The sequence below is a fragment of the Enterobacter sp. E20 genome, from assembly GCF_000801755.2.
Lineage (GTDB): Bacteria > Pseudomonadota > Gammaproteobacteria > Enterobacterales > Enterobacteriaceae > Enterobacter > Enterobacter asburiae_B.
Map to the genome: position 1 here is coordinate 2165330 of NZ_CP012999.1, position 57671 is coordinate 2223000.

Annotated in this window: 53 protein-coding genes (2 of these 53 running past the window's edge); 35 read left to right on the forward strand and 18 right to left on the reverse strand. The window is 56.3% G+C overall.

The genetic code is table 11. The features are described 5' to 3' along the window. The 4 genes from NI40_RS10260 to NI40_RS10270 form a co-directional block, all read left to right on the forward strand. Positions 1 to 427, forward strand: partial view of a MipA/OmpV family protein gene (locus tag NI40_RS10260; RefSeq protein ID WP_039262675.1) — the 3' portion only. 410 nt of this gene lie to the left of the window's left edge; the window shows 427 of its 837 coding nt (coding positions 411-837); its start codon lies beyond the left edge, outside the window; its stop codon occupies positions 425 to 427. Between the two features lie 154 nt (positions 428 to 581). Further along, the gene (locus NI40_RS22800) at positions 582 to 767 is read left to right on the forward strand and encodes a nucleotidyltransferase family protein (protein WP_224979276.1); all 186 of its coding nucleotides are present in this window, start codon (positions 582 to 584) and stop codon (positions 765 to 767) included. A 303-nt stretch (positions 768 to 1070) separates the two neighbouring features. Continuing rightward, the gene (locus tag NI40_RS10265) at positions 1071 to 2030 is read left to right on the forward strand and encodes a hypothetical protein (protein WP_039262674.1); all 960 of its coding nucleotides are present in this window, start codon (positions 1071 to 1073) and stop codon (positions 2028 to 2030) included. Between the two features lie 478 nt (positions 2031 to 2508). After that, on the forward strand, positions 2509 to 4224 hold the full coding sequence (locus NI40_RS10270) for a SulP family inorganic anion transporter (RefSeq protein WP_039262673.1): 1716 nt from the start codon (positions 2509 to 2511) through the stop codon (positions 4222 to 4224). Positions 4225 to 4263: 39 nt separating this feature from the next. Here NI40_RS10270 and dmsD read toward each other — a convergent pair whose 3' ends face one another. The 3 genes from dmsD to NI40_RS10285 all read right to left on the reverse strand — a co-directional run bounded on the left by dmsD (position 4264) and on the right by NI40_RS10285 (position 7808). Next, positions 4264 to 4878 (reverse strand): Tat proofreading chaperone DmsD, encoded by a 615-nt coding sequence (gene dmsD, locus NI40_RS10275; protein ID WP_039262672.1) that lies wholly within the window; start codon positions 4876 to 4878, stop codon positions 4264 to 4266. Positions 4879 to 4971: 93 nt separating this feature from the next. Beyond that, complete coding sequence (gene ynfE, locus NI40_RS10280; protein WP_039262671.1) at positions 4972 to 7410, reverse strand: selenate/tellurate reductase subunit YnfE; 2439 nt, start codon at positions 7408 to 7410, stop codon at positions 4972 to 4974. A gap of 131 nt (positions 7411 to 7541) precedes the next feature. Then, positions 7542 to 7808 carry a DUF1161 domain-containing protein gene (locus NI40_RS10285; protein ID WP_029739394.1) on the reverse strand — a complete coding sequence of 89 codons (267 nt, stop codon included), beginning with the start codon at positions 7806 to 7808 and terminating at the stop codon, positions 7542 to 7544. Positions 7809 to 7912: 104 nt separating this feature from the next. On the opposite strand from NI40_RS10285, the gene NI40_RS10290 reads away from it, so the two are divergent. Further along, a complete protein-coding gene (locus NI40_RS10290; protein WP_033145401.1) occupies positions 7913 to 8623 on the forward strand; it encodes a YnfC family lipoprotein in 711 nt (236 codons plus the stop codon). A gap of 17 nt (positions 8624 to 8640) precedes the next feature. Here the strand turns inward: NI40_RS10290 and speG are convergent, their stop codons facing one another. Together speG and NI40_RS10300 are read right to left on the reverse strand one after the other, a co-directional pair. After that, positions 8641 to 9201, reverse strand: a complete 561-nt coding sequence (gene speG / locus NI40_RS10295) for a spermidine N1-acetyltransferase (RefSeq protein ID WP_023311549.1) — start codon at positions 9199 to 9201, stop codon at positions 8641 to 8643. Next, a complete protein-coding gene (locus NI40_RS10300) occupies positions 9201 to 9539 on the reverse strand; it encodes a DUF1283 family protein (RefSeq protein ID WP_023311550.1) in 339 nt (112 codons plus the stop codon). The genes speG and NI40_RS10300 overlap by 1 nt, the downstream gene beginning before the upstream one ends. Positions 9540 to 9691: 152 nt before the next feature. Between NI40_RS10300 and NI40_RS10305 the strand changes: the two genes are divergently transcribed. The 5 genes from NI40_RS10305 to NI40_RS10325 all read left to right on the forward strand — a co-directional run bounded on the left by NI40_RS10305 (position 9692) and on the right by NI40_RS10325 (position 15501). Then, positions 9692 to 10018 carry a YnfA family protein gene (locus NI40_RS10305; protein ID WP_039262670.1) on the forward strand — a complete coding sequence of 109 codons (327 nt, stop codon included), beginning with the start codon at positions 9692 to 9694 and terminating at the stop codon, positions 10016 to 10018. A 110-nt stretch (positions 10019 to 10128) separates the two neighbouring features. Further along, on the forward strand, positions 10129 to 11343 hold the full coding sequence (manD, locus tag NI40_RS10310) for a D-mannonate dehydratase ManD (RefSeq protein WP_032657497.1): 1215 nt from the start codon (positions 10129 to 10131) through the stop codon (positions 11341 to 11343). Between the two features lie 14 nt (positions 11344 to 11357). Beyond that, positions 11358 to 12377, forward strand: coding sequence for a Zn-dependent oxidoreductase (locus tag NI40_RS10315; protein WP_039262669.1), 1020 nt, complete (start codon positions 11358 to 11360; stop codon positions 12375 to 12377). A gap of 73 nt (positions 12378 to 12450) precedes the next feature. Continuing rightward, entirely contained in the window at positions 12451 to 13818 is a 1368-nt protein-coding gene (locus NI40_RS10320) for an MFS transporter (protein ID WP_039262668.1), read from the forward strand. 219 nt (positions 13819 to 14037) lie between these two features. Next, the gene (locus NI40_RS10325) at positions 14038 to 15501 is read left to right on the forward strand and encodes a mannitol dehydrogenase family protein (protein ID WP_039262667.1); all 1464 of its coding nucleotides are present in this window, start codon (positions 14038 to 14040) and stop codon (positions 15499 to 15501) included. Between the two features lie 43 nt (positions 15502 to 15544). Here the strand turns inward: NI40_RS10325 and ydfZ are convergent, their stop codons facing one another. Beyond that, positions 15545 to 15748, reverse strand: coding sequence for a putative selenium delivery protein YdfZ (gene ydfZ / locus NI40_RS10330; RefSeq protein ID WP_014883679.1), 204 nt, complete (start codon positions 15746 to 15748; stop codon positions 15545 to 15547). Between the two features lie 286 nt (positions 15749 to 16034). Here ydfZ and NI40_RS10335 point away from each other — a divergent pair, with 286 nt between their 5' ends. Further along, the gene (locus tag NI40_RS10335) at positions 16035 to 16466 is read left to right on the forward strand and encodes a universal stress protein (protein ID WP_039262666.1); all 432 of its coding nucleotides are present in this window, start codon (positions 16035 to 16037) and stop codon (positions 16464 to 16466) included. Between the two features lie 33 nt (positions 16467 to 16499). On the opposite strand, the gene NI40_RS10340 is transcribed toward NI40_RS10335, so the two are convergent. Then, entirely contained in the window at positions 16500 to 17186 is a 687-nt protein-coding gene (locus tag NI40_RS10340; protein ID WP_023311557.1) for a GntR family transcriptional regulator, read from the reverse strand. A 91-nt stretch (positions 17187 to 17277) separates the two neighbouring features. Further along, positions 17278 to 18024: a bifunctional NADP-dependent 3-hydroxy acid dehydrogenase/3-hydroxypropionate dehydrogenase YdfG gene (gene ydfG, locus NI40_RS10345; RefSeq protein ID WP_023311558.1), complete on the reverse strand. Its 747-nt coding sequence runs from the start codon at positions 18022 to 18024 to the stop codon at positions 17278 to 17280. A 142-nt stretch (positions 18025 to 18166) separates the two neighbouring features. Between ydfG and dcp the strand changes: the two genes are divergently transcribed. From dcp to NI40_RS10360, 3 genes are all read left to right on the forward strand, one after another. Then, positions 18167 to 20200 carry a peptidyl-dipeptidase Dcp gene (dcp, locus tag NI40_RS10350; RefSeq protein WP_039262664.1) on the forward strand — a complete coding sequence of 678 codons (2034 nt, stop codon included), beginning with the start codon at positions 18167 to 18169 and terminating at the stop codon, positions 20198 to 20200. Between the two features lie 76 nt (positions 20201 to 20276). Next, positions 20277 to 21899 carry a mechanosensitive ion channel family protein gene (locus tag NI40_RS10355; protein ID WP_039262663.1) on the forward strand — a complete coding sequence of 541 codons (1623 nt, stop codon included), beginning with the start codon at positions 20277 to 20279 and terminating at the stop codon, positions 21897 to 21899. 302 nt (positions 21900 to 22201) lie between these two features. Next, positions 22202 to 24784 carry a bifunctional diguanylate cyclase/phosphodiesterase gene (locus tag NI40_RS10360; protein WP_039262661.1) on the forward strand — a complete coding sequence of 861 codons (2583 nt, stop codon included), beginning with the start codon at positions 22202 to 22204 and terminating at the stop codon, positions 24782 to 24784. Positions 24785 to 24885: 101 nt separating this feature from the next. On the opposite strand, the gene uspF is transcribed toward NI40_RS10360, so the two are convergent. Together uspF and NI40_RS10370 are read right to left on the reverse strand one after the other, a co-directional pair. Then, positions 24886 to 25320 (reverse strand): universal stress protein UspF, encoded by a 435-nt coding sequence (uspF, locus tag NI40_RS10365; protein WP_023292544.1) that lies wholly within the window; start codon positions 25318 to 25320, stop codon positions 24886 to 24888. 244 nt (positions 25321 to 25564) lie between these two features. Then, positions 25565 to 26236, reverse strand: a complete 672-nt coding sequence (locus tag NI40_RS10370; protein WP_039262658.1) for an MgtC family protein — start codon at positions 26234 to 26236, stop codon at positions 25565 to 25567. 456 nt (positions 26237 to 26692) lie between these two features. Between NI40_RS10370 and NI40_RS10375 the strand changes: the two genes are divergently transcribed. Further along, positions 26693 to 27901 carry an MFS transporter gene (locus tag NI40_RS10375; protein ID WP_039262657.1) on the forward strand — a complete coding sequence of 403 codons (1209 nt, stop codon included), beginning with the start codon at positions 26693 to 26695 and terminating at the stop codon, positions 27899 to 27901. A gap of 19 nt (positions 27902 to 27920) precedes the next feature. Here the strand turns inward: NI40_RS10375 and NI40_RS10380 are convergent, their stop codons facing one another. Next, entirely contained in the window at positions 27921 to 28910 is a 990-nt protein-coding gene (locus tag NI40_RS10380) for a 2-hydroxyacid dehydrogenase (RefSeq protein WP_033145411.1), read from the reverse strand. 326 nt (positions 28911 to 29236) lie between these two features. Here NI40_RS10380 and NI40_RS10385 point away from each other — a divergent pair, with 326 nt between their 5' ends. The 4 genes from NI40_RS10385 to NI40_RS10400 all read left to right on the forward strand — a co-directional run bounded on the left by NI40_RS10385 (position 29237) and on the right by NI40_RS10400 (position 32840). After that, positions 29237 to 29560 (forward strand): hypothetical protein, encoded by a 324-nt coding sequence (locus NI40_RS10385; protein WP_039262655.1) that lies wholly within the window; start codon positions 29237 to 29239, stop codon positions 29558 to 29560. A 127-nt stretch (positions 29561 to 29687) separates the two neighbouring features. Next, positions 29688 to 32327 (forward strand): YdbH family protein, encoded by a 2640-nt coding sequence (locus NI40_RS10390; protein ID WP_039262654.1) that lies wholly within the window; start codon positions 29688 to 29690, stop codon positions 32325 to 32327. Beyond that, the gene (locus NI40_RS10395) at positions 32324 to 32515 is read left to right on the forward strand and encodes a YnbE family lipoprotein (protein WP_014169918.1); all 192 of its coding nucleotides are present in this window, start codon (positions 32324 to 32326) and stop codon (positions 32513 to 32515) included. Before NI40_RS10390 ends, NI40_RS10395 begins: the two co-directional genes overlap by 4 nt. Before the next feature lie 7 nt (positions 32516 to 32522). Further along, on the forward strand, positions 32523 to 32840 hold the full coding sequence (locus NI40_RS10400) for a YdbL family protein (RefSeq protein WP_039262652.1): 318 nt from the start codon (positions 32523 to 32525) through the stop codon (positions 32838 to 32840). Here NI40_RS10400 and feaR read toward each other — a convergent pair whose 3' ends face one another. After that, positions 32841 to 33749 carry a transcriptional regulator FeaR gene (gene feaR / locus NI40_RS10405; protein WP_039262651.1) on the reverse strand — a complete coding sequence of 303 codons (909 nt, stop codon included), beginning with the start codon at positions 33747 to 33749 and terminating at the stop codon, positions 32841 to 32843. Between the two features lie 241 nt (positions 33750 to 33990). On the opposite strand from feaR, the gene NI40_RS10410 reads away from it, so the two are divergent. Then, entirely contained in the window at positions 33991 to 35490 is a 1500-nt protein-coding gene (locus NI40_RS10410) for an aldehyde dehydrogenase family protein (RefSeq protein WP_039262650.1), read from the forward strand. 137 nt (positions 35491 to 35627) lie between these two features. Here NI40_RS10410 and NI40_RS10415 read toward each other — a convergent pair whose 3' ends face one another. The 3 genes from NI40_RS10415 to tynA form a co-directional block, all read right to left on the reverse strand. After that, a complete protein-coding gene (locus NI40_RS10415) occupies positions 35628 to 36734 on the reverse strand; it encodes a GGDEF domain-containing protein (protein WP_039262649.1) in 1107 nt (368 codons plus the stop codon). A 72-nt stretch (positions 36735 to 36806) separates the two neighbouring features. Further along, the gene (locus tag NI40_RS10420) at positions 36807 to 38780 is read right to left on the reverse strand and encodes an alkyl/aryl-sulfatase (RefSeq protein ID WP_039262648.1); all 1974 of its coding nucleotides are present in this window, start codon (positions 38778 to 38780) and stop codon (positions 36807 to 36809) included. A gap of 168 nt (positions 38781 to 38948) precedes the next feature. Next, the gene (gene tynA, locus NI40_RS10425; protein WP_039262647.1) at positions 38949 to 41225 is read right to left on the reverse strand and encodes a primary-amine oxidase; all 2277 of its coding nucleotides are present in this window, start codon (positions 41223 to 41225) and stop codon (positions 38949 to 38951) included. Positions 41226 to 41747: 522 nt separating this feature from the next. Between tynA and NI40_RS24100 the strand changes: the two genes are divergently transcribed. After that, on the forward strand, positions 41748 to 41969 hold the full coding sequence (locus NI40_RS24100) for a hypothetical protein (RefSeq protein ID WP_176686743.1): 222 nt from the start codon (positions 41748 to 41750) through the stop codon (positions 41967 to 41969). A gap of 86 nt (positions 41970 to 42055) precedes the next feature. On the opposite strand, the gene paaZ is transcribed toward NI40_RS24100, so the two are convergent. Next, on the reverse strand, positions 42056 to 44098 hold the full coding sequence (paaZ, locus tag NI40_RS10430) for a phenylacetic acid degradation bifunctional protein PaaZ (RefSeq protein WP_039262621.1): 2043 nt from the start codon (positions 44096 to 44098) through the stop codon (positions 42056 to 42058). 281 nt (positions 44099 to 44379) lie between these two features. On the opposite strand from paaZ, the gene paaA reads away from it, so the two are divergent. From paaA to paaY, 13 genes are all read left to right on the forward strand, one after another. Continuing rightward, entirely contained in the window at positions 44380 to 45309 is a 930-nt protein-coding gene (gene paaA / locus NI40_RS10435; protein WP_033145421.1) for a 1,2-phenylacetyl-CoA epoxidase subunit PaaA, read from the forward strand. Positions 45310 to 45320: 11 nt separating this feature from the next. Beyond that, positions 45321 to 45608 (forward strand): 1,2-phenylacetyl-CoA epoxidase subunit PaaB, encoded by a 288-nt coding sequence (gene paaB / locus NI40_RS10440; RefSeq protein ID WP_003857353.1) that lies wholly within the window; start codon positions 45321 to 45323, stop codon positions 45606 to 45608. Between the two features lie 8 nt (positions 45609 to 45616). Continuing rightward, positions 45617 to 46363, forward strand: a complete 747-nt coding sequence (gene paaC, locus NI40_RS10445; RefSeq protein WP_039262619.1) for a 1,2-phenylacetyl-CoA epoxidase subunit PaaC — start codon at positions 45617 to 45619, stop codon at positions 46361 to 46363. An 11-nt stretch (positions 46364 to 46374) separates the two neighbouring features. Further along, on the forward strand, positions 46375 to 46872 hold the full coding sequence (gene paaD / locus NI40_RS10450) for a 1,2-phenylacetyl-CoA epoxidase subunit PaaD (protein ID WP_039262618.1): 498 nt from the start codon (positions 46375 to 46377) through the stop codon (positions 46870 to 46872). A 7-nt stretch (positions 46873 to 46879) separates the two neighbouring features. Beyond that, entirely contained in the window at positions 46880 to 47950 is a 1071-nt protein-coding gene (gene paaE, locus NI40_RS10455) for a 1,2-phenylacetyl-CoA epoxidase subunit PaaE (RefSeq protein WP_039262617.1), read from the forward strand. Then, the gene (gene paaF / locus NI40_RS10460; protein ID WP_039262616.1) at positions 47947 to 48714 is read left to right on the forward strand and encodes a 2,3-dehydroadipyl-CoA hydratase PaaF; all 768 of its coding nucleotides are present in this window, start codon (positions 47947 to 47949) and stop codon (positions 48712 to 48714) included. Before paaE ends, paaF begins: the two co-directional genes overlap by 4 nt. Then, complete coding sequence (paaG, locus tag NI40_RS10465; protein WP_094935220.1) at positions 48714 to 49502, forward strand: 2-(1,2-epoxy-1,2-dihydrophenyl)acetyl-CoA isomerase PaaG; 789 nt, start codon at positions 48714 to 48716, stop codon at positions 49500 to 49502. Before paaF ends, paaG begins: the two co-directional genes overlap by 1 nt. Position 49503: 1 nt before the next feature. Then, complete coding sequence (gene paaH / locus NI40_RS10470) at positions 49504 to 50928, forward strand: 3-hydroxyacyl-CoA dehydrogenase PaaH (RefSeq protein WP_039262614.1); 1425 nt, start codon at positions 49504 to 49506, stop codon at positions 50926 to 50928. Continuing rightward, positions 50918 to 51340: a hydroxyphenylacetyl-CoA thioesterase PaaI gene (gene paaI / locus NI40_RS10475; protein WP_039262613.1), complete on the forward strand. Its 423-nt coding sequence runs from the start codon at positions 50918 to 50920 to the stop codon at positions 51338 to 51340. Before paaH ends, paaI begins: the two co-directional genes overlap by 11 nt. After that, positions 51340 to 52545 (forward strand): 3-oxoadipyl-CoA thiolase, encoded by a 1206-nt coding sequence (gene pcaF, locus NI40_RS10480; RefSeq protein WP_039262612.1) that lies wholly within the window; start codon positions 51340 to 51342, stop codon positions 52543 to 52545. The genes paaI and pcaF overlap by 1 nt, the downstream gene beginning before the upstream one ends. Positions 52546 to 52572: 27 nt before the next feature. Continuing rightward, positions 52573 to 53889, forward strand: a complete 1317-nt coding sequence (gene paaK, locus NI40_RS10485; RefSeq protein WP_039262611.1) for a phenylacetate--CoA ligase PaaK — start codon at positions 52573 to 52575, stop codon at positions 53887 to 53889. A 135-nt stretch (positions 53890 to 54024) separates the two neighbouring features. Continuing rightward, positions 54025 to 54960, forward strand: a complete 936-nt coding sequence (gene paaX, locus NI40_RS10490) for a phenylacetic acid degradation operon negative regulatory protein PaaX (RefSeq protein ID WP_033145431.1) — start codon at positions 54025 to 54027, stop codon at positions 54958 to 54960. Between the two features lie 9 nt (positions 54961 to 54969). After that, positions 54970 to 55566 (forward strand): phenylacetic acid degradation protein PaaY, encoded by a 597-nt coding sequence (paaY, locus tag NI40_RS10495; RefSeq protein WP_039262610.1) that lies wholly within the window; start codon positions 54970 to 54972, stop codon positions 55564 to 55566. On the opposite strand, the gene NI40_RS10500 is transcribed toward paaY, so the two are convergent. Further along, positions 55475 to 56746, reverse strand: a complete 1272-nt coding sequence (locus NI40_RS10500; protein ID WP_039262608.1) for a serine hydrolase domain-containing protein — start codon at positions 56744 to 56746, stop codon at positions 55475 to 55477. The two genes, paaY and NI40_RS10500, sit on opposite strands and share 92 nt — an antisense overlap. Positions 56747 to 56884: 138 nt before the next feature. Here NI40_RS10500 and NI40_RS10505 point away from each other — a divergent pair, with 138 nt between their 5' ends. After that, positions 56885 to 57367 carry a glutathione peroxidase gene (locus NI40_RS10505; RefSeq protein ID WP_039262607.1) on the forward strand — a complete coding sequence of 161 codons (483 nt, stop codon included), beginning with the start codon at positions 56885 to 56887 and terminating at the stop codon, positions 57365 to 57367. Between the two features lie 165 nt (positions 57368 to 57532). On the opposite strand, the gene NI40_RS10510 is transcribed toward NI40_RS10505, so the two are convergent. Then, a protein-coding gene (locus NI40_RS10510; protein WP_045142961.1) for an AAA family ATPase crosses the window boundary here: on the reverse strand, positions 57533 to 57671 show its 3' end. Its footprint extends 368 nt past the window's final position; the window shows 139 of its 507 coding nt (coding positions 369-507); its start codon lies off the right edge, out of view — the gene reads right to left on this strand; its stop codon occupies positions 57533 to 57535.

Genomic DNA, 57671 nt, shown 5'->3' on the forward strand with positions numbered 1-57671 from the left:
CGTTGTGCCCGGGCTGGAGTACAGGGTGACCGACTGGCTTCACCTGCAGCTGCAGGCAGAGGTTCCGGTTTCTGAGAGGGACAACGGTGAAGCGGTGCATTTCGGCATTTCCAGCCCGTTCTATACCTCACCCAAAAATGAGGTGACGCTGGCGCTGACCGGCAGCTGGGGATCCGACAAGTACATGCAGACCTACTATGGGGTCAGCGCCGCTCAGTCGAGCGCATCGGGTTTTGCCCGACATGACGCCGGGGCCGGGATTTATAGCTACTCGATGAATCTGGACTGGACCCACAGGCTCACCTCGCGCTGGAGCGTCCTTGCCTCAGCGGGCGTTACGCAGCTGACGGGGGATGCGGGTGATAGCCCCATTGTACAACGCAAAACATCGCCCACGGGGAGTTTGAAGGTGACGTACAGTTTTTGATTGTTGGTAGCGGCAGCTTGCGGTTTTGAGCGCGCACTAACGATGAAAATACGCCGCTCCGGTTAAGATGGCGGGGCGGTGCTGTTTGATAACGGGGATAATGATGGACTATCTAAATTCATTGCAGAGAATATTGTCGGTTGATCCTTCACGAATGCAGGTGCTTTACGCAGTCCGCGATTTGCAACTTCATGATTGCTGGACAGGCGCAGGTTTTGTCAGGGATGCCGTATGGGATCACCTGCATGTTGATTGGCATCATTCCCTATCTGGCAATGTTGACGTGGTCTGGTTCGATCCCGAAGGTTGTACTGCGGACGGTGGTATAGGTCTGCTATGAGCGAGGAGAGGACGTAAAACTGATTGAAAATTTTTGCAGAGAATGTTCTGATTAACCAGGAAGGACTTTACATCCGCCTGACGTTTCTATCCCAATAATGTTTTTGTTTACAGCAACACTAGCGAGCGTATATTTTTCCCGACTATCATTTGGCACACGTCTCGCTATAAATGCTCGAAAATAGAAGTCGGAAAATTGAATAAAATGGAGGTGTGATGCTTGCCCCGGAGTTGATAAACGAAGAGCGATCGTGGTTTTCTCCAAAAGCCAACCTACGCTTAACTAGAAAAAGAGCTGTTCAATATGACTAATGAGAAAATTAATTCAGAATCCCTCGACAAACTTGTGGCTGAGTTTGATTCAAGTGATAATGCTAACTATAGATATTCGAGTGAGAAATCCACCAAGCAGATTATCAAAGATATACGAGATGCTGTTTTTTTTATTAAAAGAGAAAGTGAAGATAAAAAATACAATGAACAATGGAACTCTTCCGTTGCGCTTAACATATTAGCTATTATAGCAATATTAATATTTATCTTTTCTACATCCAATAGCTCTGATTCCGAATTTATTGAAACACTAAAATTACCCGCATACATTATATCAATTATGTTATCAACAATATGGATCGGAATTAATATTGAAAGAACCTTAATATTCAAGGAGCTTTGGAGATTCAAAACGGCAAAAATCATACTATCCCTGTCTTTCACCGGGTTGATTGTATATTGCACCGCCGAGGCATCCGCAATAATAAATGATGTTTTTAATATTGACCCATCATTCTTCCCGTTTACAAGAAGTTTTCTAGTTGCTTATCTTTTCTTCAAAAAAATTTCTATTCTGGTTTATCTACTGGCTATTGTAGGTGTTTTTTGCATAATAAATATTATTTCTTACTTTAAGTCGAAATGGGACGGAAATAGTAATATTGAATTTCCCTTTGGGGCACTCATTTATATATTCTTTACATGTGTTTTTAGTTACTTTGCTTTGGGGTGGGTTGATAGTAATTTCAATGATGCTGTACTTAATAAAAAAGTATATTCATTAGCCCATCAACTGGATTTTAACAAAAGAAATCCGTGCTCAAATTTACAAGACGTTGAAGTAAGTGTGATTTTTCTTGGACCAAATCAGGATAAAATACTTGCTGACTTCAATAAAGAAGAAATGTTAACTGCCTACAGTTTTCTTGAGGGGAGATACTGGTACACATACGACAAAAACGAATTAAAGATCTTACAGTGTTTACATTGATAAATGGTAAACAGTTCACGTTGCTGTAAATAGATCCTTTTTAGTTCTGTCTATTTTTTGAGATCCCGGCCAGATAATGTTGTAGTTTGAAGCGAATGTCATGGTGTTGCTTAATAGTTGAGGGCCAAACTATTAACAGCGACGTTCGCTCTTGGCACTATGCGGACTTATTGGTCCAGAAGGTCTACTATGAGCGAGAAGCTGACCTCCTGACCTCCTGACCTCCTGACCTTTTGGCACTATGACTGTCGGCTCCATCCATCCCTCACCAGCGTTCAGCGCTGCAGCATCCGGCTGGAGCGACTCCGGCTAAGCGGTAATTTTTACACTATGTTTAACACCAGTCAGAATAATAAAATGATTAACGTTTTATTAGGTTACGAGCAGTGGCGGCCTCAGTCCGGAGCATTTGAAAACCAGAACCTTACTGAGAAGTGTGCCAGTATGACGTGGCTAATATCCCTATCCGGAGAACAATGTGTTCGGAAAACAATTGTTAAACTTCATGCCAGGTTTACAAACTTTTTTAGCCTACGATAAAAGCTGGCTAAAACATGATGTTAAAGCCGGGTTATCCGTTGCGGCTGTCGCGCTACCGGTGGCCATTGCTTATGCTGAGCTGGCAGGTGTTGGGGCAATAGTGGGGCTCTATTCCTGCGTTTTACCGATGATAGCGTATGCACTCTTTGGTTCTTCACGTCAGCTTATTGTGGGGCCTGATGCCACGACCTGCGCGGTGATTGCGGCCGTCGTGTTTCCTCTTTCTGCTGGTAATTCCGAACTGCACTGGCAGCTGACCATCATCATGACGTTGATGATGGGCGGATGGTGTCTGCTTGCCAGTAAATTTCGCCTGGGCGCACTTGCCGATTTACTTTCTCATCCCATCCTTACGGGTTTGCTTAATGGCGTTGCCGTGACGATTATTGTCGGGCAATTAGGCAAGGTGTTGGGGATAAAACTCGACGAAGCGCAGGTTATTGAGAAAATAATGGCCTTGCCAGGCCGTCTTTCAGAAAGCCATTTATTAACCGTTGGCATATCGCTTTTAACGTTAATTATTTTAATGGCGATCAAAACGTATCGCAGCCACTGGCCAGCACCGTTGATTGCCATTGTAATGACAACGCTACTGGTATGGGCGACATCTGCGCAACAGTATGGTATTGCCACTATTGGGGGTGAAGGCTTCCAGCCTGGTTTACCCGTCGTTAACTGGGGCGCCTTCCAGCCCGGTCCGATGCGTGATTTAGTGATCCCGGCGCTGAACCTGGCGTTGGTCAGTTTTGTCAGCCTGATGCTGACCGCCCGCAGTTTCGCCGCGAAAAATGGCTATGAAATTAATGCTGATGCAGAGTTCCGGGCGCTGGGTATTGCGAACATTATGTCTGGGTTATCTCAGGGGTTTGCTATCAGTGGAGCCGATTCCCGGACGGCGGTTAATGATTCAGTGGGTGGGAAAAGCCAGCTGGTATCCATCGTCGCAGCCTTACTCATCGGTATCGTAGTGGTGTTTTTCACTCAGCCATTACAATTTATTCCGGTATCTGCATTAGGAATTGTTCTGATGTACGCATCCTGGTCATTAATTGATCTGCGCGGGTTATGGAATCTGAGGCGAAGAAATAAACAGGCATTTCGCCTGGCCTTTTTCACGTTTGGCTGTGTGTTAATTATCGGCGTTATCCAGGGGATCGGCCTTGCGGTGTTGCTTGGCCTGTTACAGTTCCTGCGTACGGTGTTTCGTCCCTCTGAGCACTTACTGGGAACCGACGAAGATGGAATGATTCACTCATTAGGGAATACAACCGATATTAAAATGGTCCCGGGCGTGCTGATGTATCGATTTAACTCACCGTTGACCTATTTTAACGTGGCTTATTTTAAACGTCGGGTATTGAACCTGGTTGATGGTGCAGCAGTACAGCCTAAGTGGGTGGTCATTGATGCCGTTGCTTGCTTCACCTATTCAGATATCAGCGTTCTGGCAACCATAAATGAGTTAAAGCGCGATCTGAAAGGTCGAGAAATTACGTTAATCCTTGCGGGCAGAAAAACGGAATTAACGCGCTGGTTTAAAGATAGCCGGCCAACGATGAATGATGATGACATGATTCTGGCGCCAGACCTCTATCTGGCACTTCGGTTCATTCAAAGCAAAGAGAGTGCGAGTGAATCAGGTGGCGAGGTATAAGCTAAAGGCTTGCCCGCCAACCGCGAGCAAGCCACACCCTTAGCGATACAGCGTTTTTTCCGCAACAGGAATAAGCAGACCGGATCGCCAGTCCGCGAGCGTCAGCTGCGCAAGCCTGCCCAGCGCGGCATAAAACGGATGCCCGGCGTTGTCGACAAACACCGACAGGAAGCGGGTGCTCCACGGCAGCAGGTGCCACGCCAGAAGCTGAGCGCACTCCGACTCGCGGCCGTTCTCGGCCAGCCACGCCGCCAGCAGCAGCAACGTACCGAAATGATCTTCCGGCTCATTCTGCTGCATCTCAAACGCAATATTGTTCTCCCGCATCCACTGGCGCAGCGCGAGGTTCGAGTCGCCAAACAATACGGATTCACGGTCCAGCCAGACGGAACCCCACGGCGGAGCGGGTAGGGCATACGGACCAATAAACAGCCGTTGCCAGGCGTCCGCCAGCGGTTCATCGGAAGATGAGGCAAACGTATCGGCAACCGGCTGCAGCGTTTCCGAAGGCAGGGGCCAGTCCTGAACCCATTCGCCAGCGGTGAGCGCTTTCACCAGCGGCGCGGCCTGCTCGCTGTCGGGAGCGAAATAAAACAGCGCGCCCAGCACCCGGGCGCTGAACGCGAACGATTCACGATGTGAGACGTCTTTCATTAAACTTTCCTTGCTCGCGCGGATGACGCCCGCGCGACTGTGTTAACCGATAATACTGACCACAGAATAAACCAGGGTCTCGCGTTTCACCCTCTACACTTTCTCAATCTGCACCAGATTGGTGTGCTGCGGGTTGCCTTTTGCCAGCGGAGAAGGTCGATGGGTCGTCAGCGTGTTGATGCATGAACCGTGATCGATACGATCGCCATTCATATTGGCATCATGCCACGCTCCCTGGCCCATGGCGCTCACGCCGGGCATGATGCGTGGCGTGACTTTCGCTTCAATTCGCACCTCGCCGCGATCGTTAAATACGCGCACCGTATCGCCGTTCTTGATGCCGCGTTTTGCAGCATCGACAGGATTAAGCCACACCTCCTGGCGACAGGCCGCTTTCAGCACGTCGACGTTACCGTAGCTCGAGTGGGTACGGGCCTTGAAGTGGAAGCCGAACAGCTGCAGCGGGAACTGCGCGCGCTCGGGCGCATCCCAGCCGTCAAAGGTCGACGCGTAGACGGGCAGAGGGCTGATGGTCTCATCTTTTGCCAGCTCCCAGGTAGCCGCAATCTCCGCCAGCTTGCTGGAGTAAATCTCTATCTTGCCCGATGGCGTTTTCAGCGGATGGGCTTCCGGGTTCTCGCGGAATTTTTTATAGGCCACAAAGTGTCCGTTCGGATCTTTACGCTTATAAATGCCCATTTTTTTCAGCTCGTCATAGGACGGAAGCTTAGGGTCTTTCTCGAGCATATTGGCATACAGGAACTGCAACCACTGTTCCTGCGTGCGTCCTTCGGTGAATTTCTGATGGATATCCGGCCCGAGGCGTTTCGCCACTTCGCTCATGATCCAGTAGATCGGCTTACGCTCGAACTTCGGCGCGGTCACGGGCTGGAGGAAAATCAGGTAGCCCATATTTCCCGCATAATCGTTAGGAATGATATCTTCCTGCTCGACGGTCATCAGGTCCGGCAAAATAATATCGGCGTACTTCGCAGACGACGTCATGAAATTGTCGATGACGACAATCATTTCGCATTTACTTTCATCCTGCAGGATATCGTGGGTTTTATTGATATCGGAGTGCTGGTTGATGATGGTGTTGCCCGCGTAGTTCCAGATGAACTTAATCGGCACGTCCAGCTTATCTTTCCCGCGCACGCCGTCGCGCATGGCGGTCATCTCCGGTCCGCGGGCGATGGCGTCCGTCCAGCTGAAGCAGGAGATTTGCGTTTTGACCGGGTTATCCGGTATCGGCATACGTTCGATGGTAATGGTGTAGGTCGACTCGCGCGCGCCGCTGTTACCGCCGTTGATGCCGACGTTTCCGGTGAGGATTGGCAGCATGGCGATGGCGCGGGACGTCAGCTCGCCGTTCGCCTGGCGCTGTGGTCCCCAGCCCTGGCAGATATAGGCCGGTTTCGCGGAGCCGATTTCACGAGCAAGTTTGATGATGCGATCCGCAGGAATGCCGGTGATGCGTGAGGCCCACTCCGGCGTTTTCGCCGTGTTGTCATCGCCCTGGCCGAGAATGTATGCTTTGTAGTGGCCGTTAGCGGGCGCGCCTTCCGGCAGCGTTTTTTCGTCATAGCCCACGCAGTATTTATCCAGAAACGGCTGGTCGACCAGGTTTTCGTCGATCAATACCCACGCGATTCCCGCCACCAGCGCGGCATCGGTACCCGGACGGATCGGGATCCATTCATCTTCGCGTCCGGCTGCCGTATCGGTATAGCGCGGGTCGATAACGATCATTCGCGCGTTGGACCGCTCGCGGGCCTGCTCCAGATAATAGGTAATCCCTCCGCCGCTCATGCGGGTTTCCGCCGGGTTATTGCCGAACATCACCACCAGTTTGCTGTTTTCAATATCCGAGGTGCTGTTGCCATCGTTGCTGCCGTAGGTGTAGGGCATCGCGCAGGCGATTTGCGCCGTGCTGTAGGTGCCGTAGTGGCTCAGGAAACCGCCGTAGCAGTTCATCAGGCGCGCCACCAGCGAAGCGTAAGGGGAGGAGCGGGTGATATTGCCGCCGACGATGCCGGAAGAGTAGTTGATATACACCGCCTCGTTGCCGTATTTGCTGACCACGTTTTTAAGGCTGGCGGTGATGGCGTCCAGCGCTTCATCCCATGTGATGCGCTCGAACTTGCCTTCACCGCGTTTGCCCACGCGTTTCATCGGGTAGTTGAGACGGTCAGGATGATTGATCCGACGGCGAATAGAACGTCCGCGCAGGCAGGCGCGCACCTGATGGTTACCGTAAATATCCTCGCCGGTGTTATCCGTTTCGACCCAATACACTTCGTTGTCACGGACGTGCAGACGCAGCGCGCAGCGGCTGCCGCAGTTGACCGAGCAGGCGCCCCACACCACTTTATCTTCAGCAGGCTGGACGGCGTTCTTCACCGCCGCGGCGGCGCTTTTTAAGCCGAAAGGAAGCGAGATCCCGCCGGCGGCCAGCGCCAGAGAACCTATTGCCGTGGATTTCACGAGAGTTCGACGGCTAATTCCGCCGTGATGTTCAGTATCGGACATGGCTCACCCCATCATTATAATTACGTATTATTTTTCCCGAAATGATAACCGGGCTAATGATGGGGTGAGTGTTACTGATTTGGGGGTATTAAATCTTAATCCTCATCAAATCAAAGGGGATTGAGGGTAAATTACTGCGCTTCAGCAGCCCCGTTGCCTGTGCGGGTATACAAAATTTTAAAGGTGTCGTTGGCACAGTGGCCTACCACCTGCGTGCCCGCCTGGTCAGCCTGATCGTTCGGCACAATGCTCAGCGTAAAACCTGATTCAGGCACGCCGTTGTTGATAATTTTCTGCTGAATGTCGCTTTTCACTCGCTCGCAGGAATCCGGTGCCGCCAGCGCGGCCGTTGAGGCACTCATTAACAGCAGGGCGGTAATCCAGGGTAACCGTTTCATCTCTAGCTCCTTTTCTCTGTGTAGAGATTAATTTTAGCAGGCTTCGTGTAAACAACTGTATTTGCTAATATGATTGGGAATAATCTCCCTGTACGGTAATAAATGTGAAGAAATACGCAGCGATAACGCTACTGGCAGCAACACTGGTGGGGTGCGATAACAGCTCCGCGCCGCTGTCGTTTACGCCCGAGATGGCGAGTTTCTCGAACGAATTTGATTTTGATCCGCTGCGCGGCCCGGTGAAAGACTTCACCCAGACGCTGCTCAACGAGAAGGGCGAAGTGTCCAAACGGGTGACCGGCACCGTGTCGGCGGAAGGGTGTTTCGATACCCTGGAACTGCACGACCTGGAGGCCAATACCGGCGTGGCGCTGGTGCTGGATGCCAATTACTACCTTGATGCGGAAACCCAGCAGCGAAAAGTGAAGCTGCAGGGGAAATGCCAGCTGGCCGAACTGCCGTCAGCCGGGATAACGTGGGATACCGACGACAATGGTTTTGTGGTGGCGGCGCACGGCAAAGAGATGGAAGTGAAGTATCGTTACGATGCGGATGGCTACCCGCTGGGCAAAACCACCGTCTCGGGGGATCAGCACCTGTCCGTGCAGTCGACGCCGTCTAAAGACGTTCGCAAAAGAATGGATTACTCGGCAGTGAGCATGTTGAATGATAAGCCGCTGGGCAACGTGAAGCAGAGCTGCGATTACGATCGACACAACAATCCGGTGAGCTGCGACCTGACGATCACGGACGATAGCGTCAAACCTGCCGTTGAGCACAAATACACCATCAAAAACACGATTGAATACTACTGAGAGTAAAACCGCGCAGGTTACTGCGCGGTCGGTTTCAGCAGGCTGGCGCCTGACGGCTTGTGTCCGGCAAGATGCTGATGCTGGAAGATGCACATGCGAATGGTATTGCGGTATTCGCCGTTGATAAAGAACTCGTGAATCAGCTCGCCTTCCACCATAAAGCCCAGCTTGCGGTAGATATGGATCGCTTTCTCGTTCTCTTTATCCACAATCAGGTAAAGCTTGTAGAGATTCAGAACGTTGAATCCGTAATCCATTGCCAGCTTCGCTGCCCGCGAGGCAAGGCCTTTTCCCTGATGCTCAGGGGAAATAATGATCTGAAACTCCGCCCGACGGTGAACATGGTTGATTTCAACCAGCTCCACAAGACCGGCTTTTTCGCCTTCACACTCCACCACAAAACGACGTTCACTCTGATCGTGAATGTGCTTATCGTAGAGATCGGACAGCTCAACAAAAGCCTCGTACGGCTCTTCGAACCAGTAGCGCATCACGCTGGCGTTATTGTCGAGCTGGTGGACGAAGCGCAGGTCTTCACGCTCCAGCGGACGGAGCTTAACGTCGCAGGGCGCCGACATTACGGGGCTACCGTGCGGCCAGTGCGGCGATCCAGGCAGCGCAGGGTGTTTGGCTCCCAGTAGGCGTTGACGTTTGCACTTTGCTGACACTTATCGCGCGCGTCAAAAGCGACATCTTCTTTATCCCACTCTTTTTCAGCACGTTTGTTGACCTTGTGGCGAAGGCTGCGGGTGTCATTCCATTGTTCTTTGTCCATGGCGGCGTTCTGGCGGCTTTGCGCGCTGTCACCCGACTCGATAATGAGCTTGCTGGTTTCCGCTGTCGCAGAGGCGGCAAAGGCGAACGATGACAGCGCCAGCAGGGCTGTCAGACAAAGGCGTTTGCTTAATGTGGTCATAGCGTTTCCTTTTAAACGGGTGCAGATAATCAAGTTACCCTGAACAGATTCTACACCAAAGCGAAAAGACGGCATACCCGCGGTGCAAGTATGGGAAAGTAAAGGATATCATCAGGTATGATGTTTAAATAAATCCTCACCTGACGTGAAATATGCTCAAAACGACGCTGCTTTTTTTTGCCACCGCGCTATGCGAAATCATCGGCTGCTTCCTGCCCTGGCTCTGGCTGAAGAAGGGGGGATCCGTATTGCTTCTCATCCCGGCAAGCGTCGCGCTGGCCCTGTTTGTCTGGCTGTTAACGCTGCATCCGGCCGCGAGCGGCCGCGTCTACGCCGCTTACGGTGGTGTCTATGTCTGTACCGCGCTGATGTGGTTACGCGTGGTGGACGGCGTCAAGCTCAGCGCGTACGACTGGGCCGGCGCGCTGGTTGCCCTGTGCGGCATGCTGATTATTGTGGCGGGATGGGGGCGGGCCTGAGCCCCCGGTTTTGTGATCGTTAGCGGATTTTATGATCATTATACTTGTATGGTAGTCTGGTTAGTGGGTAAGTTTCCAGCATCACAACGAATGATGTAAGGAAAGGAATTATGAAGATTGTCGCGGCTGACGTGTTTGTTACCTGCCCGGGGCGGAACTTTGTCACCCTTAAAATCACCACCGACGAGGGGATTGTCGGCCTCGGTGACGCTACGCTGAACGGGCGTGAACTCTCCGTGGCTTCCTACCTGAAAGACCATCTCTGCCCGCAGCTGATTGGCCGCGATGCGCACCGTATCGAAGACATCTGGCAGTTTTTCTATAAGGGCGCCTACTGGCGTCGCGGCCCGGTCACTATGTCGGCTATCTCCGCCGTGGACATGGCGCTGTGGGACATCAAAGCCAAAGCGGCCAACATGCCGCTCTACCAGCTGCTGGGCGGCGCATCCCGCGAAGGGGTGATGGTCTATTGCCACACGACCGGCCACACGATTGACGACGTGCTGGAAGACTACGCCCGCCATAAAGAGATGGGCTTTAAGGCGATCCGCGTGCAGTGCGGGGTGCCGGGTATGAAAACCACCTACGGCATGGCCAAAGGGAAGGGGCTGGCCTACGAGCCTGCGACCAAAGGCGACTGGCCGGAAGAGCAGCTCTGGTCCACCGAAAAATACCTCGATTTCACACCGAAGCTGTTCGACGCGGTGCGCAGTAAATTCGGCTTCAATGAACATCTCCTGCATGACATGCACCACCGCCTGACGCCAATCGAAGCGGCGCGCTTCGGCAAGAGCATCGAGGAATTCCGCATGTTCTGGATGGAAGATCCAACGCCTGCGGAAAACCAGGCCTGCTTCCGCCTCATTCGCCAGCACACCGTCACGCCAATTGCCGTGGGCGAAGTATTCAACAGCATCTGGGACTGCAAGCAGCTCATCGAAGAGCAGCTCATCGACTATATTCGCACCACCATTACCCACGCGGGCGGGATCACCGGGATGCGTCGCATCGCGGACTTCGCCTCGCTCTACCAGGTGCGAACCGGCTCGCACGGCCCGTCGGATCTTTCGCCGGTATGCCACGCCGCCGCGCTGCATTTCGACCTGTGGGTGCCAAACTTTGGCGTCCAGGAATATATGGGCTATTCCGAACAGATGCTGGAAGTCTTCCCGCACAGCTGGCGCTTTGATAACGGCTATATGCATCCGGGCGACAGGCCGGGGCTGGGCATCGAGTTTGATGAAAAACTGGCGGCGAAATACCCCTACGATCCGGCCTATCTGCCGGTGGCCCGTCTTGAAGACGGCACGCTGTGGAACTGGTAAACGAGGAGCGAACGATGAAAAGCGTAGTGATTCAACAGCCGAACGAACTGGTGATTGAAGAGCGGCCACTTCCGCAGCCAGGCCCGGGTGAAGTTCGCGTCAAAATCACGCTGGCGGGGATCTGCGGCTCGGACAGCCACATCTATCGCGGCCATAACCCGTTTGCGAAATATCCACGCGCGATCGGCCACGAGTTCTTTGGCGTGATTGACGCCGTAGGCGAGGGCGTAGACAGCGACCGTCTGGGCCAGCGCGTCTCGGTCGATCCGGTGATCAGCTGCGGACATTGCTACCCGTGTTCCGTCGGAAAGCCTAACGTCTGCACCTCGCTGGTGGTGCTGGGCGTACACCGCGACGGGGGCTTCAGTGAATACGCGGCGGTACCCGCTAAAAATGCCTGGCCTATCCCCGATGACATTCCGGATAAACACGCCGTTATGGTGGAACCTTTCACCATCGCCGCCAACGTGACGGGGCAGGCCAGTCCCACCGAGCAGGACGTCGCGCTGATTTACGGCGCAGGGCCGATGGGGCTGGTCACCGTGCAGGCGCTAAAGGGCGTCTATAAGGTGAAGCAGGTTATCGTGGTTGACCGCATCGACGAACGCCTGAAAATGGCCCAGCGCAGCGGCGCGGACTGGGTGTTGAATAACGGCGAGCAGTCGCTGCAGGCCGCGCTGGACGAAAGGGGGATCAAACCGACGTTAATCATTGATGCCGCCTGTCATCCGTCGATATTACAGGAGGCGATTACCCTGGCCTCTCCGGCGGCGCGTATCGTGCTGATGGGCTTCTCCAGCGAGCCGAGCCAGATTGTCCAGCAGGGCATCACCGGCAAAGAGCTGGCGATCTTCTCCTCGCGCCTCAATGCCAACAAATTCCCGGTCGTCATCGACTGGCTGAAAAAAGGGCTGATCGACCCGGAAAAACTGATCACTCATACCTTTGACTATCACCATGTAACAGACGCCATTGAACTGTTTGAGAAAGACCAGCGGCAGTGCTGCAAAGTCTTGCTCACGTTCGGGCAATAATCCTTTACGCGGTTAAGAGCCTGCGCAGACAGGCTCTATGTGGTACGCATCTTACCCTTCAGAGATAGCCATTATGACGCAAGCACAACCTCAAAGAACCACCTCCGATCTGGTGAAAGCCGCCGTTTCCGGCTGGCTGGGTACCGCCCTGGAGTTTATGGACTTTCAGCTTTACTCGCTGGGGGCCGCCCTGGTCTTTCATGAGATCTTCTTCCCGGAACAGTCAGCCGCGATGGCGCTGATCCTCGCGATGGGGACCTACGGCGCAGGCTACATAGCACGTATTGTCGGCGCCTTTATCTTCGGCAGAATGGGCGACAGCATTGGTCGTAAGAAGGTGCTGTTTATCACTATCACCATGATGGGGATCTGCACCACGCTGATTGGCGTCCTGCCAACCTATGCGCAGATCGGGATTTTTGCCCCGATTCTGCTGGTGACGCTGCGCATTATTCAGGGGCTCGGGGCCGGGGCGGAGATTTCCGGAGCCGGGACCATGCTGGCGGAGTACGCGCCGAAAGGCAAACGCGGCATCATCTCCTCGCTGGTGGCGATGGGGACTAACTGCGGAACGCTGAGCGCCACGGCGATCTGGGCGGTGATGTTTTTTGCCCTCGATCGTGACGAGCTGATTGCCTGGGGCTGGCGCGTGCCGTTCCTCGCCAGCGTCGTGGTGATGATCTTCGCCATCTGGCTGCGTATGAACCTGAAAGAGAGCCCGGTCTTTGAGAAAGTGAACGACGCACAAACCGTGCAGCCGGACACATCGCTGGGCTCCATGGTGAAAAGTAAATCCTTCTGGCTGGCGACCGGCCTGCGTTTTGGTCAGGCGGGCAACTCGGGTCTGATCCAGACGTTCCTGGCGGGGTATCTGGTCCAGACGCTGCTGTTCGATAAAGCCATCCCTACTGACGCGCTGATGATAAGCTCTATACTCGGGTTTATCTCCATTCCGCTGCTGGGCTGGCTTTCCGATAAAGTGGGACGCCGTCTGCCGTACATTATCCTCAATATCTCCGCCATTGTTCTCGCGTACCCGATGCTATCGATTATCGTCGATAAGAGCTATGCGCCGGGGACAATCATGCTCTCTATCATCGTTATCCATAACTTCGCCGTGCTGGGGCTGTTTGCGCTGGAAAATATCACCATGGCGGAGATGTTTGGCTCGCGAAATCGCTTTACCCGTATGGCTATCTCGAAAGAGGCGGGCGGTCTGGTGGCGGTAGGCTTTGGTCCGGTACTGGCGGGGATCTTCTGCAATATGACCGGCTCCTGGTGGCCGATTGTCGCCATGCTGGTGGCCTATTCCGTGATTGGGCTGGTCTCGGCGATCCTGATGCCGGAAGTGCGCGACCGTGATTTGAGCGCGGCGCAAGACGCAGCGGAATCCGCGCCAGAAGAGAGCGTGGGTTACGGCGCGGTCTCCTCGCGACGCTAATGGTTTATAACTTACGTGACCTGTCACATAACTTTATCTTTATGTCACACCACATGAGCAAAAGTTAATATAAATCAAAAACTCAAACGGCAGTATCAGTATGGTTGATGGCAGTTATTTTTTTACCCCAACTGCCATTCTAGTTGGTGTAGTCAGCAGGCGCCGCCGCTTCAGAGGAGCGGCAGCGGTCCAGGACTTTCTAATTAACGAGTCTTAATCATGGAAAACACCTTATTACAGGCCAACGCGACGCTGCCTCAGTACGATCGCGACAGCCTTCAACCACGCATTGTTCATCTGGGTTTTGGCGCCTTTCACCGGGCGCACCAGGCGGTGTACGCCGACATTCTCGCTGCCGGGCACGGCAGCGACTGGGGCTACTGTGAGGTTAACCTGATTGGCGGCGAGCAGCAGATCGCCGATCTGAAGGCGCAGGATAACCTCTACACCGTGGCGGAGATGTCTGCCGACGCATGGACATCCCGCGTGGTTGGCGTGGTTAAAAAAGCGCTGCATGCGCAGGTTGACGGGCTGGAAAGCGTTCTGGCGGCGATGTGCGAACCGCAGGTGGCGATTGTCTCGCTGACCATCACCGAGAAAGGGTACTGCCATTCACCGGCGACCGGACAACTGATGCTCGATCACCCGTTTATCGTCGCCGACCTGCAAAACCCGCACCAGCCGAAATCCGCGCCGGGCGTAGTGGTGGAAGCGCTGGCGCGTCGCAAAGCGGCGGGTCTGCCCGCGTTTAGCGTGATGTCCTGCGACAACATGCCGGAGAACGGCCACGTGATGCGCAATGTGACCTGCGCTTACGCCCGGGCCGTAGACGGCGAGCTGGCGGACTGGATCGAGGCTAACGTCACCTTCCCGTCAACCATGGTGGATCGTATCGTGCCGGCGGTCACGCCCGATACGCTGGATAAAATCGAACAGCTGACCGGCGTGCGTGACCCGGCGGCGGTCGCCTGTGAACCGTTCCGCCAGTGGGTGATCGAAGATAACTTTGTGGCAGGACGTCCCGAGTGGGAAAAGGCCGGTGCCGAGCTGGTGTCAGACGTGATCCCGTTTGAAGAGATGAAGCTGCGCATGCTCAACGGCAGCCACTCGTTCCTGGCGTACCTGGGCTATCTGGCCGGTTACCCGCATATCAACGACTGTATGGAAGATGAGAACTACCGCCTCGCCGCGCGCGCGCTGATGCTTAACGAGCAGGCGCCCACGCTGAAAGTGAAGGGCGTTGATTTAGGCCGCTATGCCGATCTCCTGATTGCCCGCTACAGCAACCCGGCCCTGCGCCATCGGACATGGCAAATCGCGATGGACGGCAGCCAGAAGCTCCCGCAGCGTATGCTGGACTCCGTGCGCTGGCACCTGGTGCACCAGAAACCTTTCCCACTGCTGGCGCTGGGCGTGGCAGGGTGGATGCGTTATGTTGGCGGCGTGGATGAGCAGGGTAACGCCATTGACGTGAGCGATCCGCAGCTGGCGGTGATTCAGGCGGCGGTGAAGGGAAGTGCGGAAGGGGAAAGCCGGGTTAACGCGCTGCTCGGCATTGAGGCTATCTTTGGTAAAGAGCTACCGCAGGAGCCGCTTTTTGTTGCTGCGGTGATGCACGCGTACCGGACGCTGCTGCAAAAGGGCGCGAAAGCGACCGTGGCGCAGTACATGTCCCAACGGTAGTTCAGCACATGCCGCCGTGCGCGGCGGCATGTCTGCGCACCGTTTAGTGCATACCCAGGCGAATCAGCTCAATCGGCTCGAACTTACCTTCGCATCCTTCCACTTCAACCGTTTTGCTGCGGCGCACCTGCGCGGCATCCAGTCCGTCGCTGTGGATCGCCTTAATCACGCCCGTTTTGCCCGTGCCGCTAATCATGACGCGGCTGCCGGTGGTGATTGCATTGCGGTTACGGTCGTATGTCATCATAGTATTTTCTCCTCTCTAACCCGTTCGTTACGGCGCTATTTCAGGTTTGCCGTTCACGGGGCATATAAATACGCCTGTCCGCGCTCCATGTTTTTGTTTTTGATCAAACTCACACTTTTTTCTTTATTGCGTCGGGCGCTGACGCTTCAGGACAGTTATTTACAAAGCAGACCGTTATTTTCATTAACTGATAGTTTCGACAGGGAAGCGTTGAGGGTTGGTTTATATTCCTGATGTCATTCTGGGTGCAGGAAATAACCCTTCATCGGAATAAGGAGTCAGGCTTATGTATAAGAACATTTTGATGCCTGTAGACGTCTTTGAAATGGATTTGAGCGACAAAGCGGTTCGCCACGCGGCAAACCTGGCGAAGGCAGAGGGCGCGTCGATTACCCTGGTCAATATACTGCCAGCCAGCAGCCGGTCTCTGCTGCGCGGGTTCAACGCCGATATTAAAAAGTTTGAAGAGTATATGACCGCAGAGTCCGGCAAGAAAATGAACGAGTTAAAAAGACTGTTCGATATCGCCCCGGAGAATATTCACAGCATGGTGCGTTTTGGCAACGTCCGCGATGAAATTATCAGGCTGAGCAAGGAGGGGGAATATGATGCGATTGTCATCGGGTCGAAAAATCCGAGCATCTCCACCCATCTGCTGGGGTCAAACGCGGAATCTATTCTGCGCTATGCCACGATCCCGGTGTTAGTCGTTCGCTAATCACGCCGCCGCGCCCGAAAGGGGCGGCGAATATTACTCTTCGCTAAACCACTCGCTATTTTCCTGACGAATAAGCTGCACGGATTCGCTGATCTCCTGCAGATGCAGCGTCATCGCTTTTTCCACACCGTCCGGGTCGCGTTTTTCCAGCGCGCTGAAAATATCATGATGCTGTCGGAGCAGCATTTCCGGCGGGGAGACGTGATCGAGGCTCATATAGCGCACGCGGTCAATGGTGGCCTTGATGTTCTCGATGGTGTCCCAGGCCAGCTGACAATCCGCGATCTGCGCCAGCTTCTGGTGGAATTCATCGTCAAGCTGGAAGAAATCATTGAGCTGCTTACGGTCAATCGCAATACGCTGCTGGTGCAGGTTCTGCTCCAGCTGGTAACACTGGTTGTCGTTGATAAGCGTTGCGGCGCGGCGCGCCACCGCGCATTCAATGGCCTGGCGAACGAAACAGCCGTTGCGTACCTGAGAGAGTGAAATTTTGTTCACGTAGCTGCCGCGCTGCGGGCGGATCTGAATCAGTCCGTTTTCAGCAAGCTTAATAAACGCTTCACGTACCGGCTGACGGGAAACGTCAAAACGCACAGACACCTCTTTTTCAGAAAGCGGCGTTCCCGGTGGGATCAGGCAATGGACAATATCACGTCGCAAAATGCGATAGATTTGCTGGTTAACGGGCTGGGTGGGATTGAGTTGCGATTCAGCGGCCATGAGTTGTCATTTCTCAGAGAGTTAGCCTGAACATACTACCATTCTTTTAGAACCCGAAACAGACCCGGCCCGCAGGCCGGGAAGGGCAGATTTAGCCACGATGAACGCTAAGTCCGGCAAAACTCTGGCTGACGGGCATCATTTCTACGGTATTGATGTTGACGTGTTTCGGCAGCGTTGCCACCCACCAGACCGTTTCGGTCACATCTTCCGGCGTCAGCGCGTTCGCATTTTCGTAGGTTTTGCCCGCTTTCGCGTCATCGCCTTTGAAACGCACGTTGGAAAACTCGGTGCCACCCACCAGGCCCGGCTCGATATCGGTAACGCGAATGGCGGTGCCGTGCAGATCGGTACGCAGGTTAAGGCTGAACTGGCGCACAAACGCCTTCGTTGCGCCATAGACGTTGCCGCCCGCGTAAGGCCAGCTTCCGGCGGTGGAGCCAATGTTGATAATGTGGCCGCGGTTGCGCTCGACCATGCCAGGCAGCACCGCGCGGGTCATATAGACCAGCCCTTTGTTGTTGGTGTCGATCATGTTTTCCCAGTCTTCAACGCTGGCTTTGTGGGCGGGCTCCATGCCCAGCGCCAGACCGGCATTGTTAACCAGCACGTCGATGGCGCGCCACTCGGCGGGCAGGTTGGCAATCATCTCTTCAATGGCCGCGCGGTTACGCACGTCCAGCTGCGCGGTCAGGATGCTGTCGCCTAATTCGTCCTTCAGCTCCTGCAGGCGCTCCTGACGACGGCCCGTGGCAATAACCTTGTGCCCGTTGGCGACGAAGCGACGCGTGATGCTTTCACCAAAACCTGCCGTTGCCCCGGTAACTAAAATAATCATCTCACTGTTCCTCAACGCTTTTTGTGTTGTACTAACATAGCACGGCCGCAGAGGGTGCGTTAAGGCAACATTTGTATGACGGCGTTGCAGGGGATGGCGGCCTGGCCTACTCTGGGAGGATACCCGTACTCAGGAGCGAAAGATGACGGCCACGAATCCCTTTTTTGACATCAGCCTGCTGCCTTACCAGGCCCCCCATTTTGATGAAATCAACGATAGCCACTATCGCCCGGCCTTTGATGAAGCGCTTCGCCAGAAGCGGGCGGACGTAGACGCCATTGTGTCCCAAACCGCTGCGCCGGACTTCACCAACACCGTGCTGGCGCTGGAGAAAAGCGGCACCATGCTCTCGCGCGTCAGCAGCGTGTTCTTCGCTATGACCTCCGCGCACACCAATGCGTACCTGCAGGAGCTTGAGGAGCAGTTCTCCACCGAGCTTGCCGCGCTGGCAAACGACATCTGGCTGAATGACACCCTTTTCGCCCGCGTGGAGAGCGTCTGGCAGGACCGTGCCGCGCTGGACGCCGAATCCCGCCGGCTGGTCGAGGAGACGTATCAGCGGTTTATTCTCGCCGGTGCGCGTCTCAATGAAACGGAAAAAGCCGAGCTGAAAGCGCTGAATACCGAGGCGGCGACCCTGACCAGCCAGTTCAATCAGCGTCTGCTGGCTGCCGATAAGACGGGTGGGCTGGTGGTGGATTACGCGCACCAGCTTGATGGGCTCAGCGCCAGTGAGATTGCCGACGCGGCGCAGGCTGCCGCGGAGCGAGGGTTAAACGACCGCTGGCTGATCCCGCTTCTGAACACGACTCAGCAGCCCGCGCTTTCCGCGCTGCGCAATCGTCAGACCCGCGAAAACCTGTTCAACGCAGGCTGGACGCGCACCCAGAAAGGGGATGAAAACGACACTCGCGAGCTGATCCTCCGCCTTACGGCGCTGCGCGCCCGGCAGGCCCGCCTGCTGGGCTTTGACGATTACGCCAGCTGGAGTATCGCCGACCAGATGGCGAAAACCCCGGACGCCGCGCTGGAATTTATGCGCGGCATTGTGCCCGCCGCCCGCGCCCGGGCAGAGCGCGAGCAGGCCGATATTCAGAAAGTGATTGATGACGAGCAGGGCGGTTTCACCGTACAGGCCTGGGACTGGGCCTTTTACGCCGAGCGCGTGCGTCAGGCAAAATATGCCCTCGATGAATCGCAAATCAAACCCTATTTTGCGCTCAATACCGTATTGCACGATGGCGTATTCTGGGCCGCAAGCCAGCTGTTTGGCATCCGCTTTGTGGAGCGCTTCGATATTCCGGTGTATCACCCGGACGTCCGCGTCTGGGAAATTTTCGACCACACCGGTGAGGGCATGGCGCTGTTTTACGGCGACTTTTTTGCCCGCGATTCCAAGCAGGGCGGGGCCTGGATGGGGAATTTCGTCGAGCAATCCTTCGAGCTTGCTGCCCGTCCGGTGATCTACAATGTCTGTAATTACCAAAAACCGGCTAACGGCGGCGTCGCGCTTCTCTCCTGGGATGACGTGATCACCCTGTTCCACGAGTTTGGCCATACGCTGCACGGTCTGTTTGCCAGCCAGCGTTTCGCCACGCTCTCCGGGACCAATACGCCGCGTGATTTCGTTGAATTCCCGTCGCAGATCAACGAACATTGGGCCAGCCATCCACAGGTATTTACCCACTACGCCCGCCATTACGAAACCGGTGAACCGATGCCGGACGCGCTGCGGGAAAGCATGCTCAACGCGACCCATTTCAACAAGGGTTATGACATGACGGAGCTGCTGGCTGCCGCGCTGCTGGACATGAACTGGCACGGAATCAGCGAAGCCGTTTCGAGCGTAGACGCGTTTGAAGCGGCAGCACTGAAAAAAGAGGGGCTGGATCTGCCCGCCGTACCGCCGCGCTATCGCAGCAGCTATTTTGCCCATATTTTCGGCGGCGGCTACGCGGCGGGATATTACGCCTACCTGTGGACGCAAATGCTGGCGGACGATGGCTATCAGTGGTTTGTCGAACAGGGCGGTCTGACTCGTGAAAACGGACAAAAATTCCGCGAGGCGATTTTGTCTCGTGGTAACAGCACGGATCTGGCTGAACTGTATCGGCAGTGGCGCGGGCATGATCCGAAGATTGAACCGATGCTGGAAAATCGCGGGTTGAGCGAATAGAGCCCTTTGGGCAGAAAACAGAACCGGGCGTGAAGCCCGGTATTAAACGATGGCGTGACTGCTCTGGATGGTAGACATGAACAAAGTAGTGCTATCTCTGATAAGCTCTTTAATCGTCTCGGTCTTCTTTCTCTCATTCAGTGCCATATCGGCTGAACCCCGGCTCGAACCTACGGAACAAGAACGTGCGCGGACGGTTTATATTTTCCACCAGCCCATCGTTATGCTGCAGGCGAAGTTCGGTTTCACCACGCCAGAAGAACGCGTATTACGCATTCGGGATACCTTGCGAAATTTCACGCAGGAAGATGTTCGTGAACCGCTGACAATCATTCCTGTCACGCGCTACAACCAGCAAGGCAGACTGTTCGTAATGAACGCTAAGCCGGTCATGCTGCTGACCGAATCGGATCTGGACGAAGGGGACGATCTGACCTTAGACCAGGCAGCGCAACGTGTCCTGGCGCGAATGGAAGCGCAGCGCATCTCGCTTCGCGACCAATATGATACGCAGTGGCTTGCGCTTTCCGCTGCGAAGACCGCGGCCGGTTTCCTGACATGGTTGATGCTGAGTTATGTTGCGTTGCGTTCCTGGAAATGGGTGAGAGGATATTATCGCCGCAGGGTAGCAGAGAAACGAAGCTGGATACCTCAAAACTGGCGGCGATTTACAGGCGTCATTGAAGCCCGTCTTTATGGCTTGCTGATGTGTTTTGTGGTGATTTTAGCTTTTTATGGTTGGCTTAGCTGGGCCTTTAGCCTTTTCCCCTGGACGCGCGTCTGGGCAACATCATTAGGTGACTGGTCGTGGCATGTCATACGACAGATTGCCTTAGCGATGGCGTCCGCATTACCAGGATTGTCGATTGTTCTTATCATTTTCTTCATTACCGCATTAATCCTTAAACTTCTAAAAGTGATCCTCAATCAGGTTGAGGCCGGGCGTCTACAGTTACCGGGCCTTCATCCGGAAACCGTCGGCGCGACGCGAAAACTTATTTCCGTGATGGTGTGGTTGTTCGCGCTCTCTGCGGCCTATCCCTTTTTACCGGGTGCAAACTCGCTGGCCTTTAAAGGCATAAGCGTATTTTTTGGTCTGATGCTGACCCTGGGATCGGCAGGCGTGATGAATCATGCCATGAGTGGTCTGGTGCTGATTTACTCGCGCGCGCTGCGCAAAGGCGATGTGATACGAATCGCGGATAACGAAGGTAAGGTGAGTGAAATTGGTATGCTCGCCACCAAAATTATTACGCGAGAAAACTATATCGTTACCGTACCCAATGCCGTTGTGGTGAGTGGCAAGATAACGAACCTCAGCGCGCAAAATAACGATGGCAGCATCAACCTAACCGTAAGCGTCACCATCGGGTACGATACACCCTGGCGGCAGGTCCATGCCATGCTTGAGCTGGCCGCGAAGCGGACTCAGTGCGTTGACCTTAAGATTCCGCCCCTGGTGCGGCAGCTGGCGCTGATGGACTGGTACATAGCCTATGAACTGCAGGTCACGCTGAGACCTGATACGTCGCTAGCCGTCGCGCGAAATGAGCTCTTCACTCACATTCAGGATGTGTTCAACGAATTCAATGTCCAGATCATGTCGCCAAACTTTGTCATGCAGCCTGAAGAAAGCGTAATGGTGGCGAAAGAAAACTGGTATGCCGCCCCCGCAGCCTCGCCGAAGCGGGATGAATAAAACTGAGACCTGATATCAGGTCTCAATATAACGGAGTGACAGCGAGCCCGGTAAAATAGTTATACTTATGGAGTATGTACATTCTTTTTTAAAGATAAACGCTGAGTTAAAAATTACACCAGGCAATATATCTTATTAACAACCTTTAAGCTGTAAATCAGTTAATGATTAATAATTTGATCTGAATTGGAGAAATTAAATATTCTTTAGCCTCAGGTTTTTAGCTATAAATTTTTGTTATTTTGTGCCGATAAATGAAAGTGGCATAAAAATCGACGTAGTAGCAGTTAAGAAGGCGAAAGATGACCCTACCTCTGAACAATCCGGGCTTCACGGACACCGAGCCTTCTAAAGGCCTGATAAATAAAACCTTTACCTATATTGTAACGTTGTTAATAAGTATTTTTATTGCGGCAATAATTTCCCTGCTAATAATAAAAGATAATGTGAATGAAATCAGCGACACGCACGATGAATTTTTGTTAAGGAAAGCCCTGGAGACCCGCCAGGAGAGCATGCGAAGTCATTTGAAAGATAATGCCGAGTGGGGAGATGCCTACAAACATCTTCATCTGAACAATGACGTTCACTGGGCGTGGGATAAGCAGAACCTGGGTAAGTCCCTGTATGACAACTTTGGCTACGAAGGGGTGTTTGTTCTCTCTCCGGAAGGGAGTACGCGATACAGCGTCGTTGACGGGAAACTGAAGCTGCAGGAGCTGGAGAGCTGGTTAGACAAATCAACCAAAGACCGTTTACTCCATGAGTTGAGTATAAAAAAGGGAGTGCCGGTTTCTGTGCTAGCGCTTATCGATTCCGTGCCGGCCATTGTTTCTGCGCAATGGATAACGACGGGCGATGATACGAGCGTGCAAACCATGCCCGGAAAACCGTCGACAATGGTGTTTATAGACAAGTTAACGGCTAAAAAACTCCTCACGATTGGGCAGGATGACGGCATCCAGAACGTTCGTACTTCACCTGATACAGCCACTTCTCAAATAAATAATCAGACGGAATTTACCTTAAGCACACAGAATGGAGATGTGAAAATTATCTGGGACGGTGAAAATCCCGGCCAGGCGTTAATAATTTATTTTTTGCCATTGCTCATTCTTTCCGTCGTTCTGACGGTATCGATGACGGTGATATTAATGCGCCATATTATGCACAAGGCGAGAATGCTTGACGAAAATACGTTTCTCCTTGAGCAGGCGCGGTTGAATCTTATTACGAGTGAAAAAAGATTCCGGGACGTCAGTGAAACAACCAGCGACTGGTTCTGGGAAACAGATTTATCGTTAAGGATAACGTGGCTATCGGGTCGTTTTTCTACAATAACGGGATATGAAAATAGCAAATGGATAGGCCGCAGGTTGGATGAACTCTTTCCGGCGACAGGCGGATTATCACATGACTGCGCCGGGCAGCGGGACTTAACCGAACGCTTTGAATTTAAAAACTGTCCTTATACTCACGCGCAACAAACCACGTCATATTGCACGCTTCTGGCAAAATTTTCTGCTCAGCCTGATGGAACGGTGGTGTTGCGAGGCGCGGCAACCGACGTTTCTCAGGAAGTTGAAGCAACAAAACGCGTGGAGTTCCTGTCACGCCATGATGAATTAACCGGTCTGCCGAACCGGTATCATATTAAGGAATTTCTGGCTGGCAAGTTAGCGAAAGAAGACCTTAACCATTATCCCTTTGCCATGATTTGCCTTGATTTAGACAAGTTTAAACCCGTCAATGATATTTTCGGGCACTCCACCGGCGATGCCCTGCTTGGCGAGGTCGCTTCACGTCTTAAAAATTGCGTTCGTCGAGGTGATTTTGTCGCACGGCAGGGAGGGGATGAATTTATGCTTCTCCTTGGCAACACCAGCCAGCAAGACCAGATTGAGGAGGTGTGTCGTCGTATCGTGCAAGAACTTAACCGTCCTTTCGCCATTGAGGGCAATGATGTGGCGATAGGCGTAAGCATGGGCATTGCGCTGGCTCCCCGGGATAGCAGCAGCGCAAACGATCTTCTGCGTTATGCGGACATTGCGCTATATCAGGCGAAACAATCCGGCAGAAACCGATGGGTCTATTATCGCCCGGATATGTCGGAAAAGTTGACTGAACGCAGGAAACTGGAATTAGAACTCAAGACCGCGATTCGCGAAGAACAGCTCTACCTGGTTTACCAGCCGCGTTATAACCTCCGGTATTCTAAAATTGAGGCCGTCGAAGCGCTGGTACGCTGGCAGCACCCGGCTCGGGGGACCATAATGCCCGATCAGTTTATCCCGCTGGCAGAAGAAACCGGGCTGATTATTAGCCTGAGCAACTGGGTCATACGCAAAGCCTGTACGGAGACGAAAGACAAATTGCCGGGATTATCGGTCTCCGTCAATATTTCTGCTATCGAATTCCAGGCAAGCGAGCTTGCCGAAAGAATAAAAGAGATCCTTCACGAAACGGGGCTTGAACCCAACCGGCTGGAAATTGAAGTCACTGAAAACGTTACGCTTTCCGACCCGGAAAAAACCTTGCAGACCATGAAGTCTCTCAAAAGAATGGGCGTCCGCATTCTGATTGACGATTTCGGTACCGGCTATGCCTCACTGAGCTATCTGCGGAAGTTTCAGTTTGACGGGCTTAAGCTCGACAAGAGCTTTATTTTTACCCTCGGTGACTCGCCGCAGAACCAGTCAGTCGTGGAGAAAATTATCGACCTGGGGAAAGCCTATTCCATGGCGGTAACCGCAGAAGGGGTGGAGACCGTCGAACAGCTGTCTTTTCTGAAAAAAAATAAATGTGATGAAGTTCAGGGCTACCTGCTTGGAAAACCGGCCGCCATTACGGACTTAAATTTAAACGCCAACAGAGTAAATCTCTAAATCGCGCTTTCACTCAGGAAAGCGTAAATGAAAAACCGGGCTTCTCGCCCGGTTTTTGTTATCCGCTCTCCGTTCGTATCCACGATCGTAAACGCCGCTTTCTATCTTACGACCAGGACAGGGCATTTCGCATGCCGAACCACTGCCGCAGCGTTCGAACCCAACAGATACGTAGATATGTCAGGTTTGTGGGAAGCGATGATAATCAGGTCGGCATCGATCGTGTCAGCGAGCTTAAGGATTTGATCCTTTGGAGAGCCCGTCACGGCGTGAGTCTGTATCTTGTCTGGAGGAATTTTGAATTGCTTAACGATTTCATCCAGCTTCGCTAAGGCCGCGTGCTGGAACTCTTTCAGCTTCGGCATTTCAACCGAATAGGCCAAACCTAATGATGAATAATACGGAAGCGATGGAATGACGGTAAGAAAGTGAACTTTAGCTGTGTTAAGTGCTGTATGTGCCTGAACGAAGGGGATAACCATGTGCGTCAGGCTATCCTCCGAAATGTCAATTGGAACCAAAATTGAGTTATACATTTGTCCCTCCTGAGTGTTTTTCACACAATTCAGGGTAGACCGTTAATTTCAGGAAAACAGAGAGCAAGCTGTCATAACGGGGACAAATTTCGGTTATGTGATAGGCGTACAGTCGAACCAGCCCTGATCTCGTTAACGTGGCGTGACAACGAACAGGGGCATTCGGGGATGAATCTCTCCGCGTCACGGTCCGTTTTCTGCAAAACGCCAAAGCCTCAACCGGGCGCAATGCCCGGTACCTTGTTCATATTGCGTGACAGCTGACGGACGCGATAATTTTATTCCCGCCCATATTCCCCATAATCAGATCGAGTAATTTTCGGTATTCCTCCCGGGTCATCACCTCCGCCCGAATTTCGGTTTTACCTTCTGCTTGCGCCGTAGCGGAATAAATCGCTTTCAGACTTAACGTCAACTCTTTCGCCATATTTACGACGCTCTGCCGCACCGCATCTTCATGCTCATCATTGCAGATGATTTTAAGGACATAGCATTTTTCGCCTTCATGGAGCACGGGCAGTTGATTAATTCGCTGCGCGGCTTCGCGAAGCAATATGTTAGCGCAGAGAATAATTAGGCTGGCCATGGCGGCATTCCAGAACTGGCCTAATCCGCACAGTACGCCAATTCCGGCCGAGCACCACAGCGTTGCGGCGGTGTTTAAACCACGAATATTCATTCCTTCACGCATAATGACGCCAGCGCCAAGAAAGCCGATTCCGGAGACGATCTGCGCTGCGATACGCCCCGGGCTATCAGGAGAAGTCGATACCGAACTTAAAATGAACACTGCCGCACCTGTGGCAACCAGTGCATTGGTACGAAGTCCGGCCATACGCTGGCGCCACTGTCTTTCCGCGCCAATAATTGCGCCCAGCAGCATCGCTGCGAGCAGATGAGAGATATAAGGGAACATCAGCCTGTCGCCTGTTAACGTTATTAAATAATAAGCGTCAGTGCTTTGCTAAGCACATCATAACGCCGTTTAAATACTAAACGTGTCAGGACGACGGTGGCGGAAAGAGTGAATGTGTAAACATGAACATGCGATGCCCCACAAATTGAGTGGTTTTACTATTTCGGGATACAATCGCTTAAAGAGGATTGCTGCCCACCATTTCAGGTAAGCAGCGAGGAAATCGCGCTAGCTTACCTTCGTATCAACGATAAAATAACTTTCCAACGAAGGACTCCTGTGAAAATTTATTGCCAGTATAGTCAGGGTCGATAATGAGTAAAGCGAAAAAACAGCCTCCGTTATGAATTGTTTAAGTTCGCAAGGCATATTTTTTAAGACGTCATCTGATTTTAAAAAATACCCGCTATACTACATTTCCTTTTTTACAGGCGATAACAGACAAAGGCAGGAAGTATGTCTCTTCGTTCGCTGCGGGCATTATGCCTGACAAGTTTTTTCATCGCGGATGTCCGCGATGGCCTCGGTCCTTTTCTCGGTATTTTTCTGACCGAACGCCACTGGGCTCCCGATGATATCGGCATCCTGATGACGGCCGGTGGGCTGGCGGGATTACTGGCCACGCTGCCGGCGGGATTCATCACCGACACCTCACGCAGCAAGCGGACCGTGCTGGCGCTGGTGTGCCTGCTCATCACTCTTAGCACGCTCCTGCTCTGGTTTAGCCAGCAGAGCGCTGTTGTCGCCGTTTCGCAAATTGTCTCCGGTATCTGTGCGGCGTTTGTCGGTCCGCTGATCGCCGGGATTACCCTGGGGCTGACCGGTCAGAGCGGATTCAGCGCGCAGATGGGCAAAAATGAGGCGTTCAATCACGGCGGCAACTTTGTTACCGCACTGATTGCAGGCGGCATTGCGTGGTACTGGGGCGTCGGCGGGATTTTCCTGCTGATGACCTGTACGACGCTGTTAACGCTCTGTGCGCTGCTTGCCATTCGCAACCGGGATATCGATAACGACGCGGCGAGGGGGCTCTCTTCCTCAGCGAACCTGCCGGTTCCCGGCTTTGCCGTGCTGATTAAAAACCGGGCGCTGTTTGTGACCGGACTGACGCTGCTGCTGTTCCACTTGGCGAACGCCGCGCTGTTGCCGATGCTGAGCATGAGGGTGGCCGCCGCGCCCGCCTCGATCAACCCCGGTTTGTACGCGGCGGGCACCGTTATCATCTCTCAGGCCGTGATGATCCCCGTCGCCATCTGGGTCGCCCACCGAATAGACCGCTACGGCTACTGGCGCTTAATTATGCTGGCGCTGCTGGTGATGCCGGTGCGCGCCGCGCTGGCGGCGTCGACGGACGCGCCGCTCATGATGATCCCGGTACAAATTCTCGACGGGCTCGCCGCAGGGATCCTGGGCGTCGCGGTGCCGTCGTTTATCGTGGTGCTGTTGCGCGGGAGCGGGCACGTCAATGCGGGGCAGAGTGTGGTGATGCTGATGCAGGGGGTAGGGGCATCCATGAGCCCGGCGTTAACCGGCACGATTGCCGGTCATTACTCATTTGCCACGGCATTCAGTGTCCTGAGCGCGATTGCGCTGGTGGCCGTCCTGCTGTGGTGGTGCTTTGCGCACCGGACCTGGGAAATAGACAGTACGCCGGGTGGGGCATAGCCGCGACCCGGCGTCACGCTTACGCCAGTTCGTTAGGGCACGCTTCGCCCTTTTCCAGCTGCTGCAGATTACCCAGCGTGGTTTCTGAAATGCTGATCAGCGCTTCGGCAGTGAGAAACGCCTGGTGTCCGGTAAACAGCACGTTATGGCAGGCTGACAGGCGGCGGAACACGTCGTCCTGGATCACATCATTCGACTTGTCTTCAAAGAACAGATCGCGTTCGTTCTCGTACACGTCCATTCCCAGCGCGCCAATTTTCTGGGTTTTCAGCGCTTCGATAGCGGCCTGAGAGTCAACGAGCCCGCCGCGGCTGGTGTTGATGATCATCACGCCATCTTTCATCTGGTCAAACGCCGCCTGGTTGAGCAGGTGGTAGTTCTCCGGCGTCAGCGGGCAGTGCAGGGAGATCACGTCAGACTGGGAGAACAGGGTCTGCAGGTCGACGTATTCCACGCCCAGCTCCAGCGCAGCGGCGCTCGGGTACGGATCGAACGCCAGCAGACGCATGCCGAAGCCTTTCAGAATGCGCAGGGCGGCGACGCCAATTTTACCGGTGCCGATCACGCCCGCGGTTTTGCCGTACATGGTAAAGCCGGTCAGCCCTTCCAGAGAGAAGTTTGCATCACGGGTGCGCTGATAAGCGCGGTGAATACGACGGTTGAGCGACATCATCATGCCAATTGCATGTTCCGCGACCGCTTCCGGGGAGTACGCCGGGACGCGCACCACCCTCAGACCCAGCTCTTTCGCCGCGTCGAGGTCCACGTTATTAAAGCCCGCGCAGCGCAGGGCGATATACTTCACGCCCTGTTTTTTCAACTCTTCCAGCACCGGACGACTGCCGTCGTCGTTAACAAAAATGCAGACGCCTTCACAGCCGTGCGCCGTTTTGGCGGTTTTTTCGGACAGCAGAAAGTCGAAAAATTCAAGCTCAAACCCGTAAGCCTCGTTAACATGTTGCAGATACTTTTTGTCGTACTGCTTTGTGCTATATACCGCGAGTTTCATAAGACTTTCTCCAGTGATTTTGCATTCACGTTAGCATGATTAAAATTATCTTACAATTTCTAAAATATTATTGAATTCAATAAGTTCTATCAATTATTCTAGAGCATATGTACACCCTAACTCCATGATATTCTTACTACGAGAAATCTTCGGCGCGGATCTGAACAGGGCATGTAGCGGAAAATGGAGTGGGTAGAGGATGTGAGAAATGCCTGTCTGGATTAGGTTAAAGAATGGCAAGAGGGCATGAAAACTGCAATGCCTACGTATGAGATGGAAAGATATTAGGAACCAGGTGAGTTTCTGACAAATATGGAGAATGATGCATGTCGCAACAATTGGAGTTGTCCTTATCTCCGCCGATGCTGCCCGCCTTGTACTATTTTGTTGTATCTATTGCGGTTTTATTCTTACTGTTGATGGGGAAACTCAAGGTCAACAGGCTGCGTAAATATCCTCTGCTCATTGCCTATACGCTTTTTGTGATAGCCATTGCTGCCATTCAAATTAACGTTTTTGCCAACGGCTATGAGTTTGTTAGCGGTTTCTTACATATTGATTTTGATCCCTGGCGTTACGACTCGGTGTATTGGTGGTCGTTGATATTCGCCATGCTTTACCTTCTGGCGATGCCTCGGAACAGGCCCTAGTTTCGCAACTTAACGTTACAGCATCTATCCTTAAACCTGGCTTTGACTTCAACTGACCAGCTAAACATGCGACAATGATCGGCACTGCCGGCTTAATTCTTTCGCTAAATCAGGATATTAACTGCCCATGAAGGGTAAATACAAAGCCGCTCTTGCGCTTTTACTGCTGTTCATATTGTTGCCGCTGACGCTGCTGATGACGCTCGCCCAGTGGGTACCGACGCTCGCTGGGATCTGGCTGCCCGTCGGGACGCGCATCGCTTTCGAAGAGAGTCCGAAACTTACCCGCCACGCGCTGGTGATCCCCGATCTTCGCTATCTGGTTGAAGACTGCGAAATTGTCCGCATCGATAACGTGACGCTGTCACATCCAAGCCGCTGGAAGCTGGATATCGGTGCGCTGGATCTTAACTCCGCCTGTCTGAGCAAAATTCCCCAGTCTGCACCCTCAACGGTCGCCCCCAAAACGCTGGCACAGTGGCAGGCGGTATTACCGAATACCTGGATCACGGTTCACCGTCTGACGCTGTCGCCCTGGCAGCAGTGGCAGGGCGAGCTGCATGCGTCGCTGACGCCGTCCATTCAGGAGATCGCCTATAAAGGCGAGCAGGTCAGCATTAAAGGCACGCTTCGCGGTCAGACGCTCTCGGTCAGCCAGTTCGATGTCCAGCTCCCGGACCAGCCGCAGCCGATTAAGCTGGTGGGCGAGTTTACCTTGCCGCTGGTACCGGATGGCGTGCCGGTGAAGGGCCACGCGGTCGCGACCTTTAACGTGCCACAGTTGACGTCTCTGGTCGATGCCGATCTGGACTGGGAAGACAATCAGGGACAGCTGGTAGTGATGGCGCGGGATAATCCCGATCCGCTGCTCGACCTGCCGTGGCAGATCACCGCGGAGCAGCTGAACATCAGCGACGGGCGCTGGAACTGGGATCTCTCAGGTATGCCGCTGAGCGGGCGGGTGTCCCTTCGCGCCGACAACTGGCAGCAGGGGCTCGATAAAACCACCCTGACCGGACGGCTGAATGTGCTTACCCAGGGTGACGCGGGGAAAGGCAACGCGGTACTGAACATTGGGCCCGGCAGACTCAGCATGGAAAACAGCGACATGCCCCTGCATCTGAGCGGTGAAGCGAAGCAAAACGATCTTATTCTTTACGCAAAATTGCCTGCCACGCTGACCGGCAGTCTGTATGAACCGCTGCTGGCCTTTGAGCCGGGCGCGCTGCTCCGCTCGCGCGGGCGCATCATTGACTCACTCGATATCGATGAAATCCGCTGGCCGCTGGCGGGCGTGAAGCTGACGCAGAAGGGCGTGGACGGTCGTTTACAGGCGATTCTGCGCGCCCATGAAAACCAGATGGGCGATTTTGAACTCCACCTGGACGGCCAGGCCAACGACTTTTTACCTGATAACGGCCTGTGGCAGTGGCGCTACTGGGGGAAAGGCGGTTTCACGCCGATGCATGCCCGCTGGGATGTCGCCGGGAAAGGCGAGTGGCGCGACAATCTTATTGAGCTGACGGCGCTCTCCACCGGTTTTGACAAGCTCCAGTACGGCACGATGGAGGTCAGCAAGCCGCGTCTGGTGCTGGATCAACCGGTGCGCTGGCTGCGTGACCCCGAAAAACCGGCCTTCAGCGGCGCGCTGTCTCTCAACGCCGGGCAAACCCGTTTCTCCGGCGGCAGCGTGTTGCCGCCCTCGGTCCTGACCTTCAGCGTCGACGGCACCGACCCGACCATTTTTCAGTTCAAGGGCGACCTCCATGCGGACAAAATCGGCCCGGTACAGGTGAACGGACGCTGGGACGGCGTGCGCCTTCGCGGGCAGGCCTGGTGGCCGAAACAGTCGCTCACCGTCTTCCAGCCGCTGATCCCGCCGGACTGGAAAATGACGCTGCGCGACGGGGAGCTTTACGCGCAGGTCGCCTTCTCGGCGGCGGCCGATCAGGGCTTTGAAGCGGGCGGGCACGGCGTGCTGAAATCCGGCAGCGCCTGGATGCCGGATAACCAGATTAACGGCGTCGATTTTGTGCTGCCGTTCCGCTTCAGCGAGGGAACCTGGTCTCTCGGCACGCGTGGTCCGGTCACGTTGCGCATTGGCGAAGTGGAAAACCTGGTGACCGCGCGCAACATTACCGCCGATCTACAGGGGGATTATCCCTGGACGGAGGACAATCCGCTGCTCCTCACCAACGTGAAGGTGGAAACCCTTGGCGGGAAAATCACCATGCAGCAGCTGCGGATGCCTCAGCACGATCCGGCCCTGCTGCGCGTGGACAATATCTCTTCGAGCGAGCTGATTAGCGCCGTTAATCCGAAACAGTTTGCCATGTCAGGGCCGGTGAGCGGGGCGCTGCCGTTCTGGCTGGACAATGAAAAATGGATCATTAAAGATGGCTGGCTGACCAACCCGGGGCCACTGACGCTGCGCATCGACAAAGATACGGCTGACGCCATCGTGAAAGATAATATGGTGGCGGGCGCCGCGATTAACTGGCTCCGCTATATGGAAATTTCGCGTTCGTGGACGAGAATCAATTTAGATAATCTGGGCGAATTAAACATGCAGGCGACCATCAAGGGGACCAGCCGGGTGGATGGCAAAAGCAGCTCCGTCAACCTGAACTATACCCATGATGAGAATGTCTTTACCCTCTGGCGCAGCCTGCGCTTTGGGGACAACCTGCAAACCTGGTTTGAGCAACATGCGGCGATACCTGCTCCCCGCAGTTTGACTGGCAAGGAAAGTGAGGAACAACAATGAAAAAGATGGCTGGTGTGCTCACCGTTGCCGTTGCCGCGCTACTGACCGGCTGTACGCCGCGCATTGAAGTCGCTGCGCCAAAGGAGCCGATTACCATCAATATGAATGTCAAAATCGAACATGAGATCCACATTAAGGTCGATAAAGACGTTGAAACCCTGCTGAAATCGCGCAGCGATCTGTTCTGAGGATGCCATGAAACGATTAGCTCTCATTTTACTGGCACTGGGGATGAACGTGCAGGCGGCTGCGCTGACCTTAAACGATGCCCGGGCGCAGGGGCGCGTGGGGGAAACCCTCAGCGGCTATCTTGCCCCGATTCAACAGGACGCGGAATCGCTGGCGCTGGTCAATCGTATCAATGCGGCGCGCGCGGAAAACTACCAGAAGCTGGCCGACAGCAATAATTTGCCGGTCGATGAAGTGGCTAAAATGGCAGGTCAGAAACTGGTTGCCCGCGCGCAGCCGGGCGAATACGTGAAGGGCATTAACGGAAAATGGCTCAAAAAGTAGTTAGCGGTAGCGCCTGCGGTATTCACCCGGCGAAACGCCAAAACGCTGCTTAAACGCCGTTGAAAAATGGCTATGGTCGGTGAACCCCCAGCTGTAGCCAATGCCCGCCAGCTTTTCATCATCACCGGTAGATTGCAGTGCCTGCGCGCAGAGATCCAGACGACGGTTTTTGATGTACTGCGCCACCACCAGCCCCTTCTCGGCAAACATGCGGTAAAGGCTGCGCACGGACATACCGCTCTCGGCGGCAATCCATTCCGGGCGCAGCGATTCAGACTGAATATGGTCGTCAATCAGCGCCACCACATGCTGGAACTGGCGCTCCTTGCGCGGCTGAATGATTTCACGCTGCTGGAAAGCGGGGCGCAGCAGGCAGATCATCGCCTCGAGCGCCGCTTCGCTTTCACGGTCACTCAGGTCGGCATTGCTCATGCTCTCCATCAGCAGGCGATGGCTCAGCTGTACCGTCGGCAATGTGCGGGAAAGGGCGGTCGCGCAGCTTATCTCCTGGAAGCGACACTGCTGCTCAATAATCTGACGGGGAACCAGCAGCGAAATCTGGCGGGATTTTTCCCGCCAGTTGATCGAGCAGGGACGTGACGCGTCAATCAGCGTGATATCACCGGTTCTGAGCAGCGCGCGACGGTCATCCTGCTCAATTTCCGCGCTGCCTTCGAGCTGGAACACGGTATAGAACCAGGCATCGTTACTCTGAGCGATCTCCTGACGGGAGCGGAACAGGTTAACGCCGCCTGCGGTCACGGTGCTGAGCTTCAGGCTGCGCGCATAGCAGGTCTCCAGCTCGCCGAAGAATTTCCCCCCGGTGGGCTGCGCGTTAAAACGCCCGCAAACCTGGTTAATTTGCGCCAGCCACTGCTGATACTGTTCCTGCTCGCTTGCACACGCCATCGTTTCTCTCACTGCACCGTCAACGTTTTCGCATTGTTGCATTTGTGTTGCATTTTGTCAGAGCTATGAGGCTGACTATAGGAAAGAACACTCACCGGTAACAGCGATATAAGCGGCAATTATCGCGATTTGCGGAGCCTGTCACAGGTGGCAAAGCGAATGTCACAGAGACAAAAGCGCGAACGCAAAACCCCACTTAGACTGGATGGACACCCTGCGAAGAATAACGAAGGAGTATCCTATGTCTGAATCACAGGTGGCCATTCAGCCTGCCGTACAACAATTTTTAGACCGACAGCATGGCCTGTGGATTGAAGGGCGTCAGGCCGCGTCGGACAGTGAAAAGCGGCTGAACGTCTTCAACCCGGCCACGGGCGAGGTCATTGCCTCGACTGCCGATGCCAGCGTCGACGACGTTGATCGTGCCGTCATGTCCGGCTGGCGCGCGTTTGTCGCCCGCAGCTGGGCCGGAAAACTGCCGGCGGAGCGCGAGCGGATCCTGCTTCATTTCGCCGATCTGGTCGAACAGCACAGCGAGGAGCTGGCCCAGCTTGAAACGCTGGAGCAGGGCAAATCCATCAACATTTCCCGCATGTTTGAAGTCGGCTGCACCCTGAACTGGATGCGCTATACCGCCGGGCTGACCACCAAAATTTCGGGTAAGACCCTCGACCTTTCCATCCCGCTGCCGCAGGGCGCCCGCTATCAGGCGTGGACGCGTAAGGAGCCGGTTGGCGTGGTGGCCGGGATTGTGCCCTGGAACTTCCCGCTGATGATCGGGATGTGGAAAGTGATGCCTGCGCTGGCCGCGGGCTGCTCTATTGTCATCAAGCCGTCAGAGACCACGCCGCTGACCATGCTGCGCGTGGCGGAACTGGCAAGCGAAGCGGGCATTCCGGACGGAGTGTTCAACGTGGTGACCGGGAGCGGCGCGGTGTGCGGCGCAGCGCTGACCTCGCATCCGCATATTGCAAAGGTGAGCTTTACCGGCTCAACGGCGACGGGTAAGCAAATTGCCCGCACGGCGGCGGACACGCTAACAGGGGTGACTCTGGAGCTGGGCGGGAAAAACCCGGCCATCGTACTAAAAGACGCAGACCCGGCGTGGGTGATCGAAGGCCTGATGACCGGCAGCTTCCTGAATCAGGGGCAGGTGTGCGCGGCGAGCTCGCGCATCTATATTGAAGCGCCGCTGTTTGACACGCTGGTCAGCGGGTTTGAGCAGGCGGTGAAATCCCTGAGCGTCGGGCCGGGCATGTCGCCGGAGGCGTTTATCAACCCGCTGGTGTCGCGCGCGCACTGCGACAAGGTGCAGACCTTCCTTGATGAAGCGAAGTCGCGCAACGCGGAGCTGATCGTCGGTAACCGGGGGCCGGAAGGCAAAGGCTATTACGTTTCGCCTACGCTGGTGGTGAACCCGGATGCCTCACTGCGCCTGACCCGAGAAGAGGTGTTTGGCCCGGTGGTCAACCTGGTGCGCGTCGCCGACGGGGAAGAGGCGCTCCAGCTGGCAAACGACAGCGAATATGGCCTGACGGCCAGCGTCTGGACGCAGAATATCAGCAAGGCGCTGGAGTACACCGACCGGCTGCAGGCGGGCACCGTCTGGGTGAACAGCCATACGCTGATTGACGCCAACCTGCCGTTCGGCGGCATGAAGCAGTCCGGCACCGGACGCGACTTTGGTCCGGACTGGCTGGACGGCTGGTGTGAAACCAAATCGGTGTGCGTGCGCTACTAGTAAAAGCAAAAGGCAACCTGGAGGTTGCCTTTTTAGTGTTTGTTCCCTCTCCCGTGGGAGAGGGTCAGGGTGAGGGCATCAGGCTGTACCGGGCGAATTTTGTAGGCCGGGCAAGGCGTAGCCGCCACCCGACATGTTTACAGCGACCACCGATCCCGCCCGGCCTCCTTCGCCCGATACAGCGCCGCATCGGCGCGGGCGATGATCTCGGTGCCCGCTAACCCCTCCGCCATGCTCGCAATCCCCATGCTCACGGTGACACGATCGCTAACGGTTGACGCGCTGTGCGGTATAGCTTCTGTACGCAGGCCGTCCTGAATACGTAGTGCAACCTTTTCTGCGATGTTTTCCGGACAGTTAAACAGGATCACCACAAACTCCTCGCCGCCGTAGCGTGACACCACATCGTCAGGCGTGCGCACCGACTGCTTCAGCACCCGCGCCACGCGGGTCAGGCAGTCGTCACCCGCCTGGTGCCCGTAGGTGTCGTTGTAGCGTTTGAAATAGTCGATATCCAGCATAATCACCGAGAAGGTTTTTTTCTGCTCAACCGCGTTCTCCAGCACCACTTCCATTTTCCGGCGATTGGCGGTTTTGGTTAATGGATCCTGATGCGCCAGCGCATCCAGCCTGGAGATCAGCAGCTGATTTTGCTGGTTACGTCGCCAGGCCTCGTCAAACCAGCTCAGCAGGATGAAACGCCCGCAGATCAGGATCAGCGTAAAGACGCTCCAGATAACAAAAAAATGAAGGTTGAGGCCATCGTTCCGTATCCAGCTTGCTACCGGCAGGGTGATCCAGAGCGGGAGCACAAAGGCGAGTAGCCCTTCAGGATAAAAATAGAGCGCCGTTAAGCCGGCGAGTAATAAAATGACGCACAGCGGCCAGACGTGCGGGAGCAGCAGCTGGGTGATAAACCAGAAGCAGGAGACCGACCAGATGGCGCTGCAGATAAACAATACCACGCTGATGCCGGCGATGCGCCGCCAGGCCATCAGGATCAGCGCAGCGGAGAGGATGATAATGCCGAGCATGGATGCATCAACTATTCTCGTCAGCTGCGGCGAATGGGGATACAGGGGATCGCTGGTATTAAGCAGGACGTGGCGAAGCAGAATCATCACCGCGAAGCTGATATTCACGAAGGCCAGCCACGGCAGGTTCATCGCCAGCCCGTGCATGACCATAGCATGGCGCGTTGGCCAGGTTGCCCGTTCAAGTGTCGGTTTTTTTCTTTTTTCCATTGACGCTTTTTACCCTTTCTGGCTAACACGTGAAGCAGGAAAGGGCGGACGAACCGCCCTTTGCGTGCACCGTTACGGTGTCACAATGTTAAACCAGAAATCAAACTTGTCCATATAGCTAAGCATGGCATCAAGTTTCGCGCTGTCGCCAGTAATTTTAATATTTCCGCTGTCCTGGGCCTGTTTCAGCGTCACCTCCTTGAGGATGATTTTATTCAGCGTGTCACGGTTAAGCGTCAGCGTAGCGTCCGCCTCTTTTGCTTCCGCGTTCGCCGTGTGGTTCAGCACGCCGTTTTCCAGCTCGAGTTTGTACTTCCCGCCATCGCTGCCCAGATCGATGTTAAACACCGATTTGGCGTCACCCGCTTTTTGTCCGTTGATATGGACAGCCAGATAGTCAAAGAACATCTCTGGCGTCATCGCGCGCACCGTATCCGGGCTGGCGGTATTCGGCGTTGGCCCTTTCACCACGCCGTTACGCAATTCCTGCGCGCCGGTCAGGTAGAAGTTACGCCACGGGCCGGATTCAGCCTGATAGCCAAGCTGTTCCAGCGCATCCGCTTCCAGGCTGCGCGCCGCCTGGTTGTTCGGATCGGCAAAGACCACTTTGCTCACTACCTGCGCCACCCAGCGGTAGTTACCCTGGTCGAAGTCGGTTTTCGCCTTGCTCAGGATGGCATCCGCGCCGCCCATATACTCCACGAATTTCTTCGCGCCTTCTTCAGGCGGCAGTTCATCCAGCGTCGCCGGGTTACCGTCAAACCAGCCCAGATACAGCACATAGGTGGCTTTTACGTCATGGCTCACCGAACCGTAATAGCCGCGGTTGGCCCAGGTATGCGCCAGTGAATCCGGGAGCTTGAAGTTCGCGGCGATTTCGTCGCGCGTCAGCCCTTCGTTCGCCATACGCAGCGTCTGGTCGTTGATGTAACGATAGAGATCGCGCTGGCTTTTCAGCAGTTTGACCACGTTTTCGTTGCCCCAGGTCGGCCAGTGGTGCTGCGCCATAATGATTTCAGCTTTGTCACCCCAGCGCACAATCGCCTGGTTGATGTACTTCGACCACGGCAGCGGCTCGCGGATTTTGGCCCCGCGCAGCGAGTAGGTGTTGTGCAGGGTATGGGTCACGTCCTCAGCGGATTCAATCAGTTTTTTCTCTTCGATATACCAGAGCATTTCCGATGGCGCTTCGGATCCCGGTGCGAGCATAAAATCATAGGTCAGGCCGTCGATAACCTCTTTTTGCCCGTCTTTCTCAATGATATTGGTCGGGGCAATCAGCGTCACCGTCCCGGCGGAGGTGGTCGTACCCAGGCCCGCGCCCACCTGGCCTTTGGCATCGGGCTTCAGCAGGTTGCCATACATATAGCTGGCGCGGCGGCTCATCACGTTACCCGCCATGATATTCTCCGCAACGGCCGCTTCCATAAACCCGGCTGGCGCGTAGACCTTCACTTTGCCGGATTTCACGTCGGCTTCATCCACCACGCCGCGCACGCCGCCATAGTGGTCAACGTGGCTGTGGGTATAAATAATGGCGACGACAGGCTTCTTGCCGCGATTTTTAAAATAGAGATCCATCCCGACCTTCGCCGTTTCTGCCGACACCAGCGGGTCAACCACGGTAACACCCTCTTTCCCTTCAATGATGGTCATATTTGACAGGTCAAGATTTCGGATCTGATATACGCCATCGGTCACTTCAAACAGGCCGCTGATATTAATCAGCTGAGATTGACGCCATAAGCTGGGATTAACGGAGTCCGGTGCTTTATCGCCTTCTTTAATAAATGAATATTGCTGTGGATCCCAGATGACATTACCTTGTTCCCCTTTGATAATTTCCTGAGGAATCGGTGCAATAAAGCCTTTATGGGCGTTCGTAAAATCGGTGTTGTCGGAGAAAGGAAGCTGATTAAACAGGGCGTTATTGGCTTGTTGCGTTGCAGTCGTGGCATCCTTCGGGGCGTCTGCGGCATACGCGGAACTGACGGAAATAACAAGTCCAGCCAGAGCAAGACTCCTGACGATCAAATTGAATTTCATCCTAAACCTCTCAGTGATGTATTACGTCGCTTGTGGAAAATCCGCGTCCTGGCTAAAAGTGGTTCAAGAAGTGCAATGGAAATATATGAGGTAGAAATAACTATAATCGGGGAGTGGTATTCAGCAAGTAAATGGATGAAAAACCGGGCATTGCGCCCGGTACGTTATTTATTTCTTTTCGTCTTTCTTTTTCCCGAGCGTTGGCGTCTCGTCGAAGAAGTTCCACGGTTTAAGCAGGGTATGCACCCATTCCGTCGGCATAATCGGCCACTCTTCCGCGCGGGCGACGTGGGTGGTGCCGGTGGTCATCCAGACCACATCGTCCCGATCGTTGAGCGACTCGTTATCCTTACTGTACTGCCCCAGGCCCGTGTCGTGTACGGAGCGGTTCGGGAATTTTCCTTCCGGGTAGAGCTCATCCGGGTGGTAACGGGTCACCCACAGCTGTTTGTCCATAAAGCTCAGGCGATGGTAAATCCACTCGTCCGGGGCAAATTTCGCGCCGGTCGCCACCGGGTGCGTACCGCCCGCGTAAGGGATAATCTGGTACGAGACCGGGTTGCCCATGCGGTTCTCTTTACTGGTGTTGCTCAGCAGCCGAATGGTGCCCGGGTCGAACTTCTGCGCCGCCTGCTGCTCGGTATCAATATCGTACTGATTAATCTGCATGGTGCTGGTGCGCGGTCCCCCGGCGGTATTCGGCTTCACTTCCGGATCCATCGCCACCAGCTTGTTATTGATGCCGTCCACGTCCATATCAAGACGGAAGTTGTAGATGTGCTGGTGCGTGGTGCCCACGATGTTATGGTCGATCAGCGTGCCGTATTTGGTGTCGTCTTTGGCGGTGGCGTCGTGCATGGTTTTCGCCTGAACGCCTTTCACCGCTTCGATACCCGTCGCGCCGGCATCAATGCCGATGGTGCCATTTTCATGGAACACCCAGTCGAAGATGTAATCGTAGTTGCCCACGGTACTCACCCAGCGCACCACCAGCTCGCGGCGCTCGGCGCTGACGTTCGGCTGGCCCATCTCCTGATGTTTGTATTCCGGCCCCGCGTAGCGTTCGAAAATGGCGATCGCGCGCGGGATCTCCATCGGCGCGCCGGTGTAATCCGGGATAGTTTCATTGAGCATCACGGCGTTGGACGGCACGTCTTTACCGCGCACCAGCGGTGAGGTCAGGGTGCCCATGCCGTAGTCGCCGGAGTCGAGGTAGGCTTTAAAGTACCAGCCCACGTCCGGATCGCCATAAGGAACGATCATGCCGCCGAGTGACCCCTGATACATAACCTGGCGCTTTTTGCCGTTGTCGTTATAGGTGACGGTTGAAATCATCGGGCCGACGCGGGAGTCCAGGCTCAGGTGGAAATCCCAGTTCTGCCAGTGCACCATATCCCCGGTGATGGTGTAGTTCTTGCCTTCCGGCTCGACGATCTCCAGGGGTTTCTTCACCGTTTCTACGCGGTCGCGGCCATCATAGGGACGCGGGGTCATGGGAACCGGAACAACGGCGCCTTCTTCAATCTTCTGGATCTTTTTCTGCTCAAGATCGACAACCGCGACCAGGTTTTCAATCGGGTGCGCCCAGTAGTTGCCGTCGCCCACATCCAGATAGCTCACCACCTTCAGCAGGCGATCTTCCTGCTTCAGGCCGTCTTTACCGTCGAAATAGCCGACGGTCAGCGGCGTGGTAATCACTTTTTTCGGGTCGGTGATGCCGTGTTTTTTAAGCACCTCGGCGAACTCGGTACTTTCGTTGATGATCTGCTGAACCGCGGTGAAATCATCCAGCAGCACCATGCCGTGCGCGTCTTTTACCGGTTCCCAGCGCAGAATTTTTTTATCCTTCAGGTCCACTACGCTTTCGATAACGTGCTTGCCATCAAGCATGACGATCTTCGCCTGACGCGGGGCATCCACTGCCGTACCGTTAAGCACAAAGTCCCACACTTTGGCTTTCTCAGGCTCTTCCAGGGCGATCTGGGTAAAGCGGGTATTCGGCTTAAAGTCCGCCGAGGCTTTCACAATCTCAACGGCCTGCTTAATTTCGTCCGCCGTTAGCGCGTTTAACGGGTGAGGGCGTTTTTCAACCTGGAAGGTCTGGTCAAGGCCGGACTGGAAAACATCGTTGATGAAGGTATCGGAAATAAAGGCTTTCTTGCCTTTCATCACCACCGGCACCTCAAGCCTGAGGGTTTTACCGTTGACGATGGCGGTTTTTGCGCCCGGCTTGACCTTCACAAAGGCACCGTCTTTCGCAATGGTGAACATCTGTGCGTAATCATCCCACTGAACGTCCGCGCCAAAGTCCTGCAGCGTTTTGTCCATCGGGACCATATGCGCCTCACTGCCGTGGGCGAAAACAGGGGATTGCCAGACGCAACACAGCGCAACGGCCATGGCCAGCGCCGTTCTACGGGCAGAAAAAGAAGAATTGCTTCCCATCGTAGACCTCATCTTGTTGTGTTTATACCCGTCATACTTCAAGTTGCAGGTGCGTTGGCTGCACTCACTCACCCCAGTCACGTACTTATGTACGCTCCCGGGGATTCGTTCCCTTGCCGCCTTCCTGCAACTCGAATTATTTAGGGGATATTGTGTTGTGACAGCCTTATCCTGACAGGCGCCTGAGAAAAGCGTTTGCCTGCATCTGCCAGATTATTTGTCAGCCTTGCCAGGTTAAAAAAAGAGCGGGGATAAATCACATGCCGGGCCATTTCCTCTCCCCACAAATGATGTCAGCACAGGCGACCCCCTCTCCCTTGAGGGAGAGGGCTGGGGTGAGGGGGAACATACGGCTGTGGTGGTCATTCCGTTCACTTTATGTTCCTTGCTACTCTGTAACGACATGACCGGTGAACGTGCCAGGGTGGCTCAGTCGCCACCACCCTGGCAACCCGGGCTCCCGGCGGTAAATCGCCGCTTCGCGGTCCCCTCAGCTTATTCCTTCAGGCTATCGGGTCGGGCATGAGCCTGCATCCCTGCAGGCCACGCCCTCTCGGCGCATCCCTGCGCCCTCTCGGCGCATCCCTGCGCCCTCTCGGCGCATCCCTGCGCCCTCTCGGCGCATCCCTGCGCCCTCTCGGCGCATCCCTGCGCCCTCTCGGCGCATCCCTGCGCCTCGCCCCGGCCTTACGGAAACGCTTCGGCGATTTACAGCCGGACCAGGGCATCGCTGTAAGCCATTAATTTTCCTGAAGCAACATTTATCGCTTCCGGTTAAAAAAATTACTGGGATTCCTCTCCCTTTGGGGAGAGGGTCTGGGGAAGGGAACTTAGCTGAAATCACCCTGCTGGCGCGCCACCAGCGTCAGGATGGAGTAGAGCGCCACGGCCTGCTGGTGCTGGTTGAAGATCTCAACCGCCCATTCCACCACGCCGGTCGGTTTTTCCTCGGCGGTACGCTGTTTCTTCAGCGTTTTACGTTTGCAGGTCAGACGCACCTGAATGGTATCGCCAGGCTTAACCGGCTCGATAAAGCGCAGGTTTTCCATGCCGTAGTTGGCAATAACCGGCCCGACGCCCGCATCAACAAACAGTCCCGCCGCGGCGGAGATCAGGAAGTAGCCGTGCACCACGCGCTCGCCAAAGATCGACTCCGCCGCACCGATCTTGTCCATATGGGCGTAGAAGTGGTCCCCGCTCAGGCAGGCAAAGTTCACGATGTCCGCTTCCGTGAGGGTGCGGCGCGGCGTCAGCAGGCTGTCGCCCGGCTGTAGCTCCTCAAAGTATTTGCGGAACGGATGCACGCGGTCTTCCTGCACCGCTGCGCCACGCACCCACTGTTTGCCAATGGCGGCCAGCATCGTCGGGCTGCCCTGAATCGCGGTGCGCTGCAGGTAGTGCTTCACCGCGCGCAGGCCGCCCAGCTCTTCGCCGCCGCCCGCGCGGCCCGGGCCGCCGTGCACCAGCTGAGGCAGCGGGGAGCCGTGGCCGGTAGACTCTTTTGATGATTCCTCGTTAAGGATTTGAATACGCCCGTGGGCGCGCGCCGCGCCGGCAATAAACTGGCGGGCAATTGCCGAATCGGCGGTGACCAGCGTACCGGCCAGGCTGCCGCCGCCCGCGCGGGCAAGCTGCATCGCGTGGCGCGCGTTGCGATATGGCATCAGCGTCGCAACCGGGCCGAAGGCTTCGGTTGAGTGCACCGCCGGGGTTTCATCCGGCTGCGGGCAGAACAGCAGGGTCGGCGGGAAGAACGCCCCCGCGGCCTGCAAATCCGCTTTGCCGCCCAGACGGATCTGGCAGCCTGCGGCGATCAGTTGCTCCACTTTCTCCTGCACGTCCGCGCGCTGTTCGGCGTTGACCAGCGCCCCCATCTTCACCCCTTCCTGCGCCGGGTCGCCCACCACCACTTTTTCCAGACGGGCAATCAGCGCCTGGCTCACCCCGTCAATCTGGTTTTGCGGGACGATAATCCGGCGAATGGCCGTACATTTTTGCCCGGCCTTAGCGGTCATCTCGCGGACCACTTCCCGGATGAACAGGGCAAACTCCGGCTGGTCCGGCGTAACGTCTTCCCCCAGCACGCAGCAGTTCAGGGAGTCGGCCTCCATGGTGAACGGAATCGAATTCGCCACGATATTCGGGTGCACGCGCAGGCTTTGCCCGGTGCTGGCGGAGCCGGTAAAGGTCACGACGTCCTGGCTGTCGAGCTGGTCGAGCAGATCCCCCGCGCCGCCGCAGATCAGGCTGATGGCGCCGTCCGGCACCAGCCCGCTGTCGACGATGGATTTCACCATCGCCTGCGTCACCTGCGCGGTCGCGGTAGCGGGTTTGATGATGGCGGGTATCCCGGCAAGCCAGGTCGGCGCCAGCTTTTCCAGCATCCCCCAGCAGGGGAAGTTAAAGGCGTTGATGTGAACTGCCACGCCGGATTTGGAGGTGAGGACGTGGCGCGCCGCAAAGCCGCCTTCTTTCGACAGTGGGATTAACTCGTCTTCCGGCCACAGGGTGTCATCCGGCAGCTCGCGGCTGCCCAGGCTGGCGTAAGTGAAGAGGGTGCCGATGCCGCCTTCAATATCCACCCAGCTGTCCGCCTTCGTCGCCCCGGTCTGGGCCGACAGGGCATAAAACGTCTCTTTCTCGCTCAGCAGGTGCTTTGCCACCGCCTTCAGCATGGCCGCACGTTCGATAAAGGTCATCTCGTGAAGCGCTTCCCCGCCGCGCTCAATCGCATAGCGACGGGCGGCCGCCATGTCCAGCCCTTCGCTGGTCACGCTCCACAGGGCTTCGCCACTGATGGCGTGATGAATAGTGCGCTCGCGGCCCCGGCCAGACTGCCAGGTACCGGATAAGAAGCTGGCTAACTGCTGCATCGCTTATCTCCAAATGTTACGTGATTTACTCATTAATAGTTTGATCGTGAATCATAAAAATCAAGCTGAGTTTTTAATGAATTGTTAACGTTGTGATCTGGCTGGATGAATCTCATCGCTTGGAGATGCTTTCTGAAAGGCCTGATGCAAAAGCCTTGCGAGCAGCATCACAAAACCAGGAAACAATTCTTGGGGTTATATTTAACCTATGTGTAACTTTTAAAAAAGTGATTCAACCTTACGCCTTAATTTGCAAACTAACGAATCATAAAGGTGATGACGTGACGCAAGAACAACGGTTTGAGCAGCGCATAGCGCAGGAGACGGCGATTGAGCCTCAGGACTGGATGCCTGACGCCTACCGTAAGACGTTGATCCGCCAGATTGGTCAGCATGCGCACTCCGAAATTGTCGGCATGCTGCCGGAAGGGAACTGGATCGCCCGCGCGCCGACGCTGCGCCGAAAAGCGATCCTGCTGGCGAAAGTGCAGGACGAAGCCGGGCACGGACTCTATCTCTACAGCGCGGCGGAAACGCTGGGCTGCGCGCGGGAAGACATCTACCAGAAAATGCTCGACGGCAGGATGAAATACTCCTCCATCTTCAACTATCCGACCCTGAGCTGGGCCGATATCGGCGTGATCGGCTGGCTGGTGGACGGCGCCGCTATCGTCAATCAGGTGGCGCTGTGCCGGACCTCCTACGGTCCTTATGCCCGCGCGATGGTGAAAATCTGTAAAGAAGAGAGCTTCCACCAGCGCCAGGGCTTTGAGGCCTGCATGGCGCTGGCGCAGGGCAGCGAGGCCCAGCGTCAGATGCTGCAGGACGCCATCAACCGCTTCTGGTGGCCAGCGCTGATGATGTTCGGGCCAAACGACGACAACTCGCCGAACAGCGCCCGCAGCCTGGCGTGGAAAATCAAACGCTTCGGCAATGACGAACTTCGCCAGCGCTTTGTCGACAACACGGTGCCGCAGGTGGAGATGCTGGGCATGACGGTGCCGGATCCCGACCTGCGTCTGGATGAAGAGAGCGGTCATTACCGCTTCGGCGAGATCGACTGGCAGGAGTTTGACGAGGTCATTAGCGGGCGCGGCATCTGCAACCACGAGCGCCTGGCCGCCAAACGTAAAGCCTGGGAAGAGGGGGCGTGGGTGCGCGAAGCCGCACTGGCGCACGCGGAAAAACAACACGCCCGCAAAGTGGCTTAAGAGGAATCACGATGAGCAACGTCTACTGGCCGCTGTACGAAGTGTTCGTACGCAGCAAACAAGGGTTATCCCACCGTCACGTGGGCAGTCTGCATGCCGCCGACGATCGCATGGCGCTGGAAAATGCGCGTGATGCCTACACCCGCCGCAGCGAAGGGTGTTCTATCTGGGTGGTTAAGGCGAGCGAGATTGTCGCCTCCCAGCCGGAAGAGAGCGGTGAGTTCTTCGACCCGGCGGAAAGCAAGGTTTACCGCCATCCGACGTTCTACACCATCCCCGACGGCATCGAGCATATGTGAGGCAAAGAATGAATTCAGTGACTGCCTATGCCCTGCGTCTGGGCGACAACGGTCTGGTGCTTTCCCAGCGTCTCGGCGCCTGGTGCGGCCACGCGCCGGAGCTGGAAATTGATCTCGCGCTCGCCAATATCGGTCTCGACCTGCTGGGGCAGGCGCGCAATTTCCTGACCTATGCCGCGGAGCGGGAAGGCCAGGGCGATGAAGACACGCTGGCGTTTGGCCGCGACGAGCGCCAGTTCCGCAACGTTCTGCTGGTGGAGCAGCCGAACGGCAGCTTCGCCGACACCATTGCCCGCCAGTACCTGATGGATGCCTGGAACGTGGCGCTGTACGAACGGCTGACCCGGAGCAGCGACGGCCAGCTTGCGGCCATCGCCGCCAAAGCGATTAAAGAGGCGCGCTACCACCTGCGCTTCAGCCGCGGCTGGCTGGTGCGTCTGGGCGACGGGACCGAAACGTCCGCGCAAAAAATGCAGCAGGCTATCGACAGTCTGTGGCGTTTTACGGCGGAGCTGTTTGAAGCCGATGACGTCGAGCTGGCCCTGATTGACTCCGGTGTGGCGGTTGACCCGCGCGTCCTGCGCCAGCCGTGGGAAAGCGAAGTCTTTGCCGGTCTCAATGAGGCCTGCCTGCAGGTTCCCGCAGAGGTGGCGTACCGCACCGGGGGCAAGAGGGGGCTGCATTCCGAACATCTGGGCCCGATGCTGGCGGAAATGCAGTACCTCCAGCGCGCGTATCCCGGTCAGCAGTGGTAAAGGAGAACGCTATGCAACGCCTCGTCGACATTGCGCCTGCGCAAATTCCGCAGATCTGGGCGCTATTAAGCCAGATCCCCGATCCGGAAGTGCCGGTATTAACCATCACCGATTTAGGCATGGTGCGCAGCGTGAAGGCGCAGGGGGAAGGCTGGGTCATTGGCTTCACGCCCACCTACTCGGGCTGCCCGGCAACGGAGCACCTGCTGGGGGCGATCCGCGACGCGATGACCGCGAACGGCTTTACCCCGGTACACATTGTGCTCCAGCTTGAGCCCGCCTGGACCACCGACTGGATGACCGCCGACGCGCGCGAGCGTCTGCGGGCGTACGGCATCAGCCCGCCCGTGGGGCATAGCTGCCACGCGCACGCGCCTGTGGAGGTGACCTGCCCGCGCTGCGCCAGCACCGACACCTCGCTTATCAGTGAATTTGGCTCGACGGCCTGCAAAGCGCTCTACCGCTGCAACACCTGCCGCGAGCCCTTCGACTATTTCAAATGCATTTGAGGCTGCCATGACAACGTTTCATTCATTAACAGTGGCAAAAGTGGAACCCGAAACCCGCGACGCGGTGACCATCACGTTCGCGGTGCCGCAGGCGTTGCAGGACGCCTACCGCTTCCGCCCCGGCCAGCACCTGACGTTAAAAACGAAGCTTGGCGGGGACGAGCTGCGCCGCTGCTACTCTATCTGCCGGAGTACCGCCCCGGGCGAAATCAGCGTGGCGGTCAAAGCCATCGACGGCGGGCGCTTTTCCCGCTATGCCCGGGATGAGATCAAAGCGGGTATGGCGCTGGAGGTGATGGTGCCTCAGGGGCAGTTTGGCTACCAGCCGCGGGCTGAACGCGAAGGCCACTACCTGGCAATTGCGGCAGGCTCCGGGATCACCCCGATGCTGGCGATTATCTCCGCGACGCTTGCGACCGAACCCAACAGCCACTTCACCCTGATCTACGGCAACCGCAGCAGCCAGAGCATGATGTTCCGCCAGGCGCTGGCGGACCTGAAGGACAAGTACACGCAGCGGCTGCAGCTGGTCTCCATCTTCAGCCAGGAGCGGCTGGACAGCGATCTGCTTTATGGCCGCATCGACGGGGAAAAGCTGCAGGCGCTGGCGAAAACCCTGATTAACTTCCGCCAGTACGACGAGGCGTTTATCTGCGGCCCGTCGGCGATGATGGACGACGCCGAAGCGACGCTGAAGGCGCTGGGGATGCCGGACAAATCCATTCACCTTGAGCGCTTTAACACCCCGGGAACCACCGCTAAACGCGCGGTGCACGTCCAGGCGGAAGGACAGAAAGTGACCGTGCGCCAGGACGGGCGCGACCGCGAAATCACCCTGACGGCGGACGATGAAAGCATCCTGGATGCCGCCCTGCGTCAGGGGGCGGATCTCCCGTATGCCTGCAAGGGCGGCGTGTGCGCCACCTGTAAATGCAAAGTGCTGCGTGGGAAGGTGGACATGGCGACCAATTACAGCCTGGAGCCGGACGAGCTGGCCGCCGGATACGTGCTGAGCTGCCAGTCGCTGCCGTTAACCGCCGACGTGATTGTCGACTTCGACGCGAAGGGGATGGCATGAGCGAACTGATTGTTACCCGTCATGGCCGCGTGCTGCAGCTGACGCTAAACCGTCCGGCGGCGCGCAACGCCCTCAATAACGCGCTGTTAACCCAGATTGCCGAGCAGCTTGAGGACGCCGCAGCAGATGCCGACATCGCCGTCTGCGTGATTTACGGCAGCGAGCGCTGCTTTGCCGCCGGGGCCGATCTCAACGAAATGGCGGAGAAAGACCTGCCCGCCACGCTGAACGATATCCGCCCGCAGCTGTGGGCGCGGATTAACGCTTTTCCTAAACCGCTGATCGCTGCCGTGAACGGCTTCGCGCTGGGCGCAGGCTGCGAGCTGGCGCTGCTGTGCGACGCGATCGTTGCTGGCGATAACGCCCGTTTCGGCCTGCCGGAAATTACGCTGGGCATTATGCCCGGCGCGGGCGGCACCCAGCGTCTTATCCGCAGCGTTGGTAAATCGCTCGCCAGCAAAATGGTGCTGACCGGAGAGAGTATCTCCGCGCAGCAGGCGCTGAGCGCCGGGCTGGTGAGCGACGTCTTCCCACCAGCGCTGACGCTGGAGTATGCCCTGAAGCAGGCGGCGCTGATGGCGCGCCACTCTCCGCTGGCGCTGCAGGCGGCGAAACAGGCGCTGCGCCAGTCTCAGGAGGTGCCGCTCCAGGCCGGTCTGGCCCAGGAGCGCCAGCTGTTTACGCTGCTTTCTGCCACCGAAGACCGCCGGGAAGGCATCGACGCCTTCTTACAAAAACGCACCCCCGACTTTAAAGGACGCTAATTGTGGAATTTATTCTCAGTCATGTTGAGCAGGGCGTAATGACCATTACGCTGAACCGTCCGGAGCGTCTGAACAGCTTTAACGACGTGATGCACCAGCAGCTTGCCGAGTGCCTGAAACAGGCCGAGCGTGATGACACCGTTCGCTGCCTGCTGATCACCGGGGCGGGACGCGGCTTTTGCGCGGGTCAGGATCTGAACGACCGCAACGTCGACCCCAACGGCCCGGCGCCGGATTTGGGGATGTCCGTTGAAACCTTCTATAACCCGCTGGTGCGCCGCCTGGCAAAGCTGCCGAAACCGGTCATCTGCGCGGTTAACGGCGTGGCCGCGGGGGCGGGTGCGACGCTGGCATTAGGCTGCGACATGGTCATTGCCGCGCGTTCCGCCAACTTCGTGATGGCCTTCAGCAAGCTCGGCCTGGTGCCGGACTGCGGCGGCACCTGGCTGCTGCCGCGCGTGGCCGGACGCGCCCGCGCTATGGGGCTGGCGCTGCTCGGCGACAAGCTCAGCGCCGAACAGGCGCAGGCTTGGGGGATGATCTGGCAGGTGGTGGATGACGAACAGCTCTCCGCTACGGCGCAGCAGATGGCGCTGCACTTTGCGTCTCAACCGACCTTCGGGCTGGGGCTGATCAAGCAGGCGATCAATGCCGCGGAAACCAACACCCTGGACGCCCAGCTCGATCTGGAGCGCGACTACCAGCGCCTGGCCGGGCGCAGCGACGACTACCGCGAGGGCGTCAGCGCCTTCCTGGCGAAGCGCGCGCCGAACTTTACGGGGAAATAAGATGCTGAACATACGGACTGTCGCCGTGATTGGCAGCGGCACCATGGGCGCAGGGATTGCCGAAGTCGCGGCCAGCCATGGGCATCAGGTGCTGATCTACGACATCTCCAGCGACGCGATATCGCGCGCCATCGACGGGATCCGCCAGCGTCTGGCCTCCCGGGTGACGCGCGGAAAACTCTCCGCCGATGCCGGGAGCCAGATCCTCGCCCGGCTGCTTCCGGTCACCGATATCGAGGCGCTCGCCGCGGCCGATCTGGTCATAGAAGCGGCCTCCGAGCGTCTGGAGGTGAAAAAGGCGCTGTTTGCACAGCTGGCTGAGATCTGCCCGCCGCAGACAGTGCTGACCAGCAATACCTCTTCCATCTCCGTTACGGCGATTGCGGCGGACGTCCACCACCCGGAGCGGGTCGCCGGACTGCACTTCTTCAACCCGGCGCCGGTGATGAAGCTGGTGGAGGTGGTCAGCGGGCTGGCGACCTCTCCGGAAGTGGCCGACGCGCTGTGCGAGCTGGCGCTGAACTGGGGCAAACAGCCCGTTCGCTGCCAGTCAACGCCGGGGTTCATCGTCAACCGCGTCGCGCGTCCGTTTTATTCCGAAGCCTGGCGCGCGCTGGAAGAACAGGTCGCGCCGCCGGAGGTGATTGATGCCGCCCTGCGCGACGGCGGCGGTTTCCCGATGGGGCCGCTGGAGCTGACCGACATGATTGGTCAGGACGTGAATTTCGCGGTGACCTGCTCGGTATTTAACGCCTTCTGGCAGGAGCGTCGTTTTCTGCCTTCGCTGGTGCAGCAGGAGCTGGTGCTGGCGGGAAGGCTGGGCAAAAAGAGCGGGAAGGGCGTCTACGACTGGCAGGGTGACAAACCCGCCGTGCAGTGGGTGCAGGCCGTGAACGACAGCTACAGCCCGATGCGCGTGGAAAGAAGACGTGACGGTGTCACCGAAATTGATGATGTGTACCTGATTGAAACGCAGGGCGAAACCGCTCAGGCACTGGCGCTGCGGCTCAACGGCCCGGTGGTGGTGGTGGACCGCATTGAGCGCGACGTGGCGGTGATTGCGGCGGCCGCCAGCAACCCCCACACCGCGACGCAAAAGGCCATCCGCTACCTGCAGCAGCAGGGTAACCGGGTGGTGCAAATTGCCGATTATCCCGGCCTGCTGGTCTGGCGCACGCTGGCGATGATTGCCAACGAAGCGCTGGATGCCCTGCAAAAAGGGGTCGCCAGCGAGAAAGACATCGATACCGCTATGCGCCTGGGCGTGAACTACCCGAGCGGGCCGATCGCCTGGGGCGAGCGTCTGGGCTGGCAGCGCCTGCTGACGCTGCTGGAGAACCTGCAGCGTCATTACGGCGAAGAGCGCTATCGCCCCTGTTCACTGCTGCGCCAGCGTGCGCTTCTGGAGAGTAGCTATGAGTCATAACGCCTGGCATAACGCCCGCGCGATGTACGAACGGGACGCCTGCGCGCAGGCGATGGGGATGGACATTGTCGCCATGGACGAGGGCTACGCGGTGGTGACCATGACCATCACCCCGCAGATGCTTAACGGCCACCAAACCTGCCACGGCGGACAGCTTTTTTCGCTGGCAGACACCGCCTTTGCCTACGCCTGCAACAGCCAGGGGCTGGCGGCGGTAGCCTCAGGCTGCTCGATTGATTTTCTGCGTCCGGGCTTTGCCGGGGACACGCTCACCGCCACCGCGCGGGTGATGCATCAGGGCAAGCTGACCGGCGTGTACGACATTGAAATCCAGAACCAACAACAGAAAACCGTCGCCCTTTTTCGCGGGAAATCTCACCGCATCGGCGGCAGCGTGACAGGAGAGGCCTGATGCGTGACGCATTTATTTGTGATGGCGTTCGAACCCCGGTGGGTCGCTACGGCGGCGCGCTTGCCGCAGTCCGGACCGACGATCTCGGTGCCGTGCCGCTGCGCGCGCTGCTGGCCCGCTATCCCCAACTCGACCTCGAGCGGATCGACGACGTGATTTTCGGCTGCGCTAACCAGGCGGGGGAAGATAACCGCAACGTAGCGCGCATGTCGTCCCTGCTGGCCGGGCTGCCGCAGACGGTGTCCGGAACCACCATTAACCGCCTGTGCGGATCGGGGCTGGACGCGATTGGTTTTGCTGCCCGCGCCATTAAGGCGGGCGATGGCGAGCTGCTGATTGCGGGCGGCGTGGAGTCCATGTCGCGCGCGCCGTTTGTGATGGGCAAAGCCACCGCCGCGTTTCAGCGTCAGGCGGAAATCTTTGATACCACTATCGGCTGGCGATTTGTGAATCCGCTCATGCATCAGCAATTCGGAACTGACAGTATGCCGGAAACGGCAGAGAATGTAGCTGAATTGTTAAATATCAGCCGTGCTGATCAGGACGCGTTCGCGCTGCGCAGCCAGCAGCGTACCGCGCAGGCTCAGCAGAACGGCATTCTGGCGCAGGAGATTGTGTCGGTACCGGTGCCGGGAAAAAAAGGGACGGTCACTGAGTTCAGCGTGGATGAACATCCGCGCGCGGACACCACGCTCGAACAGCTCGCCGGGCTAAAAACGCCGTTTCGTAAGAACGGGGTGGTCACGGCGGGGAATGCCTCCGGCGTCAACGACGGCGCTGCGGCGCTGATCGTCGCCAGCGAGAAGATGGCGCTGGCGCAGGGATTGGTCCCGCGCACGCGGATCGTGGCGATGGCGACGGCAGGCGTGGAGCCACGTCTGATGGGGCTCGGCCCGGTCCCGGCGACCCGCAAGGTGCTCGAGCGCGCCGGACTCAGCATTAACGATATGGACGTTGTCGAGCTTAACGAAGCTTTCGCCTCGCAGGCGCTGGGCGTGCTGCGTCAGCTGGGCCTGCCGGATGATGCCGCGCACGTTAACTCGAACGGTGGCGCGATTGCGCTGGGCCACCCGCTGGGGATGAGCGGTGCCAGGCTGGCGCTGGCCGCGAGCAATGAACTGCACCGACGCGGCGGGCGCTACGCGCTGTGTACGATGTGCATCGGTGTGGGTCAGGGCATTGCCATGATCCTTGAGCGTGTTTGAGCATAAAAACAATGTGAGTACCCTAGAATGACAAATACAACAAAGCTTGATCCGATTGAAACGGCCTCCCTTGACGAGCTACAGGCGCTGCAGACCGAGCGTCTGAAATGGACGCTGCATCACGCCTACAACAACGTGCCGATGTACAAACGCAAGTTTGACGCGGCGGGCGTTCACCCTGACGATTTCAACGAGCTGGCGGATATCCGTAAATTCCCGTGCACCACCAAGCAGGACCTGCGGGATAACTATCCGTTCGATACCTTTGCCGTGCCGATGGAGCAGGTGGTGCGTATTCACGCCTCATCCGGCACCACCGGCAAACCGACCGTTGTCGGCTATACGCAGGGCGACATCGACAACTGGGCCAATCTGGTGGCCCGCTCCCTGCGCGCGGCGGGCGGCAGCGCGAAGGACAAAATTCACGTGGCGTATGGCTATGGCCTGTTTACCGGCGGGCTGGGGGCGCACTATGGCGCCGAGCGTTTAGGCGCGACGGTGATCCCGATGTCCGGCGGCCAGACGGAGAAACAGGCGCAGCTGATCCGTGATTTCCAGCCGGATATGATCATGGTAACGCCGTCCTACTGCCTCAACCTGATTGAGGAGCTGGAGCGCCAGATGGGCGGCGATGCCAGCGGCTGTTCCCTGCGCGTGGGCGTCTTCGGCGCCGAGCCGTGGACGCAGGCCATGCGGCGCGAAATTGAAAAACGCCTGGGCATTACGGCGCTGGACATTTATGGCCTCTCCGAGGTGATGGGGCCGGGCGTGGCGATGGAGTGTATCGAAACCGTCGACGGCCCGACCATCTGGGAAGATCACTTCTACCCGGAGATCGTCAACCCGAACGACGGCACGCCGCTGGATGACGGCCAGCAGGGCGAACTGCTGTTCACCACGCTGACCAAAGAGGCGCTGCCGGTGATCCGCTACCGCACCCGCGACCTGACGCGTCTGCTCCCGGCCACCGCGCGCAGCATGCGCCGCATGGACCGCATCAGCGGGCGCAGTGACGATATGCTGATCATCCGCGGCGTCAACGTCTTCCCGTCGCAGCTGGAAGAGGAGATCGTCAAGTTCGAACACCTTTCTCCGCACTATCAGCTGGAGGTGAACCGTCGCGGGCATCTTGATTCACTTTCCGTGAAGGTCGAGCTGAAAGAGAGTAGCCTCACGCTGACCCACGAGCAGCGTTGCCAGGTGTGTCATCAGCTGCGCCACCGCATTAAGTCGATGGTGGGGATTTCCACCGACGTAATGATTGTTAACTGCGGCAGCATCCCGCGCTCGGAGGGCAAAGCCTGCCGGGTGTTTGACCTGCGTAAAGTCGCGGCCAACGGCTAAGTTTTCCCTCACCCCGGCCCTCTCCCAAAGGGAGAGGGTGTAAACAGTTCCCTCTCCCTTTGGGAGAGGGTTAGGGTGAGGGGGAAACCCCAAAATCCTATGCTATGATTCATCCAGGACAAAAATAACAACAGAATGAATCACATGAATAAACTCGACGCCTTTATCCAGCACGCGGTCAGCTCCGTTCCCGTCAGCGGGACCTCGCTTATCTCCTCGTTATACGGTGACGCGCTTTCCCATCGCGGCGGTGAGATTTGGCTCGGTAGCCTGGCCGCCCTGCTGGAAGGCATGGGGTTTGGCGAGCGCTTCGTGCGCACCGCGCTGTTTCGCCTCAACAAAGAGGGCTGGCTGGACGTTTCCCGCATCGGACGTCGCAGCTTTTACCGCCTGAGCGATAAGGGGCTTCGCCTGACGCGTCGCGCGGAGAATAAGATTTACCGTGCGGAACTGCCCGCATGGGACGGCAAATGGCTGTTGCTGCTCTCCGAAGGTCTGGATAAAACCACCCTTGCCGACGTCAAAAAACAGCTGATCTGGCAGGGGTTTGGCACGCTGGCGCCGAGCCTGATGGCCTCGCCGTCGCAGCATCTGGCGGACGTGCAGTCTCTGCTACACGATGCCGGCGTGGCGGAAAACGTGATTTTCTTTGAAGCCCACTCGCCGCTGGCTCTCTCCCGCGCCGCGCTGCGTTCGCGGGTGGAGGAGTGCTGGCAGTTAACCGAGCAAAACGCGATGTACGAGACGTTCATCGATTCATTCCGCCCGCTGCTGCCGCTGTTGAAAGAGGCCGCGCCGGAGGAGCTGACGCCGGAACGCTGTTTCCAGATCCAGCTGCTGCTGATTCACTTTTATCGTCGCGTGGTGCTGAAAGATCCGCTGCTGCCGGAAGAGTTGCTGCCCGCGCACTGGGCGGGGCAAAGCGCCCGACAGCTCTGCATTAACATCTATCAGCGTGTCGCGCCGGGGGCGCTGGCGTTTGTCAGCGAGAAGGGCGAAACCTCCGTGGGCGAGCTGCCCGTGCCCGGCACGCTCTACTATCAACGCTTTGGTGGTCTTACAAGCGCATAAGGAGTGAAGATGCCAGTTTATCAAATTGACGGTCTGACGCCGGTCGTGCCGGACGAGAGCTATGTTCACCCGACGGCGGTGCTGATTGGCGACGTGATTCTGGGCAAAGGCGTTTACGTCGGTCCTAACGCCAGCCTGCGCGGTGATTTTGGCCGTATCGTGGTGAAAGACGGTGCCAACATTCAGGACAACTGCGTGATGCACGGCTTCCCGGAGCAGGACACGGTGGTGGAAGAGGACGGGCATATCGGCCACAGCGCGATTCTCCACGGTTGCGTGATCCGCCGCAATGCGCTGGTGGGCATGAACGCGGTGGTGATGGACGGGGCGGTCATCGGTGAAAACAGCATCGTCGGCGCGGCGGCGTTCGTGAAGGCGAAAGCGGAGATGCCCGCCAACCATTTGATTATCGGCAGCCCCGCCAAAGCGATTCGCGAACTCAGCGAACAGGAGCTGGCGTGGAAGCAGCAGGGCACGCGGGAGTATCAGGTGCTGGTGGAGCGCTGCAAGCTAACTATGCACCAGGTGGAGCCGCTGCGAGAAGTTGAGCCTGACCGGAAACGGCTGGCGTTTGATGAGAACTTAAAGCCGAAGTCGGCGGTGTAGGGCTCAGACCGTCTTTTTTCGCCATATCCATCAACAGCGCGATGCCGATGTAATTACTCCAGTTAAAGGTATTTTGCAGCACCACCACCGCATTGCCTTTTTCTTTGTCATAGCCGATAAAGCTGGAGTAGCCGCCGATATAGCCGACCTGATAGGTGATTTTTTCCAGACCGATAAAGTCGGTGGTCCAGGCAATACCCTGCACTCCGTCAGGGCGTTGAATATCGGTATTTCTCACTTCGGCAAAGACATTGTCCAGCAGGGGACTGTGGGTCGTCGATACGTGATAGCGGGCATAGGCCGCCAGATCTTCGGCGTTGCTGTACAAGCTCGCTGCCGCCACCATGTTGTTGGAAAAATGCCAGTCCGGGGTGAGCTGCCCGCGCGGGATAAATTTCGGCTGATCGCCCGCGTGGCCGAGCGCCCGCTGCGGGTAGCCTTTGAGCTGCTGGGGTATAAAGCTGCTGTTAGCCATTTGCAGCGGACGGAAAATATAGCGCGAGGCTAAACTCTGGATATCTTCGCCGGTCTTGTGCTTCAGGATATAGCCGATCAGGGCGTAGCCGGTATTGGAATATTGCGGCACTTTATTCTTTGGCGCCCGCCAGTCGGCGAGGTAGCGCAGCACGTTATCGCTGTCCAGCTCGCTATAGAAATTTTCGCCCGTGCTTAAATAGCCGATGAATTTCCCAAGCATCGGAACATCCATATTCTGACGCGGCAGGCCGGAGGTGTGGGTTACCAGTTCAAGCAGGGTGATTTTTTGTGCATCCGCGCTAAGCGGCGTCCCCGGCGGTAGCAATGTCGCCAGGTTATCGTTCCAGTTCAGTTGCCCTTCATTCACCAGACAAGCCACCACTTCCGCCGTGATCCCTTTACTGAGCGAGCCGAGCGCAAACAGGGTGTCGGGCCTGACCGGATAGCGATTGACCGCATCGGTTACGCCCCAGGTGTAAAACTGCGGCGAGCCGTGATTATGGATCACCGCGACCGTCATCCCGGGAACGGATTTTTGCGCCATATAGTGACGCACCACGCTGTCAACGTCGCCATCCAGCGAATCATGGGTGAGAAGTTCCTGAGTACCTTCCGGGGAGGACATCTGTGAGAGCGTGCCACAGCCGCTGAGGAGTGGGAGAGTAAGCAGAAGCCAGCGAATTTTTTTTGTTATGTTCTGCATACCTGATAGCGAGTGTGGTGGTCATTGGCGCGCCAGGAATGTATCACAAATAGCCTGCCTGAATGTAAACTTTCTAAACGGCGGCGGCCCTGTTGATGGTCACCGTGACTTTTTCGGCCAGCCTTGAGGGATTTCAGTATGACTCGCTTTTATCAACTTACCGCCACCCGCCTGGATGGCCGCCTTATCTCAATGGCCGACTATGCGGGAAAGGTGGTTTTGGTCGTCAATACCGCCAGCCAGTGTGGCTTCACGCCGCAATATGCTGGCCTTGAAGCGCTATACAAGAAATACGCCGATCAAGGACTAGTGGTGCTGGGCTTCCCCTGCAACCAGTTCGGTAAACAGGAACCCGGCGGCGCCGACGAAATCTCGAAAACCTGTCACATCAACTACGGCGTGAGCTTCCCGATGTTTGAGAAGCTGGAGGTTAACGGCAATGCGGCGCACCCGCTGTTTCGTTATCTGAAAAACGAATTGCCCGGCGTGCTGGGAGGGCGGATCAAGTGGAACTTTACTAAGTTTCTGATCGGCCGCGACGGTAAACCACTCAAGCGTTTTGCTCCGGTGACCACGCCAGAGAAAATGGAGAGGGTGATTGTCGAGGCTTTGGGGAGGTGAGAGTTTTGGTGAATGGAATTAACCATGAGTCGGGCACTTCCGGAATACCCGATGTCCGCTTTGTGCCAGGAGCGGACTTTTAGTTCGCTATAGTACCGTTTATAACCGTATGAGATGGAAAATAAAGAAGCCGCCAACTGGCGGCTTTTGTGCAGGAAGGTAAATTTAGCAGTATTCGATAATATCAAACCCTTCATCAGCCGTTGGCTCTTCGAAATAGCGCGTTATGATGTCAAATTGTTGATCTGAGGCAGAAAATTCATGCACGCCTTCTGCATTACGGGCGCGCAAGCGGGATTTACAT

Coding starts and splice junctions, on each gene's coding strand:
- NI40_RS22800 (WP_224979276.1), top strand. CDS start 582: ATGCAGGTGCTTTACGCAGTCCGCGATTTGCAACTTCATGATTGCTGG.
- NI40_RS10265 (WP_039262674.1), top strand. CDS start 1,071: ATGACTAATGAGAAAATTAATTCAGAATCCCTCGACAAACTTGTGGCT.
- dmsD (WP_039262672.1), bottom strand. CDS start 4,878: ATGAAAGACGTCTCACATCGTGAATCGTTCGCGTTCAGCGCCCGGGTG.
- ynfE (WP_039262671.1), bottom strand. CDS start 7,410: ATGTCCGATACTGAACATCACGGCGGAATTAGCCGTCGAACTCTCGTG.
- NI40_RS10285 (WP_029739394.1), bottom strand. CDS start 7,808: ATGAAACGGTTACCCTGGATTACCGCCCTGCTGTTAATGAGTGCCTCA.
- speG (WP_023311549.1), bottom strand. CDS start 9,201: ATGTCGGCGCCCTGCGACGTTAAGCTCCGTCCGCTGGAGCGTGAAGAC.
- NI40_RS10300 (WP_023311550.1), bottom strand. CDS start 9,539: ATGACCACATTAAGCAAACGCCTTTGTCTGACAGCCCTGCTGGCGCTG.
- NI40_RS10305 (WP_039262670.1), top strand. CDS start 9,692: ATGCTCAAAACGACGCTGCTTTTTTTTGCCACCGCGCTATGCGAAATC.
- manD (WP_032657497.1), top strand. CDS start 10,129: ATGAAGATTGTCGCGGCTGACGTGTTTGTTACCTGCCCGGGGCGGAAC.
- NI40_RS10315 (WP_039262669.1), top strand. CDS start 11,358: ATGAAAAGCGTAGTGATTCAACAGCCGAACGAACTGGTGATTGAAGAG.
- NI40_RS10320 (WP_039262668.1), top strand. CDS start 12,451: ATGACGCAAGCACAACCTCAAAGAACCACCTCCGATCTGGTGAAAGCC.
- NI40_RS10325 (WP_039262667.1), top strand. CDS start 14,038: ATGGAAAACACCTTATTACAGGCCAACGCGACGCTGCCTCAGTACGAT.
- ydfZ (WP_014883679.1), bottom strand. CDS start 15,748: ATGATGACATACGACCGTAACCGCAATGCAATCACCACCGGCAGCCGC.
- NI40_RS10335 (WP_039262666.1), top strand. CDS start 16,035: ATGTATAAGAACATTTTGATGCCTGTAGACGTCTTTGAAATGGATTTG.
- NI40_RS10340 (WP_023311557.1), bottom strand. CDS start 17,186: ATGGCCGCTGAATCGCAACTCAATCCCACCCAGCCCGTTAACCAGCAA.
- ydfG (WP_023311558.1), bottom strand. CDS start 18,024: ATGATTATTTTAGTTACCGGGGCAACGGCAGGTTTTGGTGAAAGCATC.
- dcp (WP_039262664.1), top strand. CDS start 18,167: ATGACGGCCACGAATCCCTTTTTTGACATCAGCCTGCTGCCTTACCAG.
- NI40_RS10355 (WP_039262663.1), top strand. CDS start 20,277: ATGAACAAAGTAGTGCTATCTCTGATAAGCTCTTTAATCGTCTCGGTC.
- NI40_RS10360 (WP_039262661.1), top strand. CDS start 22,202: ATGACCCTACCTCTGAACAATCCGGGCTTCACGGACACCGAGCCTTCT.
- uspF (WP_023292544.1), bottom strand. CDS start 25,320: ATGTATAACTCAATTTTGGTTCCAATTGACATTTCGGAGGATAGCCTG.
- NI40_RS10370 (WP_039262658.1), bottom strand. CDS start 26,236: ATGTTCCCTTATATCTCTCATCTGCTCGCAGCGATGCTGCTGGGCGCA.
- NI40_RS10375 (WP_039262657.1), top strand. CDS start 26,693: ATGTCTCTTCGTTCGCTGCGGGCATTATGCCTGACAAGTTTTTTCATC.
- NI40_RS10380 (WP_033145411.1), bottom strand. CDS start 28,910: ATGAAACTCGCGGTATATAGCACAAAGCAGTACGACAAAAAGTATCTG.
- NI40_RS10385 (WP_039262655.1), top strand. CDS start 29,237: ATGTCGCAACAATTGGAGTTGTCCTTATCTCCGCCGATGCTGCCCGCC.
- NI40_RS10390 (WP_039262654.1), top strand. CDS start 29,688: ATGAAGGGTAAATACAAAGCCGCTCTTGCGCTTTTACTGCTGTTCATA.
- NI40_RS10395 (WP_014169918.1), top strand. CDS start 32,324: ATGAAAAAGATGGCTGGTGTGCTCACCGTTGCCGTTGCCGCGCTACTG.
- NI40_RS10400 (WP_039262652.1), top strand. CDS start 32,523: ATGAAACGATTAGCTCTCATTTTACTGGCACTGGGGATGAACGTGCAG.
- feaR (WP_039262651.1), bottom strand. CDS start 33,749: ATGGCGTGTGCAAGCGAGCAGGAACAGTATCAGCAGTGGCTGGCGCAA.
- NI40_RS10410 (WP_039262650.1), top strand. CDS start 33,991: ATGTCTGAATCACAGGTGGCCATTCAGCCTGCCGTACAACAATTTTTA.
- NI40_RS10415 (WP_039262649.1), bottom strand. CDS start 36,734: ATGGAAAAAAGAAAAAAACCGACACTTGAACGGGCAACCTGGCCAACG.
- NI40_RS10420 (WP_039262648.1), bottom strand. CDS start 38,780: ATGAAATTCAATTTGATCGTCAGGAGTCTTGCTCTGGCTGGACTTGTT.
- tynA (WP_039262647.1), bottom strand. CDS start 41,225: ATGGGAAGCAATTCTTCTTTTTCTGCCCGTAGAACGGCGCTGGCCATG.
- NI40_RS24100 (WP_176686743.1), top strand. CDS start 41,748: ATGAGCCTGCATCCCTGCAGGCCACGCCCTCTCGGCGCATCCCTGCGC.
- paaZ (WP_039262621.1), bottom strand. CDS start 44,098: ATGCAGCAGTTAGCCAGCTTCTTATCCGGTACCTGGCAGTCTGGCCGG.
- paaB (WP_003857353.1), top strand. CDS start 45,321: ATGAGCAACGTCTACTGGCCGCTGTACGAAGTGTTCGTACGCAGCAAA.
- paaC (WP_039262619.1), top strand. CDS start 45,617: ATGAATTCAGTGACTGCCTATGCCCTGCGTCTGGGCGACAACGGTCTG.
- paaD (WP_039262618.1), top strand. CDS start 46,375: ATGCAACGCCTCGTCGACATTGCGCCTGCGCAAATTCCGCAGATCTGG.
- paaE (WP_039262617.1), top strand. CDS start 46,880: ATGACAACGTTTCATTCATTAACAGTGGCAAAAGTGGAACCCGAAACC.
- paaF (WP_039262616.1), top strand. CDS start 47,947: ATGAGCGAACTGATTGTTACCCGTCATGGCCGCGTGCTGCAGCTGACG.
- paaH (WP_039262614.1), top strand. CDS start 49,504: ATGCTGAACATACGGACTGTCGCCGTGATTGGCAGCGGCACCATGGGC.
- paaI (WP_039262613.1), top strand. CDS start 50,918: ATGAGTCATAACGCCTGGCATAACGCCCGCGCGATGTACGAACGGGAC.
- pcaF (WP_039262612.1), top strand. CDS start 51,340: ATGCGTGACGCATTTATTTGTGATGGCGTTCGAACCCCGGTGGGTCGC.
- paaK (WP_039262611.1), top strand. CDS start 52,573: ATGACAAATACAACAAAGCTTGATCCGATTGAAACGGCCTCCCTTGAC.
- paaX (WP_033145431.1), top strand. CDS start 54,025: ATGAATCACATGAATAAACTCGACGCCTTTATCCAGCACGCGGTCAGC.
- paaY (WP_039262610.1), top strand. CDS start 54,970: ATGCCAGTTTATCAAATTGACGGTCTGACGCCGGTCGTGCCGGACGAG.
- NI40_RS10500 (WP_039262608.1), bottom strand. CDS start 56,746: ATGCAGAACATAACAAAAAAAATTCGCTGGCTTCTGCTTACTCTCCCA.
- NI40_RS10505 (WP_039262607.1), top strand. CDS start 56,885: ATGACTCGCTTTTATCAACTTACCGCCACCCGCCTGGATGGCCGCCTT.